General features: G+C 45.1%; 32 protein-coding genes. 17 read left to right on the plus strand and 15 right to left on the minus strand.

The window, feature by feature from the left end; translation table 11 throughout:
* Positions 1-13: 13 nt before the first annotated feature.
* On the minus strand, positions 14-3,028 hold the full coding sequence (locus BC643_RS06395; RefSeq protein ID WP_120272304.1) for a glycoside hydrolase family 2 protein: 3,015 nt from the start codon (positions 3,026-3,028) through the stop codon (positions 14-16).
* A 661-nt stretch (positions 3,029-3,689) separates the two neighbouring features.
* On the opposite strand from BC643_RS06395, the gene BC643_RS06400 reads away from it, so the two are divergent.
* On the plus strand, positions 3,690-5,879 hold the full coding sequence (locus BC643_RS06400; RefSeq protein WP_170154480.1) for a biotin/lipoyl-containing protein: 2,190 nt from the start codon (positions 3,690-3,692) through the stop codon (positions 5,877-5,879).
* 91 nt (positions 5,880-5,970) lie between these two features.
* Here BC643_RS06400 and BC643_RS06405 read toward each other — a convergent pair whose 3' ends face one another.
* The 8 genes from BC643_RS06405 to BC643_RS06440 all read right to left on the minus strand — a co-directional run bounded on the left by BC643_RS06405 (position 5,971) and on the right by BC643_RS06440 (position 22,172).
* Positions 5,971-6,612 (minus strand): copper homeostasis protein CutC, encoded by a 642-nt coding sequence (locus BC643_RS06405; protein WP_120272305.1) that lies wholly within the window; start codon positions 6,610-6,612, stop codon positions 5,971-5,973.
* 188 nt (positions 6,613-6,800) lie between these two features.
* On the minus strand, positions 6,801-8,441 hold the full coding sequence (locus BC643_RS06410; protein WP_120272306.1) for a RagB/SusD family nutrient uptake outer membrane protein: 1,641 nt from the start codon (positions 8,439-8,441) through the stop codon (positions 6,801-6,803).
* A 50-nt stretch (positions 8,442-8,491) separates the two neighbouring features.
* Positions 8,492-11,599 carry a SusC/RagA family TonB-linked outer membrane protein gene (locus BC643_RS06415; RefSeq protein WP_120274175.1) on the minus strand — a complete coding sequence of 1,036 codons (3,108 nt, stop codon included), beginning with the start codon at positions 11,597-11,599 and terminating at the stop codon, positions 8,492-8,494.
* Positions 11,600-11,616: 17 nt separating this feature from the next.
* Positions 11,617-13,332, minus strand: coding sequence for a hypothetical protein (locus BC643_RS06420; RefSeq protein WP_120272307.1), 1,716 nt, complete (start codon positions 13,330-13,332; stop codon positions 11,617-11,619).
* A 10-nt stretch (positions 13,333-13,342) separates the two neighbouring features.
* Positions 13,343-15,034, minus strand: a complete 1,692-nt coding sequence (locus tag BC643_RS06425) for a DUF5108 domain-containing protein (RefSeq protein ID WP_120272308.1) — start codon at positions 15,032-15,034, stop codon at positions 13,343-13,345.
* A gap of 15 nt (positions 15,035-15,049) precedes the next feature.
* Positions 15,050-16,594, minus strand: coding sequence for a RagB/SusD family nutrient uptake outer membrane protein (locus BC643_RS06430; protein ID WP_120272309.1), 1,545 nt, complete (start codon positions 16,592-16,594; stop codon positions 15,050-15,052).
* Between the two features lie 16 nt (positions 16,595-16,610).
* Complete coding sequence (locus tag BC643_RS06435) at positions 16,611-19,877, minus strand: SusC/RagA family TonB-linked outer membrane protein (RefSeq protein ID WP_120272310.1); 3,267 nt, start codon at positions 19,875-19,877, stop codon at positions 16,611-16,613.
* A 108-nt stretch (positions 19,878-19,985) separates the two neighbouring features.
* Positions 19,986-22,172 (minus strand): fasciclin domain-containing protein, encoded by a 2,187-nt coding sequence (locus BC643_RS06440; RefSeq protein WP_170154481.1) that lies wholly within the window; start codon positions 22,170-22,172, stop codon positions 19,986-19,988.
* Positions 22,173-23,123: 951 nt separating this feature from the next.
* On the opposite strand from BC643_RS06440, the gene BC643_RS06445 reads away from it, so the two are divergent.
* Positions 23,124-23,783: a YkgJ family cysteine cluster protein gene (locus BC643_RS06445; protein ID WP_120272312.1), complete on the plus strand. Its 660-nt coding sequence runs from the start codon at positions 23,124-23,126 to the stop codon at positions 23,781-23,783.
* Here the strand turns inward: BC643_RS06445 and BC643_RS06450 are convergent.
* The gene (locus BC643_RS06450; RefSeq protein ID WP_147377154.1) at positions 23,780-24,202 is read right to left on the minus strand and encodes a hypothetical protein; all 423 of its coding nucleotides are present in this window, start codon (positions 24,200-24,202) and stop codon (positions 23,780-23,782) included. The genes BC643_RS06445 and BC643_RS06450 overlap by 4 nt on opposite strands.
* 123 nt (positions 24,203-24,325) lie before the next feature.
* Between BC643_RS06450 and BC643_RS06455 the strand changes: the two genes are divergently transcribed.
* The 11 genes from BC643_RS06455 (at position 24,326) to BC643_RS06505 (ending at position 44,881) form a co-directional block, all read left to right on the plus strand.
* On the plus strand, positions 24,326-24,952 hold the full coding sequence (locus BC643_RS06455; protein WP_120272314.1) for an RNA polymerase sigma factor: 627 nt from the start codon (positions 24,326-24,328) through the stop codon (positions 24,950-24,952).
* A gap of 60 nt (positions 24,953-25,012) precedes the next feature.
* Positions 25,013-26,197 carry a FecR family protein gene (locus BC643_RS06460; protein WP_170154482.1) on the plus strand — a complete coding sequence of 395 codons (1,185 nt, stop codon included), beginning with the start codon at positions 25,013-25,015 and terminating at the stop codon, positions 26,195-26,197.
* A 220-nt stretch (positions 26,198-26,417) separates the two neighbouring features.
* Positions 26,418-29,843: a TonB-dependent receptor gene (locus tag BC643_RS06465; protein WP_120272316.1), complete on the plus strand. Its 3,426-nt coding sequence runs from the start codon at positions 26,418-26,420 to the stop codon at positions 29,841-29,843.
* Between the two features lie 21 nt (positions 29,844-29,864).
* Positions 29,865-32,012 (plus strand): RagB/SusD family nutrient uptake outer membrane protein, encoded by a 2,148-nt coding sequence (locus BC643_RS06470; RefSeq protein ID WP_120274176.1) that lies wholly within the window; start codon positions 29,865-29,867, stop codon positions 32,010-32,012.
* A gap of 102 nt (positions 32,013-32,114) precedes the next feature.
* Positions 32,115-32,795 (plus strand): LamG domain-containing protein, encoded by a 681-nt coding sequence (locus BC643_RS06475; protein WP_120272317.1) that lies wholly within the window; start codon positions 32,115-32,117, stop codon positions 32,793-32,795.
* A gap of 107 nt (positions 32,796-32,902) precedes the next feature.
* Positions 32,903-34,483, plus strand: coding sequence for a pectate lyase (locus tag BC643_RS06480; RefSeq protein ID WP_120272318.1), 1,581 nt, complete (start codon positions 32,903-32,905; stop codon positions 34,481-34,483).
* A gap of 6 nt (positions 34,484-34,489) precedes the next feature.
* Positions 34,490-37,045, plus strand: a complete 2,556-nt coding sequence (locus BC643_RS06485) for a PemB family protein (RefSeq protein ID WP_120272319.1) — start codon at positions 34,490-34,492, stop codon at positions 37,043-37,045.
* A 110-nt stretch (positions 37,046-37,155) separates the two neighbouring features.
* Positions 37,156-38,655, plus strand: coding sequence for a family 43 glycosylhydrolase (locus BC643_RS06490; protein ID WP_120274177.1), 1,500 nt, complete (start codon positions 37,156-37,158; stop codon positions 38,653-38,655).
* A gap of 691 nt (positions 38,656-39,346) precedes the next feature.
* Positions 39,347-41,758 (plus strand): TonB-dependent receptor, encoded by a 2,412-nt coding sequence (locus tag BC643_RS06495; RefSeq protein ID WP_120272320.1) that lies wholly within the window; start codon positions 39,347-39,349, stop codon positions 41,756-41,758.
* A 35-nt stretch (positions 41,759-41,793) separates the two neighbouring features.
* On the plus strand, positions 41,794-42,576 hold the full coding sequence (locus BC643_RS06500) for a PhzF family phenazine biosynthesis protein (RefSeq protein ID WP_120272321.1): 783 nt from the start codon (positions 41,794-41,796) through the stop codon (positions 42,574-42,576).
* A gap of 286 nt (positions 42,577-42,862) precedes the next feature.
* Positions 42,863-44,881 carry a thioredoxin domain-containing protein gene (locus BC643_RS06505; protein WP_120272322.1) on the plus strand — a complete coding sequence of 673 codons (2,019 nt, stop codon included), beginning with the start codon at positions 42,863-42,865 and terminating at the stop codon, positions 44,879-44,881.
* A gap of 17 nt (positions 44,882-44,898) precedes the next feature.
* On the opposite strand, the gene BC643_RS06510 is transcribed toward BC643_RS06505, so the two are convergent.
* The 4 genes from BC643_RS06510 to htpG all read right to left on the minus strand — a co-directional run bounded on the left by BC643_RS06510 (position 44,899) and on the right by htpG (position 49,353).
* Complete coding sequence (locus tag BC643_RS06510) at positions 44,899-45,552, minus strand: MOSC domain-containing protein (protein WP_120272323.1); 654 nt, start codon at positions 45,550-45,552, stop codon at positions 44,899-44,901.
* A 9-nt stretch (positions 45,553-45,561) separates the two neighbouring features.
* Positions 45,562-45,762 (minus strand): YwbE family protein, encoded by a 201-nt coding sequence (locus BC643_RS06515; RefSeq protein WP_120272324.1) that lies wholly within the window; start codon positions 45,760-45,762, stop codon positions 45,562-45,564.
* 108 nt (positions 45,763-45,870) lie between these two features.
* On the minus strand, positions 45,871-46,767 hold the full coding sequence (locus BC643_RS06520; RefSeq protein WP_147377155.1) for a tetratricopeptide repeat protein: 897 nt from the start codon (positions 46,765-46,767) through the stop codon (positions 45,871-45,873).
* A 519-nt stretch (positions 46,768-47,286) separates the two neighbouring features.
* Positions 47,287-49,353 carry a molecular chaperone HtpG gene (gene htpG / locus BC643_RS06525; protein ID WP_245994878.1) on the minus strand — a complete coding sequence of 689 codons (2,067 nt, stop codon included), beginning with the start codon at positions 49,351-49,353 and terminating at the stop codon, positions 47,287-47,289.
* A 197-nt stretch (positions 49,354-49,550) separates the two neighbouring features.
* On the opposite strand from htpG, the gene BC643_RS06530 reads away from it, so the two are divergent.
* Positions 49,551-51,062, plus strand: coding sequence for an aminotransferase class V-fold PLP-dependent enzyme (locus tag BC643_RS06530; protein ID WP_120272327.1), 1,512 nt, complete (start codon positions 49,551-49,553; stop codon positions 51,060-51,062).
* A 1-nt stretch (position 51,063) separates the two neighbouring features.
* On the opposite strand, the gene BC643_RS06535 is transcribed toward BC643_RS06530, so the two are convergent.
* Positions 51,064-51,678 (minus strand): hypothetical protein, encoded by a 615-nt coding sequence (locus tag BC643_RS06535; protein WP_120272328.1) that lies wholly within the window; start codon positions 51,676-51,678, stop codon positions 51,064-51,066.
* A gap of 669 nt (positions 51,679-52,347) precedes the next feature.
* Here BC643_RS06535 and BC643_RS06540 point away from each other — a divergent pair.
* The 3 genes from BC643_RS06540 (at position 52,348) to BC643_RS06550 (ending at position 57,254) form a co-directional block, all read left to right on the plus strand.
* Positions 52,348-54,444 (plus strand): ATP-binding protein, encoded by a 2,097-nt coding sequence (locus tag BC643_RS06540; RefSeq protein ID WP_120272329.1) that lies wholly within the window; start codon positions 52,348-52,350, stop codon positions 54,442-54,444.
* A 196-nt stretch (positions 54,445-54,640) separates the two neighbouring features.
* A complete protein-coding gene (locus BC643_RS06545; protein WP_120272330.1) occupies positions 54,641-54,982 on the plus strand; it encodes a hypothetical protein in 342 nt (113 codons plus the stop codon).
* Between the two features lie 268 nt (positions 54,983-55,250).
* Positions 55,251-57,254 carry an ATP-binding protein gene (locus tag BC643_RS06550; RefSeq protein ID WP_170154483.1) on the plus strand — a complete coding sequence of 668 codons (2,004 nt, stop codon included), beginning with the start codon at positions 55,251-55,253 and terminating at the stop codon, positions 57,252-57,254.
* The last annotated feature ends 417 nt before the right edge of the window (positions 57,255-57,671 follow it).

Below are 57,671 nucleotides of genomic sequence, written 5' to 3' on the forward strand. Positions count from 1 at the left end.
AACAGCCCAATCTTTACTCAACTCGTTGCAGAATCTCCGCTTCCACAATCCGAAGTTGTCCTTCGGTCTTTAGTCCTTCCGGATCTCTAAATCCATCGAGTTCTTTGTTGCCGCTCAATTCGATCATATTTTGAAAGGCATCTTCTTCAACACCCGAGCCCGTCAACTTGATGGTTACTGTTTTGCCAAATGTCGGTACAACGGGGATGGTAATATACCCCAGACTACGGTCCGTTTCGCCTGACCACACCTTTTTGTTGTCGACCAAAATATCGATTGGGTACGAGCGCGTTCGCCAGCCGGTGAGCTTCAACGAAATCTCATCAACCCGAGTCGCTTCTGCGAGCTCGTAGGTAATCCATCCGGTAGACAAGCGTCCGTCGTTGGTCCACTCGCTCATTTCGTTGTCATCGTAGCTCAAAACAGCTTTGTCTATGTTCGCACCGGCCGTTACGGAAACAATAGAGAGCGTTATTCGGCTTACTTCATAAGACGGCGTCAATGGCGTCGGACCTTTCTCCAGATTTGAAGGCAAGCCGGCAGCAACCAAGTCAGCGCGCAAACCATCGACCACCTCTACCGGCGAAGTTTCAAATTGAATGTCGGCACCTTTTAAGCCAACAGCCGAAGCTTTCACTTTTATCTTGCCAGCTTTTGTAGTCGACCGAATTAAAACACGGTTTACGCCACATTCCACCGGCAGCTTCGTTGCTCCAATACAGTTTTCCGGTCCCTGCGCAATACCGCCCAGCCACTCGCCTTCACCCGACAAGTCAAAACTGATTTCATTCAGAGCCGTCGGGCAACGCTGTCCGCCTTTATCAACTACTTCAAACTGAATCAGCGCCAGGTCGGCACCATCAGCTTTAAAGCCATCCGGCGACTGCATTGCCGATAGTTTAATCGCATAAGGTTCGCCAGCCGTTTGAATAGCATCCTCCGCAACCACCTCGCCGGCGGAGTTATAGGAAACTGCTTTGATCTCGCCAGCCTCCCATTTGATATCCGGAAAGGCAAACAGGAAATGATACGAGCGACCACCAAAACCTTTCGATTGACCATTTACAAACAATTCGACCTTGTCAGCGGCCGAAACCACATAAACCGGTTTCACGATTCCCGGCTCGTAGTTCCAATGCCCGATGATGTGCGACAAGTTTTCTGCCGGATCAACCCAACCGTTCCACATCACCTGGTGAGCGTAGAAATTATCTTTGGGGATGCGCATCGGGTCAACCTCACCACTTCTGCGATAGTTCTCGGCCCCGCGATAATGGGTATTGGTATCCGAGAAAATGATATTGGCACCACCACTGCTCACACGCGTTCCGGTACCTGGGCGTTGCTCCCAATAGTCGTACCAGCGAACAATATCCTCCATAGCATGCGAATCCTGGTTGTGATTGTAGGGCGTAGCATCTTTCACCTTACTACCACTCACATTATGGGCAAAAGTTCCGCCCTCTCCGTTTTTATGATATGGCGGTGTAAATTCGTCCCAATATTTACGTAACCCTTCATCGCGCGAATATTCCGTGGCAAACAAAGGCTTTCCTGCACTTTTATTAATGTATAGCATCTCGCCGCCATATTCGGCTTCTTTGCTATCGAGCATCTCGCGGCTGCCAATAGCACGCCCGCCATGCGGATCGTAAGTATTCCGAATATTTTTCAGCTCTGCCATGTGCTCCTCGCTGATATTCTCGTTCCCTCCTTCATAAAAAAGGATACTCGGATTATTGCGGTTATAAACAATAGCGTCCCGCATGAGTTCGCAACGTTGCTCCCAACGACGGCCAGTCACATCTTTCTCCGCATCGCCGGCGGGCATTGCCTGGATCAGCCCCACCCGGTCGCACGACTCCACATCCTGCTTCCAGGGCGTCACGTGCATCCAGCGCACAAAATTGCCGTTGGATTCAATCATCAGCTTATTGCTGTAATCGCTCAACCAGGCTGGCACCGACATGCCCACGGCTGGCCATTCGTTGCTGGTACGTTGCGCATAGCCTTTCATCATGATCACCCGATCATTCAGGTAAACCATGCCATCTCTAAATTCAGTTTTCCGGAAACCCGTCCGAACAGGAACTTCATCGACAACTTTGCCGTCGATCACCACTTGAGATTTCACTGTATAGAGATAACCATAACCCCAGCTCCAAAACTCCAGATTAACAATACTGTCCGCCGCACTGAGCGTTTGTAAACCATTTGGCGAAATCATGCGAGAAATTCCTTTGAAGCTGGCGACTTCTTTGCCATTCAAATCCTCCACAGAAATTTGTAACCCGGCGACAACAGCTGTTGTGCTTTCATTTTTCAATTGCGACTCCACATGGATGACGGCCGATTTTTCCCGAATATTGTAGTCAGTTGCATACACATAAACGCCGGTTGTTCCCAATGTCGAGTACAGAGGTAGAGTTTGATAAACACTGCCGGTTGTGTGCAGATAAACATTCTTGGGGATGCCACCGTAGTTGGCATTGAAATTCTTGTCGTTCCACTGGTAGCGCTGGTTGTAAAAACGTTCTCGGTAATCCCAGGCATTGTCCGTTCGAACGGCCAAGACATTTTCTTGCGGATATGGTTTGACTAAATCTGAAATATCCAGCCCAACAGCCATTACACCGTTTTCGTGCAATCCAACCAAAGTCCCGTTAAGGTAGAATTCTCCTCCATGACGAACTCCTTCAAATTCGAGAAACACTTTTCCTTTTGAACGATTTTCGGGCAACACGAATGATTTTCGGTACCAGGCAATACCGGTCGAAAGATCCTGGATATCCTTTTTAAACGCCTCATCTTCGTTCCAGGCATAAGGTAGTGTCACCGTTTTCCATTTTGAATCGTCAAAATCGGATTTTTCAGCTCCCTCGGCATCTCCGACAAAGAGCTTCCAACCAGGGTTGAAATTGTAAGTTTGTCTTTCGGATTGTGCCAGAGCCTTATTTGAAGCTCCGAATAAACAGGTATTCAATAAAAATAGGACGGACAGCAGTTTTTGAGTAGTAAAAAACTTCATTGAGTGTGTGATTTAGTTAGTAGTAGTTGGCCTGATAATAAGAAAACAGCTTGAGAAGCTCGACAAACACCCCCTGGCAGCTATTCCCGTTTTCAGACTCATCAAAGATAAAAAGAACGCGACTACCATTCAAATCGATTCGGAACGAATAATTTTCTATTTAACATCAATATGCAAATTCAGTTGTTTCCGATTCCCTTTTCGAAACTAAGAGAAATTCGCCATATCAATCATTAGTTCAAAATAAAAACTTTCGAATCGAATTATTTGGTCCAACTCGGCAAAAATGCTTGATCAACGTCCAATCGTCAAACATTTAAAGACTTAAATGTCTTTTTATCCAACTTTTCAATCACTGACGAACAAATAGACAGCCAAATATCCCGAATGCACAACTTTTGAATCGCCGTTAAGGCAAACGAGAAACACGCAAGCCAAACCTGCTGTAAAACATTATCAAAATGCTCATTTTAAGGATATTTATCAACTTTTAAGGAGATGTAGCTCAATATTTAATTTGTGTAAATTTTAAAACTTTCAATTTAAAAAGTCGACGAAAGTCATAAATGCATTCCTTTGATTACTGTAATTTAGCCGACACAAGAACCGTAAAAGGTTACAACTATAATTTCATTTTATTAACTATTTTGAATTTTCATCTATGTCAAGAAAACTTTTGATAAGAGATTTGACTCTGAGAGATGGCCAGCAATCTTTGTTTGCCACACGTCTGCGCCAAGAGCAGATTGACAGAGTTCTCCCATTTTACAAGTCAGCTAACTTTTACGCCATGGAGGTTTGGGGTGGCGCCGTGCCGGATTCGGTGATGCGCTATCTGAACGAGAATCCATGGACGAGGTTACAAACCATTAAAAAAGCCGTTGGCGATGTCAGTAAACTGACTGCCCTGTCTCGCGGTCGTAACCTGTTTGGTTACACTCCTTACACCGACGAGATCATCGACGGATTCTCCCGCAATGCGATCGAATCAGGCTTGGGTATCATGCGTATTTTCGATGCGCTGAACGACATCAACAACGTTAAGTCGACCATCAAGTATGTGAAACAACACGGCGGTATTGCCGACTGTGCTGTTTGCTACACCATTGACCCGGAACCGGAGAAAAAAGAAGAGCCAGTTGTTGAGCAACCTAAAAAAGGCCTTTTCGGAAAATTATTCGGTAAAAAAGAAGAAGCTCCTGCTCCTGCAGCAGAACCGGCATTCAAGCCAGTTTTTACTGATGAGTATTTCCTGAATAAGGCCATGGATTTGGAAAAACTGGGTGCCGATATGATCACCATTAAAGACATGAGTGGTCTGATCCCGCCAAAACGCGTTGCCAAATTGATTTCGGAGTTCAAGAAAAATCTGCAAATTCCGGTTGATTTCCACACACACTGTACGCCTGGATATGGTTTGGCTGCCGTATTGGCTGCGATCATGAATGGTGTTGACATTGTGGACACCAACATTTGGAACTTTGCCGGCGGACCTGCAGCTCCTGCTATCGAGTTGATTTACATTTTCTGTAAGAAACTCGGTGTTGACTTGGATGTGAACATGGAAGCTGTTGCAGAGATCAACAAAGAACTTTTCAACATTCGTAAAGAATTGGCTGACATCGACGCCAGCAAACAATTCCCGAATCCATTCAATCCTCTTACAGATACATTGCCAACTGAGATTGACGCTCTGTTTGACAAAGCAATTGAAGAGTGCAAAAAAGGAAACGAAGAAACTTTGTTGGCTGCTTGTCACGCCATCGAAGCTTACTTCAACTTCCCAAAACCAAATAAACTGGTTCAAACAGCCCAGGTGCCTGGTGGTATGTACACCAACATGGTTGCCCAATTGAAAGCGTTGAAATCGGAAGACATCCTGGAAGATGCGATGAAACTGATTCCGCAGGTACGTATTGATGCCGGTTTGCCTCCGTTGGTTACTCCAACCAGCCAGATTGTTGGTGCACAAGCGGTAAACTGCGCAATGTGTATCAAGAATGGCAAACCAATGTATTCAAACGTTTCGAACCAGTTCAAGAGCCTGGTGAAAGGTGAATACGGAACCACTCCAATACCGGTAAATCCGGACTTCCGCGAACAAATTTGCGGACACCGCGACGAACGTCCTTTCGATACTTCAACATACCAAATGCAACCAAACCCAACTTTGGACCAGTTTGGAGGCGTTAAATTGGCTGAAAATGAAGAAGAAGTATTGTTGCTTGAATTGTTCCCGATGGTGGCTAAAGATTACCTGATGGGCGTGAAAAAAGCAGCTTGGGAAGCGAAAAAAGCAACTGAACCGAAGGTTGCAAAAGCTGCTGAAGCACCAAAAGCCGAAGCGAAGAAAATCGTTGGTGAGACCATCGTTACGCCACTTCCGGGCCGTCTGCTGAATTACCTGGTTGCTCCGGGCGACAAAGTAAAAATCGGCCAGCCGGTAGCCATTGTTGAAGCGATGAAAATGGAAAACACCATTACATCAACTCACGAAGGCTATGTAAATAATTTGGTTGCCGGTTTAGGTGAAACCCTGCCTGCAGAAGCCGTAATCATGGACATTGTTGCGGAAGCGATTGCAACAGCTGCTCCTGAAAAACCGAAAGCTGCCGCTAAAGTGAATGTACCAACAACAGGAATTACTGTTCCGATGCCAGGTAAAATTCTGGACATCCAGGTAAATCCGGGTGACTCTGTAAAACCAGGCCAAGTTGTTGTTGTGCTGGAAGCCATGAAAATGGAAAACAGCATCACAGCTGAAATTGGTGGTACAGTAAATCAAATTTTTGTTGAAGTAGGCGAAACCGTTTCTGCCGATACAAAAGTTCTGGATTTAGTTGAAGCATAGTCGAAGCCGAATTAACACTTCAATACCAATAAAAAAGGTTTTAGGCGATTTGCCTAAAACCTTTTTCTTTTTATTCAATTTCCATTGGCAATTAAACCAATGGACCAACAATCTTTTTACCGTGGTACTCAGGTGAACCAATCAATTCGAACAGTTCGTCGATATTGTCGTTGGTCACTTTACCGGCCACGACCACTTTCAGCTTTTCGCCTCCAAGCTCAGTCATTTTTCGCAACAGGGCCGCACCATCTTTCGCAGTTGGTTCACCACCTGATGTCAGAACAGCATCCACTTCGGGCACCTCATGGTACAAGCGCTGGAAATCAGCCCAGGTATCATTTACACTGTCGATCGCTTTATGGACACAAACATTCATTGGTTTTGCCAATTCTGCCAGACGTTTGATCACTGGAATATCCAGATTATTATCGGCCGTTGTAACACCGAAAACAACGCCATAAACGCCTTTCGACTTGAAAAAGGCAATCTCCTCTTCCATCTGCTTGATCTCGTCTTTTGTGTAAAGAAAACCACCTGCACACGGGCGCACCATTGCTTTTATCTGAATATCGACCTGGGCCATCACTGCGTCCAACAGCTCCTCCGACGGTGTCAGGCCATCATTTGCCAAATCAGAGCATAATTCCAGGCGGTTCGCTCCCCTTCTCTCTGCCAATACGCATTCGGCTACCGTTTCAACGCAAGCCTCGCGCACCAAAATTTTAGAACTCATAAAAAATGTTGATTTAGGAATAGGTGCGCAAAGTTATACGAGCCTCGTGTAAATTGATTTCAATCGGCCACTAAAAATTCAGGATCGTAACATTAAATCGTCAAAAAATGAAAATCCCCCGCACCATCAGGTGCGGAGGACTCCACTATCAATTAGTTACAATATGGTATTGCAACAGAATCTTCTACTTAAAAATCCCATTTAATGAAGAAGTCTCCTCCTTCAATTGCGGAACGAATCGCTGCTTGTTGCGCAACCGGATACTTCGGCACCACGCGGTCGGCGATAATAGACATGTCATTGTAACGTTTCGCCATGCGATACGCCATTCCCATTACACGTCCTTCATTCGGGAATTCCAGCAACATTTCGTCCAACAGCGCCAGATCGTATATTTTCATCCGTTCTTCTTCTGTCATATCATTATAATCCTCGTCTTCGGGAGTTGGCAACTCGTGCTGAGTAGCGGAAACTACACCACAAATACCCAGGTTTTTGTATGAAGTCCCGGCGTAAGTGTAGAAAATCGTGTACTGTGGATCCCACTGATCCGGATCAGAGTTTGTGGTAAATGCGTTTAACTCGGTGAAACGGTTTGAAACCCCTTCGTTTAACAGCGTTTTAGCCGGATCCCAATGCCCCAGGTGATTTTCAGCTTCGGCCAACCAGAAATGCAGGTCGTGACCGCGATACAACGGGATACTGGCATCACTCTGGTAAGCAGCTCTCCAGCGGTAATTACTGTGGTACTTTCCGATTACGGTATCACCATCCTGGTTCAGAAAGTTACAAGCCGTCCCCCTTCTGTCATTTTCGTTGTATTTGCTCATCGCATAAGTTGACGGACGAAGCAAATACTTCGCCGGAGAGCGGTGACCGAAGAATGTAATTAAATCGTTTGTCTGATTATTGGTGTAATCGTAAATGATTGACGAGATTGAAGAACGGCTGTAGTAGCTACCTTCCGCAAAAATACGGTAGTAGTTGTTTGTCCAACCGGCATTCAACGAGAACCGATAATAATCGATTGCAAATGCTTCTTCCAGACGATCTAAAATATGTTCCTGAATCCAGGCATAGTCAGGCGCATCCGTGTTCAACAATAACTCGCAACGCAAGCTCAACCAATCGGGAGTAATGTAATTCCAGCCAACATAGGCACCGTCAGTCGGGTTTTCCGGATCGAGCCAGGTTCCCCAGTTCATTTCCAACGTTCCGTCAATTCCGTTCACACCCGAATCAAGTAAATCCAAGCATTTTGTAACAATCTGATCGAAGTTCATTTCGGTGAAAGTCCCAGCATCTGTCAGGTCTTTTAACTCGGTAATCGGATCGTCGAAATACATGGCCTTGCCGTACAATTTCGCCAACTTAAAGTAAGTCCAGGCTTTAATCCGCAGCGTACTACTAATCAACGCATTGAAGTTTGTCTCAGTTGTTTGATCCATTGCTTCCCCCAGGTTGTCCTTGTACTCAAACATCTTATCCAGATAATCATTACAAGCAATGATTACGGCATAGAAATCTGCAGGGTCAGCATATTCGTTAGTCGATGTGTTGTTGTAATTATACAACTGCCACAGATCCTCCGGGGCATCAGAAGTCGGTTCCATGAAATCCATCCGGATGTCGGACATGAAAACCATTTGATCTCCCATGACCTGCATCTTTGAAATGATTCCGAGGAAACCGGAATACATTTCACTTTGTGCTCCAATGTAATCATCGCTATTGATGATATCAGACGGGTCGGTGTTAAAGTAATTATCACAACCCGCGAATGAAAGTGCCATCAAGACGACGAATATATTTTTGAATATCTTTTTCATACACTATTTATTTTTGTCAATTCTGTATTGCATGTTTTCAAATTCCCGGGTTAGAATTTCAGATTGAAACCAAACTTAACTGTTCGTGGAAGAACAACTTTAGAGTAGTCGACACCTTGAAGTGCATCATCATAAGAGTATGCAAATTCCGGATCAAGTCCCAGGTAGTTTGTCCAGGTAAACAAGTTTTCACCTGTTACATAAATTTTACCTGAACGGAAGAAATTCAAAACAGCTTTATCGAATTCGTAAGCCAAAGTCACATATTTCAGCTTCACATAGGATGCATCTTCAATCCAACGAGATGAGAATGCATTGTTATTCATTGGGTCACCGTAAACAGCTTTTGGAATATCTGTTTGCTGACCATCCAATTGCCAACGGTTAACGGCTGCACGCGATTGGTTGTTGAAGCTGTCCAAAGCTTCGATTGAACGACGGGTTCCGTTGTACGCTTCGTTGCCCGAAGTGTAAGTGAACTCAGCTGATAACGAGATATTTTTGTAACGCACATAGGTATTGAATCCACCAAAGAAATCAGGCGTTGCAGATCCTAAGATTTGTTTGTCTTCGTCGCTGATTTGTCCATCGTTGTTTACATCCTGGTAATGCACATCACCAGCCTCGTAGCTTTCACCGCGCCAGTCTTTCAAATTAGCAGCGCTGGCTTCAGCTTGTGAAGCAAATACACCAACTGCTTTATAACCGTAGAAGCTGTATGGGTTTTCGCCAACTGCAGTAATCAGCTCGGCTCCGTCAGGTAATTCCATCGTTGTAGATGTTGTACCGCCTAACGACTTAACTTCATTGTTCAAAGTGCTAATGTTTCCACCGATAATCCATTCGAAATCTTTCGTTTTCAACAAAGCAGCCGACAATTCAAGTTCGATACCCGAGTTTGAAATTTCTGCAACATTGTCATAGTAGGTTGAAGACCCCAGAACAGAGCTGATTGGTTTGGCAAACAGCACATCAGACGATTTCGCATTGAAATAGCCAATTCCTAAATCCAATCTGTTATCAAGCAGTGAAATATCTGCACCCAGATCCAGTTGTTTGGTTGTTTCCCACTTCAGGTTTGTATTGGGGATACTTGAGCGTACAATGCCCGACAATACCAGGAATGGTGTGCTCTCGTAGTAGTTTTTACCGTAATTTGAGGAGAAACGGCTGTTACCGGTTAACCCGTATTCAACACGGAGATTTAATTTATTTACGAATGAGGAATTCTCAAGACTAGTCAGGTTCTTCGCCATGAAAGTCAAGCCGGCAGAAGGAAACACGCCTAATCTGGAAGCGTCAACGCCTGATGAAGATGTTCCGTCCAAAGCAACATTTACCGAAGCTCTCAACAAGTTATTCATGGTGTAATCACCGTGAGCATACATATTCATCCAGTTCCATTCGTCGATGTATCCGTAGAATTGGGTCGTACCGCTTTCCACAAAATCCAGCGTTTGGTAAAAGTCATTCGCTGTATTGTACCCTGAACCGGCGTCGTATTCCTTTTTGCTGGTCAGCATTTGAATACCACCATATGCATTGAATAAGTTTCCGTTACTCAGAATCTTTTTATAGTTCGCGTTTACATTGTAATACAGATTTTTGACTTCACCAACTCCCGAACGAACGGTGTTCTCTGCCAATCCGTTATTCATGGCTACAATGGTAGCGCTACTGCGTCCCGGTATGAAAATATTCTCCTGGTCGTAGTTGTAGTACAAACCAAAGGTTCCTGAAAGCAACAAGTCTGAAGTTAGTTTATAATTTGCTCCGAAACGAAGGTTCACATTGTGTTGACGATCTTCAGCTGTCAATGTATTGACGATCGCTACCGGGTTACTCACACCATATCTGTAAACATCGTAATCAGCCAAAATGCTTCCGTCCGGATCTTTCTTGTAAGGACTCAGCATCGGCAATTTGCTGTAGGCAACCAACACCGGGTTTGTTTCCTCGATCATACCTTGTTCCTGCAAATCTGCTTGCATGTATGCCAAACCAATACTGGCAACCAACTCCAACTTACGGTTTACATTGATACTGGTATTGATTTGTGTGTTGTAACGGTTACGCTTTGTACCGTCAACCACACCTCCTTCGGTCATGTATCCAAGAGCAACATCATATTTTGCAACAGCGTCTCCACCTTCAACACGAAGAACATTGTTTGACACCATTGACGGAGCGTAAATCTCGTCCTGCCAGTCCGTTTTATTATTGTACAAATAGTTGTAGTAATATTCAGGATCGTCTACCAGGAAAGGGAAATTCGAGATCAGGTCAGCCATGTTATCGTAATAAGTTAAACCGATATCCGTCAGGTACGATTTATACTCATCACCATTCATTACCGGAAGTCTCCGATCGTTCCAGTTCACACCGAACTGAGAATTCAAACTAATCTGCGTTTCCAATTTATCCGTAGCGGAAGCGCCATTGGTTTCAATCAGGATCACTCCGTTGGCTGCCATTGAGCCATAAATCGAAGCTTCTGCTCCTTTCAAAACAGTGATGTTTTGAATATCCGAAACGTTCAGTCCGGCCAACATACCGCGAGAGTAGCCTCCAATAATTGGAGACTCTTCCGTATCGGGCATATAAGGTACACCGTTCACCAAAATCAACGGCATATTTTTACTGACCATCGACCGAATACCGCGAAGGTTTAAGTAAGCACCTTCGCCGGGCATTCCGCTTTTATTGGTAACTCTCAAACCAGAGATTTCGCCTTGCAAAGCATTCTCGATGGTATGAACCTGGTCAAAATCCTTTGATGCGAGGTTTTTGGCAGCCGATGTTTGCGTTCCCGATGTCAGGTTACGAAAAGGAAACACTAAATCCTCATTGTACTTGGGTTTGGCCAAATCAACCATCACCACAAAAACTTCAGTTCGCCCCAGAAGAGGTTGCGAAACTTCGTAGAACCCTTCAGCCGAAACTGTCAGGGTACCTTCGGGATCAACGACTTCTACCTCGAATTCGCCGTTTTCATTGGTCTGTACAACGCCTTCCGTACCGCTGATGGTCACAACAGCAGCCGAAATGCCTATCTTGTCGGAGGAAGTAACTTTACCTTTTACTGAAATATTCTGAGCCGACAATCCACATACCAATAAAAGAAACAGTATTGTCAGTGCTATTCTATATTGTCTCATATTCAATACTTTATCCATTAATAATTATTCGCAGTAGGCCGTAATGTCCAGCAGTAAGTCTGATAATAAGCTTTGCTACTTCCGTCAAAAGCATATGTTGTCAGGCTATTACTTTCTACCTTGATTCTGATTGGTTGTAATTCTGTCCCCTCAATCGTAACGATTCCGACTTCTGAACCATCGCAGTCGTAGTAATTAGCCCGGTTACTGATAGCATAATAATCCTTCCAAACATATCCTTCGGGATAACCCAGTGCGGTACGGTCGTAGTGTGTATTGGGGTTTACATTGTCGTTAACAAGTACATCGTTCACATAAACCTGATCACGATACGGGAAACTTTGATTTCTGAATCCCATTCTTAAGTTGTACTCACCAGGAGGTACCATCACAACGGCAATTGTTCCGTCTTCATTCAGTGAAATACCTGTAAATTCAACTGAAACAACACTTTTATTGGCAATAGCATCAGCTGTTGGGTAAGCGCGCAAGGTTTTGTACGGGATGAAAGGCCATGGTCCAAGCGGTCCAAAACCGCCTTCATCTTTTACATCGAAGTTCTGCATGCCTACAGTTTTGAAGTACTCAGCTTTTTGAGTCTCATCACAATATTCCCAAATATAGAATCGGTTTTTAATCCGGTAGATTACAACGTTGTTAGGGATCTTCAACGCAGTAGTATAGTAAGCAACACCGTTACTCAACTGAACCGGGTTAGAGGTATCCACGCGTTGAACGGTTGGCTTCCACTGTACACCTGATGTTGAAGAAGACTCGCCTTCAATATAACCAGAAACCGAATAAATATCGGTAACCCCATTCAGGCTATCCGCACTTATCACATAATCATAAAATGCTGATTTAATGATATACTGCTCGAACTTTAAGGTATCGTTCGCATTCGGCTCACGTCCCAATGCATCGCGAACATCCTGGTAGGCTTTTGTTAAAGCACCTTCAACTAGTGTATTGTTTGGAATCAACATGGTTGATGAATAGAATTCAGAACGCATGTTCCAACTTTCGCTACCACCTGAACTATAACGGTCCATCAACAGGTTTTTCGTAACAAAAACTGAATCGTAAACGGTGTTACCTGTGTTGTCGATTCCGACAGGCACACTGTTGCTGCGATCGAATGTTTGTTCTTCGTAAGAGAACACCAGATCTTTAAACATTGAATAATCGTCGCCAAGCGCATTCAGCACTTCATACATCGATTTCGGTGCATAAATCGGACTGCTCATCAAGTAAACATATCCATTGTCCACCTGAATAATTTTAGAAATCTTTGATTCTGCAATGTAATAATCGGTCGTATTGGTTGTTTTATCGACCGCTACTGCCAGGTATTTACCGTTCCACATCCGGATGGACAAACCATCGACTAATTTGGTAGGGGTAAAAGCCAGGTCGCTCACACAGGTATTTGCAAAAAATGCAGGATCGTCGATTTGCGCGCCGCTCATGACCGAGTTTGAATAAACCAAAACGGTGAACAACTGATCTTTCGACTCTAATTCTGTAAATACATTTTGTTCTGTAAATAAGCTGGCGATAGAAGTCAAATCGGTATTCGACTGGATGTACTCTTCGGCAGACATACTAGCAACTTCTATTAAGTCACTTGCCACCTCTTTATTTTCAGGCATGTAGTGCTGATCCCACTTTTCGGTACAAGCCGAGGACAGCAGCAATAAAGCCACAACGATATATAAAAAACTTCTTTTCATAACCTACGAATTAATCGTTAATAGGAGTAAACTTAATGTAATCCAACTGCAGACGATAAGCGCTGCTTGTCGTCGCTCTCGGATCCAAAAGAACAATCTTCAATTGGTGGTTATCGCTTGCTTCAAATTCGATTTCGCTGAAAAGAGTCAAGCCATAGATTCCAACCGAAGCGCTAGCTCCGTCATACACATAAACTTCATTGGAAGTATCGTCTAAGGAGAATTTACACAAACTACCGCCCGACACAAACTCACTTAATGAACCTGCACTTGCGTAGAATAATTCAACTTTGTAACGACCTTTCAATACCACCGGTGTCTGCATGGTGATGTTACCGGAATACCCCAGGTTTACAAACAACATGTCGTTTTTGTATGCACCGTAAGTGTTCGTTACCCCACCGTCGTTCGATTTGGTGATCAGGTATCCACATGCCGGGTAAGAACCCGAAGAAGCTGAAGAGAATGCATTCCATTCATAACTTGTAACCGCATCCGGGTCGAAAGTCACTTTGTATTCATTTGCCTGAATAATCTGGAAAATATCTCCCAAGCTGTTACTGGCACCATAAGCGTTCACATAGGACGCTACATCGTCGTAATCACAAACATCCCAAATAATGGTCACTGGTTTTGGAGAGAAAACAGGCATATAATCGTTCACTTCCTGTAACAAACCGTTCTTCGCCGGGATATCTGTCATATCAGTAACAAAGCTGATTCCTGTAGAGGTTTCGTCGTCATAATTTACGTAGTAACTTCCGTCAATATCACTGGTTGAAAGAACCTGTTTATCGGCTAAGGTGCTCCACACGGCAGTTGAATCATCACCTGAGAACGTGTAAAGATCTTCGATATACTTGGTTGACGACAACAAGTGATACGCCACATACTGGTAAAGCGCATTTTCCGAATTTTCGTAATCGTTTGAAGCTCCAACTTTGCTCACCAAATCAGAAAGTGAAGAAACTCCATCGGCAGCAAAAGTTGTGTTTGAAACCACAAAAGCAGTATAGTTTCTTTTCACAACCGAGCTTCCACCGTACTCATTTTGAATGGTGTCATAAACGGTATTCAAAGTCTCATCCCAGCCGGTTGCTTCTACCGCATCTTTAAAGATTGAATAGTCATCGTTCTCAACCAAACGATCGTAGATTGTTTCCACCAACGGAGTAAGCACACCTTTCAGCGCATATACATAACCATTGGTTACCTCGTTTGCGAATTCGTCAACTAAGGCTTCGTCATTCAGGTAGACTGAATTAATACCTCCTTCAGATGTTTCGCTGTCGTCGAACGACACGGAAAGATAGTCACCAGACAAAGTCGGCATTGTCAATTTACCCCCAAGCAAGAATTCCTTTTGAGAAATTTCGCCTTCGATAACATGGTATTTCACCAACGCCTTGGCGTATTCTTTAGTCAAATCTGTAACAGCAGAAACTCCTCGTGCCTCCAGGAATGCTTCAACAGCTTCGTTGTTAGGCACAAATAGGGTGAACGTTTTGCTGGCCTGGTTAACCGCATTGTACATATCGGCGTAATTCAAGATCTCGATCCACTCTGAAAATTCGTCCTGACGACTTTCCAGGTATGTAGCTGCAGGGTACAAATCGTACACCACAAAATTGTCATTTTCGTATGGGTCCTGGCATGAGAACAGGAGCAGCAACACCATACTTAATAGCAAATATTTTTTCATAATCTTGGTCTTCTTTTAGTTTAATACTTGGTAGTACGGATTTTGCACGAGCTTCCTGTTGTTCTCAATCTCACTCGTTTCAATCGGCAAGTAGAGCGCATCGTCATTGTTTAATACTGATCTAATCCATGCAGGGTTAGCTGTATTGTTGTAGTCAACAACCATGTTTACCAGGAATTTATCGCGGTAGGCGAAACCATCGCGTTTTCCTAAACGAAGCAAGTCGTACCAACGCTTACCTTCAGCCGCCAGTTCCATATTGCGTTCGTGTAAAACAAGCTCCAACATATCTGCTTCGCTTAGTTCTTCCAGAACAGGCTCCAAAGCCGGAAGATTCGAACGGGTGCGGATGGTATTAATCAGGTCAATTGCCGTTTGCCAGCTTTGAGTACCAACTGAAATCAGTGCTTCTGCTTTCATCAGCATCACGTCGGCCATACGGTAAACAATAAAGTTAGGGTCCTGCTCTGTGCTCGAGGCTCTCACCTGGTCCTGCAAACCAATACCCGAATATTTCCAAACATAGCCTGTTGTCGCTTTTTGGTAGTTAGTCACAACCACATCGGTTACATAGCCACCATACATGGTACGAACAGCATCGTTTGTTCCGGTCAAGTCGGTTTCTTCAATCCAGTCCATCAACATTTGATCGGTGTATTGGAATATGTTACCCGATTTTCCAAACATTGTTGCCAAACTGTTCGATTGGCTGTAGGTTGACTGGTCCCAATTGATTTCGAAAATTGAACCGTTGCTGTTGCCCGGATAATAAAGTTCGTACCATTTGGTTGGGTCTGTCACGAATACAGGACGGAAAGAAGAAGTCGCATCGATGATCTCATTACAGTGCATCACTGCCGTTTCATATTCTTCGTTCCACAAACAAACATCGGCCATTAAAGCATGCAATGCCCATTTGGTTGCGCGTCCTTTGGTTGCCCAATCTTCTTCGAATTTCTCTTTTGCTGCACCGGTTGCCAAAGCTGTCGAGATATCTTCTTTTATCTGAGCAATAATTTCCGCTTCTGTTGACTTTTCTTTTTCGTAGCTGATTTTGTCCGTTTCATAAGGCTCAGTAATCAGCGGAGCATCACGCCAGTTGCGAACGATATAGAAATAACTTAGAGCTCTCAGGAAATAGGCTTCAGTTAAATAAGAGTTCATCACTGCTTCGTCGAAGGTCGCATCGCGTTGCAGAACCGTTTCTGCATTTGCGATAACCGAGTTCGACATGTTGATGACTTTATACAACGGAGCCCAGGTACACATGTAGGTGTCATCGGCAGTAACCTGGAATGTTTGTAAATCCCCTCCGCTCACATTACCTCCAACGGTCGTGTAAATGCCTGCTCCCCGAAGCTCCCCCCAACGAACGAGGTAAGGAACAGCATCGCGTAAATAAACGTATCCTGCAGCCAATACAGACTCCACTTCTTCCTTGGAGGTCCAGTATTCATCGCTTACCTGTTCGTTTTCAGGCAGCACCGTCAGCCAATCGTTACATGCCGTAAACTGAAAGGCCAGGATTGCTATCAATAATAGGTATTTAATCTTTTTCATAAATTCGAATCCTCCTTTAGAAGTTAATATTCACACCAAGTGCAAAACGTCTTGAAATTGGTGTACTGGACTCATCTTTAACCAAGGCATTTGTCGCGCTTGGCATTTTCACCTCCGGATCCTGTCCTGCATATTTTGTCCACGTAAACAAGTCGTAACCTGTTAAAAAGACATTCAACGACTGCATACCTAACTTCTGTACAAAATCGCGAGGCATGTTATAGCTCAATGAAAGTGTTTTCAGACGGATGAAAGAAGCATCTTCAACAAAGCGATCTGATCCAAGATAGTTGTACCCGTAGTTGTAAAGTGCTCTCGGAATATCGGTCACGTCACCTTCACTTCTCCATCTTCTCAATGTTGCTGTACTTTGGTTGTCACGTCCGTACATTGATTCTGTATTCATTCGACCCTGGTTGATCACCTTTTGTCCGGCGCGACCGTGGAAGAATGTTGTTAAAGTCCATGATTTATATTTCACCTGGAAACCACCACCACCGGTGAATACCGGCATACTGTTACCCAGGTAAACGATATCGTATTGGTTGATCACACCATCGTTGTTGGTGTCCTTGTATTTTGCATCACCAGGGAATGCCTGAAGCGTTCCGTTCTGCATAACGATCGGGTCACCGTCCACATCATTCATAATATTTCCGGCAGCATCGCGGGCATAAGTCTCAGCTACGTTTTGGTAAACACCTTCGTACTTATAACCATAGAACGAGCCCACCGGCACACCAGTCTCCAGGCGTTGTGCATAGTTGCCATTACCGAATGTGTAGCTTTCCTGAGTCAGGTTGTCGGGTAAAGCGACAATTTTGTTGACGTTACGGTTAATGTTTGCATTGACTGTGATACGCCAATCTCTGTTTTTGTAGATTTCGTAATCACCACGTAATTCAATCCCTGTGTTTGTAATTTCACCCGAGTTATACCAGGCAATTGTCGTGAAACCAGTCGAAGCCGGAACACTCACATTCTTCTGCAACAAATCGTTTGTCTTTTTATTATACCAGTCGAACGTGAACTTGAATTTGTTCTCCATAAAAATAAAGTCCGCACCAAAGTCGAGTTCTTTCGAAGTTTCCCACTTCAGGTTATCCAATTGAATTTTGATTGGAGCAATTGCTGCCATATCCATGTAGTTTTCATCCAAAGCCTGGAACGAACCAATATAAGGAGACGCGCCACTCGGTGAACGACCGGACACACCATAACTTACACGGATCTTTGCCTGATCAACCCAACCAAGGTTTTTGATAAAGTCTTCTTCCTGAGCTTGCCAAGCCAAACCAACCGCGGGGAAAGCGCCCCAACGTTCTGATTTGCCTAAGCTGGAGTTACCTTCGAAGTTAACTGTTGCGTTAACCATATAACGCTCCATAAAAGTGTAGTGAGCATTCGCAATACCAGACATCGAACGGGTTTCTGATGTACCCGAGCCTTCATCGGTTACCGTACCTCCGGTTGTCGGATCGGCCAAGCCAGCAGAGGCAGCACCTGAAATCTGGCTGTAGTAACTTGATCCCTGAGCTTGTTCGGTACGGAACAGTCCCATCGCCACCAGGTTATGTTTCTCGCTCCAATTTTTACGATACAATAATTTATTCTCTGTAATCAGGTTGAAGCCATCCGAAACGGCATCAGAACTGCGGTTTGCATAAGCGCTTACACCGGTAACACCGGTAGCAACCTGTGGCAGGAATTTTTCGTTCCGGTTCGAGCTCAACTTCATACTGGTGTAGCCAGTATAGGTCAGTTCCGGAGTGATATAGTAGTTCAAACGGAAAGTAATCCGGTTTTCCCGAATAGATGAAGTATTGTAACCTTCATTTACCAAAGCTACCGGGTTATAATTCTTTTGTCCGGTAAAGGCCCCCTGGAATTCGTCGGAGTTTTGACGAGAGAAATATTCATCGGTACGCTCACCGTCTTCGCCAATCCAGTACGGACTCTTGTTCGGCATTTTAGCCATTGCCTCAGAACGGGCGTTACGCCAGCTGCTGCTACCGCTATCGTAGTTCGAGTTTTTCTCTGTTTGCGTAAAACTGTAATCAACGTCAACACGCAATTTTTGCGAGAAGTTGTAGTTGATACTCAACAGTGATGTAAAACGATCGAGCGAAGTACCAATCGTTGTACCCTGGTCATTCAGGTAACCAACTGAGAAACGATAGATCGCTTTATCACCACCACCCGACATAGAGAAGTTATTGTCGGAAACAATAGAGGTGCGAACGATTTCGTCTAACCAGTCCGTATTTTGATTGTACTCGTCGAAATAACGCCAGTTTGGACTGTAGTTAATTTCAGGTGTATCGTAAAGCAGCTGTACCAAATCCTGCGAATTTGCTAACCCCTTTGCATTTGCTGCGTTCCAGATCGCGTCCTGCATCAACGCTACATATTCGTTACCATCCAAAAGTGGAATTGGTTCCGGCTCGAATCGGGTTGTTAATTTTGAAGAGAACGTAAAGCGGGTTTTTCCTTTCGATCCTTTTTTAGTCGTGATCATCAAAACCCCGTTACCCCCTTTAGTACCCCAAATAGCGGTTGCCGCAGCATCTTTCAATACTTCGATTGATTCGATGTCTGTTGGTGCAATGTTGATCAACTGACCAAAGTCTTCAGCATTGGCGGTTGCAAAGTTAAAGTCGTCGCTAATGGTCGTGCTGTAAGGAATACCATCGATAACGATCAGTGGGTCGGCAGAAGCGTTCAAGGTACTCGTACCACGAATACGGATTGAACTTTTCGCACCCGGGTCACCACCCGAAATGATATCCACACCACCAAGCTGACCTTGAAGTGCTTCTTCCAGTGAAGTAACAGGCGAAACAGACATGATCTCATCCATATCAACACGTTGAGTTGCTGCGGTCTGTTGTTTTTCAGTGATACCGGTAACACGGTCAACGTGCCGGCCTTGTACCACAACTTCAGTCACAACTTTGTCTTCCGATTCCAGGACCACGTCAATCGTTGGCTGACCGGTGTAAGGAATCTTCTTACTTTTTAAACCAATGAATGAGAAGATGATATTGAGTCCTTCTTCGTTGGCAGGAACCCGGAAATTATATTCGCCATTGGGGCCCGTTGCCACACCGGTTAAGAAACGGTTTTGGTTGTTGGCAACAACCACGTTCGCCCCGGGTATAGGTTGCTTTTCTCCGTTTACCATTTCAAAAACCCGACCGGACAGAACCTTCGTATTCTGTGCCTGAAGCATTCCTGAAAACAGGAGTATAAAGACGATTATTAAATATTTTATTTTATTCATAGTGAATCGGTTTCATGAGAAATACTAATTTTTCTTACAGTAGCTAAATCATTCAACGACCGAGTGATTTTTGCTTTGAATGTTAAATCCTTCATCGTTTAACAAGCCTTAAAGTACCCCGTTGATATAGTGTACCCCACCATCACTATAGGAAAATGGGAAATAATCGAAGTCAGGAACTACATCTACACTCGTTCCGGTACCATAGCTTGCATCATTCAATTGTACACTCAATTTTGATCCGTTATCAGTGATTGTCAACGTAGAGGCAATATTTCCGCCTGACAGGTAGGATCTGATTGTTGAATAATTCCCGTTTACACCTGATCCTAGATAAGGATAAGTTGTAAGACCGTTGTATTCTGCAGGCACAAAATAGCATCTCAAGTAAGCCGCCAACGCATCCGCGTCAGTCAGCCCGCCAGCTGTATCTACACCTGGAATTTTACCTGCTGCAATGGCTGCGTCAAGCGCATCATTAGTTGGTACAAACACCATAAAATGCGCCTCGTCAGCACGAACAACATCCAGAAAATCAATTGTTCCTGCAGATGAATTTACAACACCGGCAGTCCGCAACAGCTGAGAAAACTTCTGATACGGATAGGTAGCATCTGAAGTAATCGCCAAACGATATTCAGCAGAGGCTGTAGAAAGGACTGGTCTGAAAATTTCGGGGCTGTCGTAGGTATAAGCCTTACCGTTACTCCAAGGCAAACCGTTGTAACTTGTTTCAGTTAAGTCGTAGAACTCAACTGTGCTGCTTGGATTTTCAAAATAGCTATTGAATAAGACGCTCGTTGTAATTTGACCATCTTTCAGATACCAGTATGAATAAGGGATATTGGTGCGAAGCACTTGTGTACCACTTGTTGATATTGTTTTATTTCCAGTCACCGTGTGCAGGTTAACAGTCTCGGTCATAGCTGAATTGCTCATCGACGCATAATCGCCATCGTCAGACGACCACAGCTCGCCATCTACAACTCCCATTCCACCTTCTGTCATTTGCGCGTTGCTTGGAATCAAAAGTGTGAAACTGGATTCATCGCTCGACAAACCAACCAACAAACTGGTTGCATCAAGCATATACAGATACCACGAAAGATCCTTATTCTGGAAAGCCGGACCGGTTACTGATTTGTACATATCCGGTGGAGTTAACTCTTCCAAACCGTAGAAAACACCGTTTTGACAAACCACGCGGTTTTCGGCGGGTACTGCGTCAACATCGAAATAAATTGTTGTATTGTAACTATTCACAACTTCGCCGCCTTTAATCTCTTCAGGGAAAACAATAGACGAACCGTAAAAAGTGTTTCTGATTAAGTAGCGCATCGCGATGCTATTAACTGAATCCAGATTTGCATATCCTCCCGGAGCCCAGTACTCGTCAAAAAATTGGTCAAAGGCTGTATTTGAAGGTGCAAACGTACTGAAAGCCAAGCTCGAATTTGTGTAAATATTCCGATAGTTCGAAGACGGCCATTCCAATGCAATGGAAGCCAAAGGCAATTCGTGCAGGTGAAGATACAAATCGGTGCCATTACCAAAGTCAACGGTTAATTGGTCATCGTATTCGTAATAATCGTAATTGTCGTACAATTTCAAATAGGTTGAATAATCTGAACGACTTTTCAACTCGTTATAAATTGTATTCAATGGTTCAACGACACGATCAACCATATATAGATAACCGTTACCGGTAATCACCTCATACTCATCGACTGACGCATTCGAAACATTAAAGCCCTGATCTCCAGTCCAGGTAGAACCGGAGTAGAAATACTCGTAGTTGTATTTTGCGTCAATACCTTTCGTATCAAACATCCGATACGAGAATACCGGCAACATCGCTTCAGCGTGATATACTGTCACTTCATTACCAGCTGTATCAATTTCCAAGGTGGGTGCTTCGTAACTGCGTGTACGGAATTTGTAGTACAATCCTGCTCCTACGTTCTTTTCATCTTCTGTAGCATCGTCACCCTGACCTGGTCGGAAGTTCACCAATTTGTCTTCAGTGTAAGAATAATACATGATGTGGAAACCAATGAGTTTTTGCAGTTCTGCAACTGTAAAATCTGCAATGGAACCTTTACCAGCTTTTGTCAGGTAAGTGGCGAAGGCTTCATCGTTTGGAGCCATAACGGTCACCAAACTTTTACCTTCTAAAATGGGTTTAAAACCGGCTAGTTCGGCGCCTTCAAGAAAAATAGAATAATCTCCCTGGCCTTCCAGTACCTCCCAGGCACTACCTTTTAACCAGTCAGGAGACTCATAATGCTTATCCATTTCATTTTCGCAAGAAAACAAAACCAGCATAAGCATTAAAACGCCCAGAATCTTTGTTAAACTTTTTGTTCTTTTCATAAGCATTTAATAGTTAGATCAGCATAGCTATAATTTTTGATTTGGTCCTGATTCAGAAACCAAAGGCTGAAAAGGGAAGCAAACTTGAATTTTTATCAAATGCAGGCGCGTTCGAAAGAATCGGGAATAATACCAAAGTTGACCCAAACTCTTGAACCAAAACGGAGTCCGGATTCAGAAGTAAGGCACAACGGATTAGTCGGTCAAATCAAAAAAACTGATTAAACGAAAAATCGCAGCAAAGCACGCCTGTATTTCAACAAAACAAGCTGGCTAAACTTTCAACTCTGGATTACTTATTTCAATTGAGGTAATTCGGGAAACTGAATTGTTCCCAAAACATTCCGACAGAAGGGAATGCTTTCCGATGTCAGGTAACACCGGACGGTAATTCCGAATACACGGAACTCCGCTTTTAAACAGGTTTTTCATAGTAGTAGTGTAGTAGTTATTATTAATATATCTAAAGTAATATCTCGCAAAAATCAACGAAAACTCACTTCGTATATACATGTTGATTTTCGAACTTCTGCCGGTTTAAAGCATTCTGTCTTTCAATCAACATCGTCAAAATCGCTTTCAATAAGCTTTTCCGACGGTAGTTTAGTTCTCTGCGAATATCATCAATCAATTTTATAAAAGCAAATTAAAAATCACGGAATTACCTCAAAAATTCGTGCAACGAAAAAAAATAAAATCATAAAATACTACATAACAATACTTTAACAGAATTGAATTTATTTGAGTAAAAAGTACATTTATTTTCGAGCTTAATTTCAAAATCCGGTGTGTGCGCCAAGCAGTCGAACAAATTTTGGGTCCAATCCTGTTTATCAGGATCAATGTTTTATTTTTGCCTCAAAATATTTCAATATGGCTCCGGGCAATTTATCAGAACACGAAAAGTTATTTTTCGAAGATGGTTACCGTTTAGGTAAAGAAGCGGCAAAACACACCAAAAACGAACCGATGTTTTTGGCCTACATATCCGAAATGTACCAAGCAATCGACGGGCTGATTGACTCGATCCTTGCCATGGCCAGGAAACAAAACATATCGGTTGACTGCAAAAAAGGATGTGAATTTTGTTGCCACCAGGCTGTATACGCCAATTCGTATGAGTTGCATTACCTGGGAAATTTCATCAAGAGCAATTTTACCAACGAGCAGAAAGACGAGGCTCAGCAGAAAGCTGAAAAGAAAAATCAAAAAACGTCGCCACTTTCACAAGAACAGGTTTTAAAATACAAAAGCCCCTGCCCCTTGTTGGAGAAAGGTGCTTGCTCGGCCTACGCTGCCCGGCCAATGGCCTGCCGTATTTATTTATCGATGAAGTTGAGCAGTTGTGTTGAATTTTATAAAAACCCGGATAACCCGAATAATTTCCCGCAATTACTGGATTTCCCGCTAACCGCCGGACGCATGATGAACGAAGGCTTTACGGCGGCGTTGAGAGAGGCCGGAACGGAAACAGCTGAATTCAGGCTGGAGGAAGGATTGGAATCGGTATTGAAATACGGCGCGAAACTTTAATACTTCATTTTAACTTCCAAAGCGACGATTTTATCCCGGCGCATCATAGAATAATTGGAGCTTTGTTTGTCGACATATTTGAGCAAACACAACGCTTTTTCGTAATAAAGTTCTTTTCGAAGTAAGGTTTGGTGCTCCAAGGCATGGTCTCCCAGAACATGGAATACTTCTGCCAGCTTTTCATAGTGATCTTCGGCCAGCAAATTTTCCTCCATCAGCCCAATAAAAGCCGCATCATCCATGAAAAGCAGGTCTTCCAATTCCCATCCAAATTGTACCACCAAAGCATCTTTTGCTTCCGCCAGTAACAGATCACCTTCTTCCTGTTCCTGCTCCATGTTACGCAGACGCCCCAACAGTTTCGCGATAAACAGACCCAATTCGTTGATCTGGTCCATCAAATAATCCCTTCTTTCCATACCTTCTAAAATATTCCTAAAATTAGCTAAGATTTCATTAGAAAGACTCAAAATACCCGAAATCACCCGTCAATTTAACGATTCGTCCTCCAAACAGACGTTTGTGATTGTTATATTTGCAGCATGTCAATCAGCAGCCATAACGTTCATCGTGTCGAAAACACATCGGATTACACCTGGCAGGCATTTTTGAGAGGAGATCAGGACGCTTTCACGCAAATCTACCACCAATATGCCGAAAACCTTTTCCGTTTCGGCCGTAAATTCAGCGTCGATGAGCAGCTGTTGGACGACGCCGTGCAGGAGGTCTTTGTCGACCTTTATTTGAAGCGGGAAAAACTCGCAGGAAACATTAAAAACATCAAAGCCTATTTATTTGTCGCACTAAAAAACAACCTCCTTAAAAAACTCGATAAGAGCCGGCGGATACCAACCTTGGGCCTGGATAATTTCAGAGAGTTAAATTTTGAAATTGAGTACGACGCTCAGCAAAACATGATCAATTTTGAAATTGAGGAAGAAACGAATGTGCGCTTAACGCAAGCGATCAACCAGCTTTCGAAAAAGCAAAAAGAAATCATTTACCTCAAATTTGAGGAAGAATTGGACTACCCCGAAATTGCGGAAGTTCTTTTAATCAGCGTCGAATCGGCCCGAAAACAAATTTATCGGGCACTGAAATCACTCCGAGAATCACTTGATAGCGAAGAATTTACAACACTACTCTACATTTTTGTAAAAAAAAGTTAAAAAATTCTGTCCATGTTTTGTCCCTTTCGCGACCATATAGCCGGTAACGAAAACGAAACCATGGAAAAACTACTAACCTATCTTGAAAATACCGAATTTGTGCGTTGGGTTTATGCGCCCGATCAACAAAACGACAACTTTTGGAAGGACTTTCAGAAAAACAATCCTGCTGAAGTTGAAATTATTCGGGAAGCCAGGCTGATACTACTTCGCCTGAAATCCAAACAAGATATCGCAGAGAGCCGCATCGAATCGGCATTTCCACAAATACTGCAAAAAATCCACAAAAAAAAACAGCTTCACAACTTCAAGCGGATCGCTATCTCTACGTTCAAATATGCTGCGATCGCCGTGCTGTTTTTCGGCATTGGTCTTTTTATTACGCAGGGAAAATACCGCTCGGCTATTGACGAAATGAACCGACAGTTTTCCGATATCTCCTATTATAACGGCTCGGAGTCGCGCCTGATTCTGGTTGACGGAAAAAACATCATCGTGAACGAGAAAAAATCGATGATCCGATACGAAAACAACGGTACTGTTATCGTCGACAACACCGACACCATCTCTCAATCGCTTTCTGAAGATAATTTGATGAACCAACTGGTCGTTCCCTACGGAAAAAATTCTTCGGTAACCTTAGCTGATGGTACAAAAGCATTCCTAAATGCTGGTTCTCGATTGGTTTTTCCGCCTTCATTTAAAGGAGAGACAAGAGAAGTATTTTTGATTGGAGAAGGGTACTTCCAGGTGGCACATAATCCCAATCGTCCATTCATTGTTAAAACAACCGATATAAATGTAACCGCTGTAGGAACGACATTTAACGTGTCGGCCTATCCTACTGAAAATAAAATTGAGGTGGTGCTAGCCGAGGGAAAAGTGAATATCGACAAAAACGAGTTCTCCATTTTCCAATCGAAAACAGGCATGCGACCGAACGACATGATGTGCTACAATAAAACCACCAAAACAATCGACCTGAAACAGGTGATCACCACTGATTATACGGCCTGGCATTTGGGCTACATCAATTCCGAGAGTGTTGACCTTCACAAGATCATTTCAAAACTTGAGCGATACTACGACATCAATATTTATATCGAGAATCCGAAAATCGTAGACAAAAAAATTACCGGAAAACTTAAACTAAAAGATGACGCTGACGAAACCCTGAGAGTTTTATCGATTACCTCCGGTGTTAAAATCAAAAAAATTAATGAACATGAATATCTGATAAATTAAAAAGCCGGCCAGGTGCGGCAACACCTGATCCAGCTTCCAGAATTGTTTAAATTACTTTGTACTAATAATTAAACGTAGCAAACTTATGAAAAAATCACGAATGGGTGATCCTTTCGCATGGAAGGATTCCAGATTAACTCTAAGAAAAATGAAGCTTACTTTTCTATTTTCCTTCTTAGTATTTGTAACGAGCTGGGGAAATTCTTACTCCCAGAATTCAATGCTAAACTTGAAGCTGAAAAACGTACCTGTGCAGCAGGTAATTCAGCAAATTGAAGATCAAACCAATTTCTTCTTTTTATATCAGGACGAGATCCTTGAAGGACAACGCGTAACAATTGAAGCGCAGGATGCCACGTTGGAAAGCATTCTTGAACAGGTTGCTCAACAGGCAGGTATCAATTATGAAATATCTGATCGTCAAATAATCCTGAAAGGACAAAACGAATCAAACAGATCATCTGCCGTATCTCAACAAACGAAAACAATTACCGGTGTTGTAACCGGTGCAAATGGCGAGCCTATTCCGGGAGCAACTGTAGTTGTAAAGGGAACAACGAACGGTACAATTACCGATTTCGACGGTAAGTATTCTATCTCCAATGTACCAGCCGACGGAATTCTGCAAATCTCTTTTGTTGGTATGCAAATTCAGGAAATTTCGACCGTCGGACTAACGCAGGTCAATGTTACACTGGAAGAAGAGACAATCGGCTTGGAAGAAGTTGTTGCGATTGGTTATGGAACTGCAAAAAGAAAAGACATCACCGGCTCGGTTGCCTCTGTTAAAGGAGAGCAAATTGCAGCAGTTCCGGTGGCTAACGTAGCACAAGCGATGCAAGGGCGCTTAGCTGGTGTTAACGTAATTTCACAGGACGGTCGTCCGGGAGCGACAATGTCTGTTCGTATTCGCGGTGGTAACTCAATTACACAATCAAGCGAACCTCTTTACGTTGTCGACGGAATCCAGGTAAGTAACATCAACGATATTCCTGCCGACAACATCGAAAGTATCGACGTTTTGAAGGATGCAGCATCGACTGCTATTTACGGTGCACGCGGTGCAAACGGTGTTATCCTGGTGACTACGAAAAGTGCTAAAGCCGGAAAAACAACAGTGAAGTACAATGCGTACTATCAAATCAAAACAAACCCCAAAACACTTGATGTTTTGGATGCTTACGATTACGTGTTATGGAACTGGTCTTATGCAACAGCTTATGGTTCATCATACGGTGATGGTGTTGCACAATACTTTGGCTTAGGTTCTTCTTATGGAAATCATTTGGATGAATACAAGAATGTAAGTTCGCACAACTACATCAATGATATTATGCGGACTGCTATGCCGTTTAACCATGACTTATCCATAAGCAGTGGTACTGAGAAAACCAAACTTTTCGCATCCATTAACTACATGGACGACGAAGGTATTCGCATTAATTCTGGTTACTCACGTTGGAATGCCAACTTAAAAGTCGAACAAAAAATCAGCGACAAACTAATCTTTGCTGAAGACATTCGTTACTTGGAAACAGAAACAGATGGTGCTAAATTTGACAAGGCAACTTCAGCCTACCAGTACCGCCCAATTGACAATCCACTGGGTGATCCAACCTACACCACCGGTTTAGGTCAGGGTGAATCTTATGTTGATGAATACTACAACGTTGTTGATGTCGTCAATAACTACCAAAACATCGCTAAAAAGCAAAATTTTCGTAGTAACAGCTCATTAACATGGAACGCGCTTAAGGGATTAACCTTAAAAACAGAATTATCATTAAGCCGTAATTATAGTCAAACAGAGGAATGGGACAATGGTTTGGAAACCGGTTATAAAATTGCAGAACTCACCAAAAAAGACGGATTTGCTGTTCGTTGGGCTTCAACGGCAAATTACGAAGTGCAAGGCATGAACAGCGATCACAACTTATCGTTCCTTGTAGGTAATGAAATACTGAATTCAAACTCAGATGAAACCTATATCAAAGGTGCCGGATATGCTAGTGGATTTACCATGGACGATGCATTCGGTCAGATTAATTTGACAAATGTCGGCTATGCAGCGAATATTGATGAATTCAGCAATACAATGGGAACAGCATCTAGATCCGTATCCTTCTTTGGTCGCGCAAACTACTCGTATCTGGATCGTTATTTATTCACAGGTACATTCCGTGCAGATGCGTCCTCTAAGTTCGCGTCCAACCATCATTGGGCCTATTTCCCCGCAGGTGCTTTTGCCTGGCGTATTTCTGAAGAGCCATTTATGGATAGCACCAGAAATTTCCTGGATAACCTGAAACTTCGTCTTTCTTTTGGAACTTCAGGTGCCGACAACATCAATTCGGATCTTTGGAAAGAAACATGGACAACCGAACAAATTACTGTTGACGGTAATACAATCACGACGTACGTTCCTGGCGAAGTGTTAGCCAACCCTGACTTGAAATGGGAAACAACGCTCTCTCGAAATACAGGTATCGATTTTGGATTCTTCAATAACAAAGTGAACGGTAGTCTTGATGCTTACTGGAATACAACCAAAGATATCCTGATGAAGGTTCCGGTTGACCCTACTTCTGGTTACGAGTACCAGTTCCAAAACGTAGCTCAGACATCAAACAAAGGGATCGAATTGGCAATCAACATTGACTTGGTCCGTACCAACGATTTCAACTTGAATGTAACTGCATCTTACAACTACAACCACAACAATATTGACAAGTTGAGTGATGAAGCTTTGGCCGATACACACACCGGATGGGGTTCAAGTATGCGCCTTCCATACTACGACTACATTATCCGCGAAGGAAAACCAGTGGGTGTAATCCAAGGGTTTAAAGCAGAAGGATTCTACACTGTTGACGACTTCAACTATACAAATGGCGTATACACACTAAAAGATGGTATACCTGATATTGAAACGATCATAAACTATCCAGCCAATTTGACCAGCGGTTTTAGCTTGGCAGACGGACAAATTGCTTTCCCCGGTGCTGTTAAATTTAAGGATGTTACCGGCGATGGGATTGTAAATAGCGATGATGCAACTGAGATTGGCAACACCATGCCAAAACACACCGGAGGTTTTTCATTTAACGCATCTTACAAAAACCTGGATTTCAGTGCTGCATTCACCTATCAAATTGGAGGTAACATTTATAACGCGAATGCCATGTACAGCATGATGGGTAATAAAGACAACAGTCTTGGAGCAAACCGCCTGGCCTTTGTAAAAGACACCTATAAAGTGTACGACATTGATTCAAACGGTGACTTGTACCTTGTAACCGATCCCGATGCATTGAACGAGCTGAACAAAAATGCTAAATATGCACTGAACTACTCAGAATACGGTATCTGTTCTTCTGAATTCATTGAAGATGCCTCATACCTTCGCCTCCAAAACCTGACGATCGGCTACACCCTTCCTAAGAGCATGACCGGAAAAGTCGGAATTCAGAATTTACGTTTGTATTTCACCGGCACAAACCTTTTCTGCCTAACAGGCTACTCAGGTTTGGATCCTGACGTGAATACTGACACCGACGGTGTAAACGGATTCCCAACTCCAAACTACGATTACAATCCTTATCCAAAAGCGAGAACTTATACTTTTGGTATGAACCTAACTTTCTAATTAAAATAGGAGATGATAAAAATGAAGAAATCGATATGTAAAGTGCTATTGATATCAATAGTAACAATATTCACATCGTGTGAAAGTTTCTTGGAAACAAGCTCTCCTTCGGTTGTTGACGCTGAATTTGTTTTTTCAAATATAGAGACTGCGCGTGCTGCAATGGATGGAGCCTATGAACAATGGAGATCTACTGCCTCACAATATGTCTTTGGCGACGGATTGTTTTATGCTACCGAAGTTACCGGTTCTGACATCGAAAGACACCCGGAATCATTTTCAAACCAACCTGGGCGTCATTATCCAGAATGTTTATACCAAAACGGTACTTATGCCAGCACTTATGGTTTATTGTCCTATCAAACCGAAAGCAACGCTTACACTTACTTGTTTAGCTGTGTCGCCAAAGCAAATTCCATTATCAATGCCATGGAAAGCACTGCTGAATTTGAAACGTTTATGAGCGCCGATGAAGCTTCAGACTTGAGTCAACTTTATGGGGAAGCAGTTACTCTTCGCGCAGTTGCTTACCGCGAATTAATCCGTTATTACGGAGATGTTCCCTACGCTTACCTAAGCGGCGTTGCTGCTGTAGGTTTGTCACCACGCGACTCCATTTATGACGTTTGTATTTCCCAATTAAAAACAGTTGAGCCTTTAATGTACCGTGTTGAAGAAAATTCAACCGTTGCAAAGAATGTATTTTCACGTACTTTTGTACAAGGTTTGATTGGACGTATGTGTTTGGATGCTGCAGGTTACCAAACCCGCCGTACTGATTTAGGTTCCGATTTCTACAAAGACGGTGAGGGCAACATATTGTCTTTCGAAACAATGGGAACTTCCAATAACAATAGCGAATACGGACGTCGTTCTGATTACCTGACACTTTACGAAACTGCCAAAACATACTTAAAAGCTTGTATCGATAATCCGGGAAGTGCAATGTTCTACTCTAGCGACCCACGTCCAACCGGAAAAAATGGCCAGGTTTTCGACAACCCATACCAGTATTTCTTCCAGCAAATGAATGACCTGGAATATGCCGATGAATCAATTTATGAGTACAACATGACGCAAGGTGTTGGTAATGACTCTCGCCCTTACTCATATGGACGCGTTTCAAGTGGTGGAAGCAGCAAAGCTTATCCCTGTAAGTCATACGGTCAAGGCCGTGTTAATCCGGCATTCTACTACGGGATGTTTGATCCGAAAGACAAACGCCGGGACGTCAGTGCTTGCGTAACCGGTAGTACCGGCAAAGGTATCGAGACGTTGATTCCGTTTACACCGAACTCTAAAGCGAATGGTGGTGGTATTACCTTCAACAAATGGGATGAAAACCGGATGGCTTCACCTTATGTGCTGAAACAACGGACCTCAGGTATTCATGGACCATACATGCGTATGTCTGAGATTTATTTGAATTACGCCGAAGCTTGTGCTGTTACCGGCGATGCAGGAACTGCGAAAACATACTTGACCATGATTCGTGAACGTGCATTCCCTGACGGAGAAGCAAACGTTGATGAGTTTATTAGTGCTTCCGGTAGCTTGTTTAAAGCAATTATTCAGGAACGTGGATTTGAATTTGCAGCAGAAGGTGACCGTCGTTGGACACTGATCCGTACCGGATTGCTGCCTGAGGCTATCCAAAACATCAAAGAGATGACTCTTGCGATGATGAACGGCTTGCAAACAAATGGCTACTACACATTTGAAAATGGCAACACGATTTCAAGCTATGTTTATACAAAGTTAGTTGATGCGAAAGCAACCTACGGCTATCGTCTGACAACTCAATGCCCGGAAGGTGAAGAAGATGACCCTGTTCTTTATCCAGCATGGAGAGGTCAAAACGATGACTGGGAAGGTATCGCTTCAAGCAATGGTTTAAGCTTTACCTATAGCAGTACGAATACCAACCTGGCTATTCAAGGGCTGTTTTCCTACATTGACCCGAATAGCACTGAAGCAGCTGATTTAGTAGCTGATGGTTATTCTCAAGTAGACTGGGGAGCAGAATTGCTTGACAACTATGATGAGTACTATACCTACTTATTCTGGGATTACGACTACACAAGTGCACCTATTTACTTGTGGCCTTATACCCCGAATATCATTTCGACCGGTGATCTAAGCAACGGTTATGGATTCTCTCAAAATTAACGTTCTTGATTTATAGGTTATATTAGAAAACGAATAACCCACCGCCGATTGGTGGTGGGTTATTCGTTTTAATGAAAAACCGATGACACAAAACCCTACTCAATGAGCCTTTCAACAACGATATTTTCATTTCTTGTTTTATTTTCCAGCTGCTTTGGGAATGCATCAAACCGCCCATCCCACAACAACCAAAAAGAAAATACCAATTGGATTATTACCGATCTGCTAAAATCGGGTGAATTGATTGCGGAGACAACCGGCAACCCAAAACTTACAGAATCCCCTTATGGCAAGGCTGTTTGGTTTGATGGAGAAGACGACGGACTCTGGCTGGACGAGTTGCCTTTGAAGGGACTGACAGAATTCACTGTCGAAATGATTTTCTGCCCCGACTCAACCCAGGCTCCTTTTGAACAACGCATGCTCCATATTGGTGAAGACCGCGGCGACCGCATGTTACTCGAGCTCCGCGCAGTTAACGGGAACTGGTATTTCGACGGTTATGCCAAATCGGGCGAGAACAAAAAAGCACTGATCGACGAGCAATTAACCCATCCGCTAGGTCAATGGTACCACGTAGCTTTTGTTGTTACTCCCAACAGTATGACAACCTTTGTGAACGGCACACAGGAACTGACGGAAGATTTTCCCTTTTTACCAATTCAAAGTGGAGCCACTTCCATCGGCACCCGCATCGATAAAAGATCATGGTTCAAAGGAGCCATTTACAAAATCAAAATAACGCCACAAGCCATTAAACCAATTGACTTTATGGCCTTCTAACCTAAAAAGCCCGAAAAGATTGATGTAAATGGGAAAAAGATTGATTCAAGCCTTCAATCCCTCAGTCCTTCAATCTTTCTGAGCTGAAAACAGAGCAAACAAAACCAATGAAACAAACCAAACTTTTACTGCTACTCGCAGCTTCGCTGCTATTTTCAACAGCGAGATCACAGGATCAACCAACCGACGAACAAATTACCGGGACCATGCTGAAAGCGACGCATTATATGGTCGAAGAAGTTAGCACCAACGGAGGATATGTCTGGAATTACCTGCCCGACTTCTCCCGCCGCTGGGGCGAAATGGAAGCCTACCCCACCATGATTTGGCTGCAACATCCCGGCACCATTAGCATGGGACACCTTTTCCTGAAAGCCTACGAACAAACCGGCGACGATTACTACTACCAGGCAGCCGAAAAAGCCGCGGCCGCAGTCATCTGGGGACAAAGCAACGAAGGGGGCTGGAACTACATGGTTGACTTCGCCGGCGACCGGTCGCTCAAACAATGGTACGCCACCATTGGCAAAAACGGCTGGCGCCTCGAAGAATTTCAACACTACTACGGCAACTCCACCTTCGACGATGACATTACTTCCGACGCTGCCCGTTTCCTCTTGCGCATTTACCTCGAAAAGCTGGATCCCAAATTTAAACCAGCCCTGGACAAAGCGATCGACTTCATTCTGAAAAGCCAGTATCCGCAGGGTGGCTGGCCACAGCGTTTCCCGCTGATGTACGATTTCAACAAACAAGGACATCCCGACTATACTTCCTATTACACCTTCAACGACGATGTGACCTGGGAAAACGTCCACTTCCTGATTCAATGCTACGAAACCCTTGGCGAAGCGCGCCTGCTGAAACCCATCCACCGAGGAATGGATTTTTACCTCATCTCGCAGGATGGAAGCGGTGCCTGGGCGCAACAGCTGACGCTGGACATGGAGACCGCCGGGGCCAGAACCTATGAGCCTGCTGCCCTTCTCCCCAGTGCAACCTGCGGAAATGCTTTCCTCCTGCTCAAATTTTACGAACTAACCGGCGACACACGCTACCTGGCTCCTCTACCGGCAGCCATTAAATGGATTGAATCAGTTCAACTCCCAGCTAACAAAGTAGATGGCGAACGGAAATTCCCGATGTTTGTTGATCCGGCCACGCAAAAACCAATCTTCGTTCACCGCAAAGGATCGAACGTAAAATATGGCAGCTATTATCTCGACGAAGACGACTCACACCTGCTTGGGCACTATGGCGGGAAATCCCATGTGCCGCTGCAAGAGTTAAAAGATGAATATGCCCGACTGACTTCAATCCCGGTGGAAGAAGCAACAAAAGATTCTCCCCTGCTTCCCGGTAAGTTTGAGCAAGAAGGAACGCCACAATCGTACTACGATTTAAGCCGGGTCGATTTTGACTTCAGCCCATCAGCTAAACAAGCATTGGAAATTATCAATTCGCTTGATGATCAGAACCGCTGGCTGACCAAACATGCCATGACCAGCCACCCCTATATTGGCGACGGAACGAAAACGGAGACGACGGGTGAGTATTCGTCAACCTATGTGGGTGACGAGACCGACACCTCGCCCTACCGCGACACAACAGATCAGGAATACATCTCGACCGGCGACTACATCCGAAATATGTACCTACTACTGAATTACTTGAAAAACAAAAAATAACACCCCATGAAACAACGAATAGAAAACCTGCTAAAAACGATGCTCTTTTGCTGGGCTGTCGCTGGTTTTGCAGCGTCACTGCAAGCACAAACAGTCAATGCGCTGAACCCGGAAATAGATTTTGGCGGAAACAGCCTGAACTACAAAGGTGAAAAAGTTGCACTGGGCCCTAAAGCGTTCTACCTGGATGGATCACTGACAGACGAACAAGCGGCCAGATATCCTTATGTGTTCAATACGTTGCAAGACGCTGTGGATAATCTGACCGATGGCACCGAAACTGAGCCCATGACCATCTACATCGCACCTTGGGTGTATTGGGTTGATGATCCGGATGATCCTGCAGTACGCGTTCCGAAAGAAGGGAGCAGCACACCTTTTGGTATGGAATTCTCGTGTGAATGGTTGAAATTTTACGGCTTGTCCAACGCTCCTGACAACGTCGTTCTGGCGGCAAACCGTGGACAAACGATGGGATCCAAAGGAAACTTCACTCTGTTCAACATCAAAGGCAACGGACTGACCGCCGAAAACATCACCTTTGGGAACTACTGCAATATCGACCTCGATTATCCGCTCAACCCAAAGTTGAACCGTCCCAAACGAGGCTCAGCCATTGTGCAAGCGCAGCTGATTTTTTCCGATGGCGACAAAGTTTTAGCTCGAAACTGCAACTTCATCAGCCGCCTCAACACTGGACCATTCTGGGGTAGCAAGCGAACGCTCTTCGATGGCTGTCATTTTGAGTCGACCGACGATGCCTTGAATGGTTCTGCCGTTTACCTGAACTGTACACTCGATTTTTACAGCAGCAAGCCATTCGGTCATACCGTAGGCACCGGCGCCGTTTTTCTGAACAGCGACATGCACGTGCTGACTCGCGGCTCTCAATATCTGGTCAAAGGAACCGGCCCCGTGGCGCTCGTCGACAGCCGCTTTGACGGAGAACTGGTTGATTACTTGGGCTGGCGCGACCTCCCGGCTACCGAAGCACGTTACTACCAATACCAGGTTAAATTGAATGGCGATTCTGTTTTCATGGACAAGAACAACTCATTTGCCACCGTAGATATGACCGGCAAAGAGGTGCTGAAGGCCTATCGCCTCAACCTGGACGGAGAAAGCTTCTACAATACTTACAATCTGCTGCGCGGCAACGACGGCTGGGATCCCATGGGCATAAAAGACTTGGTAGAAAAAGCAGCCGCAAAAGACGGAAAAAACTACAGCATGCTACCAACGATGTTGCAGGTAAAACCAACGCGTCAAAAGCTGGAAACAGGGAAAGACAGCCTCCTACTGATTGCTACCGCTTATCGCTTTGGCGATTTTGAATTGGACGGACAAGCAATCAGCTGGTCTTTGGCGCCGGAATTCAAAGGCCTCGTGAAACTGGAAGTTCAAAAAGATGGCACTTGCCTTGTGATCCCGACCAACGAGAAAGACGAGACGGTTGAAGTTATCGTGAATGCCTCAACAGATGCGGGACTGGAATCGGCTGCTGTTATTTCGGTGGCACCATCATTTTTACCTGCTCCTGCTTTCATACAAAAACCAACCATCAGTAACGATGGCAACGGAACGCTAACCGTGAACTACAAACTGGATATGCCCTACGAGGACCAGTCGTTGATTAGCTGGTACCGCTGCTCGGATGCCAAAGGTTCCAACCCGATCCCAATCGCTGTTTCGCGTTTCAACAAGCCCATGAAAAGCTTCCAGCTCTCCGCTGGCGACATTGGCTGGTATCTCATGGCCAGCGTCTCGCCAAAGCACCTGCGCTGTCATCCGGGAGGGCCGGAGACAACCGTCTATGCCAAAGCCATCACCGCGAAAGACGTCAAACAAGATTCGAAAATAGTAATTCCGAATCTGGGAAATATGGCAACAGCTTATCAGCCTCAAGTGCTCCCCGGCTTTTGGGCACTCGACAGCTATGCGCCAGCCGACACCCACGAGTGGTATTGGGAAGCCGACAATAGCCGCGATCCCTGGTACTACGGACCGGGAATTAACGGTGCGGCTCAGGATTCGGGATTGGTGCAAAACACCAAAGGGGCGCGACTCCGCTACGAACCCGTTGGCGATTCCTTCGGCGACATGAAAATCAGCTTTACTGCTGTGCCATCCAAAACTGCCGGGCAAGGATTTAGTTCGGCCCGAGCACAATACATGGATATCGGCATTAAAATGGATGTGAAAACGATGACCGGATATGCCCTGCGCCTGGTTCGTACCACCAAATACGGTGATGCAATTGACTTCGTTTTCATGAAATACGAAAACGGCGTGGCCACCCCAATTAGCGAAGGTGTTTCAGCTTCCTGCTACCGTCCGAACTGCCAAATCACAGTGGCAACAAAAGGCAACAAACTGATTGCCCATGCCGAAAACCTGTTCGACTATTTCTCGGAACATGAGGAGTCGGAAGTGAAACGAGTCGTCGACATAGATACCACAATTCAACCGAACAGCTTTGGTGGGTTAAGCTTTCAGCACACAGGAACCGTTGGCAGCGGAGCGACCCTGATTAAAGATTTAAAAATTGAATGGGAAGAATAGTTTCAAGTTCCGGGTTTCGAGTTTCGGGTTGGGGAAAAACGCGAATTGCGCCAACCGGGAATAAGAAACCAGGAACAAGAAACAACGACAACCAAGAAAACGATAGAACAATGAAAACACTTCAATCGAAACTAACATTGTCGCTGATAGCAATAACCATCGCGTTAAATGCATGGGCACAGCCCCCAACCTTCTCCAACCCGGTGTTGGGCGGCGATTATCCCGATCCTTCGGTGGTGCGTGTCGGCGACGACTATTACCTCACCCACTCCTCCTTCGACTATTACCCGGGCTTGCTGGTTTGGCATTCGAAAGACCTGATTCACTGGGAGCGCATTTCGCATGCGCTGAACGAATATGTGGGTTCGGTATGGGCGCCCGATTTAGTGTACGTGAATGGCAAGTTCTACATTTACTTCCCGGCTGGCGGCACCAACTGGGTGGTTTTTGCCGATTCGCCCGAAGGTCCGTGGAGCGATCCCATCGATTTAAAACTAAGCGGTTTCATCGATCCCGGACACCTGGTTGACGCTGATGGAAATCGATACCTTTATCTTTCGAGGGGTTATGTGGTAAAACTGACTGCTGACGGATTGGCAACCGATGGCGAACCGGTTTTCAATTACGAAGGCTGGCAATTCCCCAAAGCCTGGAGTACCGAGTGTTTCTGCCTCGAATCGCCCAAATCGACCGTGAAAGATGGCTGGTACTACCTGACCACTGCCGAAGGTGGAACTGCAGGACCTGCAACCGCCCACATGGTGGTTTCGGCTCGCGCCAAATCGCCTTACGGTCCCTTCGAAAATTCGCCCTACAATCCGGTGGTTCATACCAAAGACCGCAGCGAACGCTGGTGGAACCAGGGACACGGAACACTGGTTGAAGACACCGCCGGAAAATGGTGGATTCTATATCATGGCTACGAAAAATATTTCTGGACACTAGGGCGTCAAATGCTGATGCTACCAATTGAGTGGACGGAAGACGGCTGGTTCCGAGTACCTGAAGGCATTGGGGCTGCAGATCAGCAAACAGCCCCTGCCGGCAAACCAACACTAACGAATCCCGGACTTTCCGATGACTTTGCGCATGATGAACTAGGCTTGCAATGGCAGTTCTTCAAACGCTTTGAACCGAAGCGCGCAAAAGTTGAAGAAGGTAAATTGATTTTCGAAGCCGATGGAAAGTCGTTTGAAGACAGCTCTCCATTACTCGTCAATGCCTGCGACCGAAAGTATGAAATTCAAGCTGAATTCACCCTTAGCGATGGCGCTACCGGCGGGCTTTGCCTGTATTACAATGAAACCGGAAACATGCACATCGCCGTCAATGAGAAGAGTTTCAGTGTTTACAACCGCGGCAAACGCAAGATCAGTGTTCCCAACGAGCTGGGCAAACATGGCTACCTGCGTATCCTGAACGAAGAGAACGAAGTGAGTTTCTACTTCAGTGCCGATGGCAACAACTGGGAACGGGTGGAACGCAGCATCGAAGCGAGCGGGTTCAACCACAACGTTTTCGGCGAGTTTCTGAGCCTGCGCGCCGGACTCATTTCTTTTGGCAAAGGCGAAGTAACTTACGACAATTTTGTGTACCGAAAGCTGGATTGATTCCGGCACATACCAAACGAAATCCAGATAAGAAAACTCCGCGCCCTGCGGAGTTTTTTCCCCTGCGATCTGCTGTGCGAATCTGAAAACGAAGCTACAACAAAGAGATAATAAGTTATAACATTTGGATTTGTCCAATAAAACTGATCTGCTGCGATACGAAACGACTCACTTCCATTAAAAACGGATTCAGCTTTTAGCTTTTTTTCAAATGCGTTGCATATGAGCAAACCAAACAATCATCATCTCAGGTGTGCCTTCAATCTAAATCCATACATCATTAATGAGTAATTCGATGAGCAGACACCAGCAGTGTAGCATAATTCGTATTTCTGTTTCTCGAAGCGGTGCGTCGGCAGTCAAAACGCCCGGCCGAGGGTTCGTTTTGACAAGATTTTTGAATACTTTTCATCGATTGGAAAAGTATTGGCCCGTCCGGCCGGAGGACTAGTTTAGATCACTAACGAATAACAAACTCACTGTAAACGCAGCTTATGAACACGTCCTTGTTTTACCCTCTAACTCCCTGAAGGGAGAACCAAACAAGGACAACAAAGGTTGATGCTGTTTGACAAAATTGCAGCAACTGTTGGAGTTTTGCAAGCGACCAATCTTTCCGACTAAAAAGATAGAGTCTCAACACAATTTCGCCGGATAAGAACAGTTACATAGAAAAGCCTATTTTAGCTGAATGAAACCAGTTGTACTCCTGACCATCCTACTCTGCCTGCTTATCCACCACAGCCCTCACGCCCAAACGCTGAATGCGCTGGTGTCCGGAACGGTTTCTTCCGACAAAGGTGAAGCGCTGGCCGAAGTCAATGTTAGTTTGAAGGGCTACCCCATTGGCACCACAACCGATAAAAACGGTCACTACACGCTGCAAATCCCGGCAAATCGCCAGTTGACCATCATCTTTTCGATGATTGGTTGTGAAACTACCGAGCAACAAATGCAGGCCAAAGCCGGCGAAAAAGTCAAGCTCGACATTCAACTGGCACCAAGCAACGAAAACATTGAAGAAGTAACAGTCCGCCAACGACGGGCACAGCAAAACATGTCTCGAATTGATCCGCAATTTGGAGCCGTGATTCCCGATGCCTCGTCGGGCGCTGTCGAGGCCCTGATCAAAACACTGCCGGGCGTATCCACCAACAACGAGCTCAGCTCGCAATACTCGGTTCGTGGCGGCAATTACGACGAAAACCTGGTGTATGTGAACGACATTGAAGTATACCGCCCGTTCCTGGTTCGGTCGGGGCAGCAGGAAGGACTGAGTTTCATCAATGCCGACATGGTCTCATCCATCGAATTTTCCAGCGGCGGCTTCGATGCCAAGTACGGCGACAAGATGGCCTCGGTACTCGACATTCGTTACCGTCAGCCCAAATCGTTTGCCGCGTCGGCCTCGGCGAGTTTGCTAGGCGGTTCAATTCATCTGGAAGATGCAACAAAAAATCAAAAGCTAAGTTTCATCGGCGGTGCGCGCTACAAAACCAACCGCTATTTATTGAACAGCCTCGACGAAGAGGGCGATTACAACCCGAACTTCACCGACTTGCAAGCTTACCTTACTTACCGCTTTTCGGATGCCTTTGATGTTTCGTTCCTGGGCAACATTGCCAGAAACGATTACCTGTTTGTTCCGCAAACCCGCACTACAACTTTCGGAACCTGGACACAACCACTCGAAACAAAGGTTTATTTCGAAGGCCAGGAAAAAGATCATTTCAACACCCAAACCGGCGCGTTGGCCTTCAATTTTCACCCCAACCAACGCGTTAATTTGAAGCTGATTGCCTCGGCCTTTCAAACCAAAGAAGAGGTGAATTACGATATTTTAGGTGAGTACTACTTAAACCAACTGGAGCAAGATTGGGCAACCGGTTCGAGTGACTCGGTCCTAAACCTCGGCGTTGGCAGTTTCCTGAACCACGCCCGAAACAAACTGGATGCGACTGTTTACAGTCTGGCGCACAAAGGAGCCTATAACTCGGAAGAGCACCTGTTGAACTGGGGATTCAAGATTCAAACAGAAGACATTAACGACCGGGTAAACGAATGGGTGATGCGCGACTCCACCGGCTACTCGCTCCCCTATTCCGACTCGGAACTTTTGCTTTACAGCACCACCAATACCAACAACCAATTTTCAACCTGGCAAGCTTCAGCCCATATTCAGGATACATGGGCCGTGCCGATTGAGTCGGGCAAACTGTTCCTCACCTCCGGCCTGCGCGCCAACTACCGCGAGTATTCAGGCGAGTTTTTGCTAAGCCCACGCATATCGGCCAGCTACTTCCCCGATTGGGAAAAGCAATTCATCTTTCACCTCTCCGGCGGACGCTACGTGCAACCAGCGTTCTTTAAAGAGCTGAAAGATCGCGATGGCAAGGTGTATCCCGAAACCAAAGCGCAAAAATCGTGGCAGGTTGTTGCCGGAAGCGAATACCTGTTTCAGGCCTGGGACCGGCCGTTCCGCTTCAAATCAGAACTGTATTACAAGTATTTTTCGCGCCTGACGCCCTACCAAATCGACAATGTACAGATTCAATACCTGGCCGACCAGCAAGCCAAAGGTTATGCAGCGGGCCTCGACTTGAGCCTACACGGTGAGTTTGTCAGTGGGGTACAATCGTGGGCAAGCATCTCGCTGTTGCAAACCGAAGAAAATATTGATGGTGACGGCCATGGCTGGATTCCGCGTCCAACTGATCAGTTCCTTACCGTCAGCCTGTTTTTCCAGGATTATTTCCCGGGAAACCCAAGCTACAAAGTCCATCTGGCTGCCTTTTACGGATCACGCCTGCCAACCGGCCCACCCAATGGCGAGCGCTACATGGATACTTTCCGCATGCCGCCCTACCGTCGCATCGACATGGGGATTTCCAAAAGCATTATCAGTGCGGATTCAGCGGAACCGAAAAGTGCTTTGCTGAAAAAAATTAAAGAACTTTCTCTGAGCCTGGAAGTCCTCAACCTGCTGGGCATTAAAAATACCGTTTCCTATTTCTGGGTGTACAGCAATTACGGCGACATGTTTGGTGTACCTAATTATCTGACTGAACGTAAACTTAACCTGAGGCTATCAATGAAGTTCTAGTGATTATCGTAAATTAGTTCAAAAAAATACTTGCCATGAAACTTCCCCTTTTTCAGGTTGATGCGTTTGCCGAAGATTTATTTAAGGGTAACCCCGCAGCAGTGGTGCCGCTCGAAGAGTGGCTGACAAAAGAGACCATGCAACAGATCGCGATGGAAAACAACCTGTCGGAAACCGCCTTTTTTGTGCCTACCTCCGAAGGTTTTGAAATCCGCTGGTTCACGCCCAAAGCCGAAGTCAAATTGTGCGGGCACGCCACGCTTGCTTCAGCACATGTCATTTTCCAGGAAGCCAACTACCCGCACGAGCAAATTACCTTTGGTAGTTTAAGCGGATCTTTGCGCGTCAGTAAAAAAGAGAACTTACTTCAGCTCGACTTTCCAGCCGACACCATGCGCCCGATCGATGCCCCCAATCAAATCATTCAGGCCATTGGCAAACTTCCTTCGGCATGCCTGAAAGGCAAAACCGACTACATGCTGATTTACGAAACAGAAAAGGAGATTCGTGATATTTGCCCGAATTTTGCACAGCTCTCACGTACCGATGCCCGCGGAGTCATCGTCACGGCCCCCGGTAAAAGTGTCGATTTTGTGAGCCGATTTTTTGCCCCCGGAGTAGGCGTGGATGAAGATCCCGTGACCGGTTCAGCACACACATCGCTCACCCCCTACTGGGCCAAACGCCTTGGGAAAACCGAAATGAACGCACAGCAACTGTCGCAACGCGGCGGCGAATTACACGTCTCCCTCAACGAGAATCGGGTACTTATTGCCGGAAAAGCGAAAACCTATATGCGAGGGGAGATTTTCATCTGAAAATAAGTTAGGCAACTCAACAGGGGCGATTATAGGAATTGTCATTTGGTTGTCATTTGGTTGTCATTTGGTTGTCATTTGGTTGTCATTTGGTTGTCATTCGTTTTACAAATTTCAACGATAAATGACTATTGATTGACCTCAAAATGACCATTAATGACCAATAAAGCCTTCCCACCGACCATCGATTGACTTTAAATGACGCTTCCTAAAACTCATCCCTCTTTATCAGAACTTTTCCCAGCGGCGACTGTTTCAGCTTGGAGAAAACAGAACACAGACAGCCATGACCGAACAAAAACATACCAACGACCTCATTCACGAAACCTCTCCCTATTTACTTCAACACGCCCACAACCCGGTAAACTGGATGCCTTGGGGCGAAGCAGCCTTGCAGAAAGCAAAAGATGAAAACAAGCTGTTGCTGATTAGTATTGGCTATGCTGCCTGTCACTGGTGTCACGTCATGGAACACGAATCTTTCGAGGATGAGCAGGTAGCCGAAGTCATGAACCGCGACTATGTTTGCATTAAAGTTGACCGGGAAGAACGCCCCGATGTGGATCAGATTTACATGACGGCCGTTCAACTGATGACACAACGCGGAGGCTGGCCGCTGAATGCGGTGGCCCTACCCGATGGTCGACCGATCTGGGGAGGAACTTATTTCCTGAAAGACGTTTGGATGAATACGCTGCAGCAAATAGCTGCCTACCATAAACAGAACCCGGACAAAACAACGGATTACGCGGAGAAACTCACCGAAGGAATCACCCAAAGTTCGCTGATTCCCGTGACTGCCGATGTTCGAAAAGTGGAATTCGAAGCAGTGCAGGCCGCCGTGAAATCCTGGCAAAACAACTTCGACCTGCAGGAAGGTGGAAGCAAGGGAGCACCCAAATTTATGATGCCCGTTAACCTTCAGTTTCTGCTTCGCTACGCGCACCAGCAAACTGATGCAGTCGCAGAAATGCACGTTCTTAAGACGCTGGAGAAAATGGCTTACGGTGGAATTTACGACCAGGTTGGAGGAGGTTTTGCCCGCTACTCGACCGACTCGTATTGGAAAGTGCCGCATTTCGAAAAAATGCTTTACGATAATGGCCAACTGCTGAGCATTTACGCGCAGGCTTACCGAAAATTTAAAAACGAACTGTACCGCCAGGTGGTCGAAGAAACAATCAGCTGGTTGAAAACAGAGATGCTCTCGCCCGAAAACGGATTCTACTCATCCTTGGATGCCGATAGCGAAGGCGTGGAGGGCAAGTTCTATGTTTGGCAGAAAGAGGAGCTGAAAACGGCTATTGGCGAAGATTACCATCTGTTTGCCGATTACTACAATGTGAACGAAACTGGCTATTGGGAAGACGACAACTCCATTCTTCTTCGCACACAAAGCGACGTAGCTTTTGCAGCTTCCAAATCATTGGATCCAGAAATCCTCCAGTTAAAGATCACCAAATGGAAATCGAAACTTCGGGAAATACGTGCACAACGCGTACGCCCGGGATTGGATGATAAAATTCTGACTTCGTGGAATGCACTAGTCATTAGCGGACTGGTAGAAAGCTACAAGGCTTTCGGAAACGCAGAATACCTGGAACTGGCTGAAAAGAATGCCAATTTCCTGCTAACGAAATTACAACCGGAACCTGGCATGCTACTTCATTCGTTCAAAAATGACATTGCTAAAATTGATGCCTTTCTGGAGGACTATGCATTGTTGATTCAGGCATTGATTGACTTGTTTGAGGTGACCGGTAAAGAATATTACCTGAAGCAGGCTGATCGTTTTTGCGAAACCTGCTTCCGCGATTTCTACAATGCCGAGCGCACCATTTTCTACTTCAGCCGCGACGGGCAAACCGACCTGATTAGCCGCAGTATTGAGGTGCAGGACAATGTGATTCCGGCATCAAATTCGGTGATGGCTAACAACCTGAACCGGTTGGGACGTTTGATTAACCGCAAGAATTACCCGATTACGGCACAAGCCATGTTACTGGTGGTCAGTGACAGCGTACTGACTTATCCGTCGGGGCATGCCAATTGGTTGAATGTGGCGATCGATCAGGAGATGCCGCACTATGAAGTAGCGATTGCAGGCCCCGAAGCACTGGGATTTGCCACGGAATTGCATAGTACCTATCTGCCCAATTGCGTGATTTGCCCGGGAAATAGCGAGAGTTTACCCTTGCTGCTAAACCGGATTCAGCCTGGAAAAACGCGGATTTTTGTTTGCGAGAATAACTCGTGTAAGCTGCCTGTCGATACTGTAAGCGAAGCACTGAAGTTGATTAGCTAAAATCGCTATTCCGGTGGTTACAGTTCTCCTTCTGCAAATTTCAGGCGCTTGGTTAAATCCTTGCGGCAGGAAGCTGCCATTTCGGGAATGGCCACTGCTCGGCGGAGCTTTTCAACGTTTGTGTGCTCCTGCGTGAACAGCGCGAAAACCTCGGCCAGTGTCATATTCTCCGAAGCAGATTCGACCAACACCATTTCGTCGCCTGTCTTCACGGCGCCTTCCTGCAACACACGCACATAAACGCCGGGAAACGGAGAATCCCAAAAATCGCTAACGATTTGCTGATTGCCGGCACGGATGCCCAATTTGTAGCAAGGCTGACGTGGTTGTGTAACCTGCACCACCGCCTCACCCAATTGGTAAATATCGCCAATCCGGATTGAGGATTCATCGATGCCCTCAACCGTCAGGTTTTCGCCAAAGAAGCCCAGTTCCCAATCGGATTCCGGATAGCGTTGCTGCCAAAAAGAATAGTGATTCATGGAATACAGATAGCAGGCTTTCTCCTCTCCGCCGTGATATTTCCGATCAATCACCTGATCCTTTTCAACGTCGGTCTTTCCTAAAAAGATCGGTTGATCAACCGGGTATTTGTAGATTCCGGTCAACTCTTTTTTACCGCGCCATTCAATCTCTACGGCTTCTCCAATATTGGTGGCTATTACTTTCATACTATTCCGTTAATCATCTTCCAAAATGTTCTGCACACGGCCCACCTCGCCTGTTTCCAGTCGAACTTTGATGCCATGTGGGTGTGTCGGCGATTTGGTCAGAATTTGGGCCACATAACCCTCGGTGAGTTCGCCCGTCCGCTGATCCTGTTTTTGCACAATCTCAACGTGACTTTCTATCTTGATATTCGCTCTTTTTCGTCCGTCCATCTGCTTTATTTTAGCCCGAAAATACAAACAAAAACCGACATCAAAACCAAAGAGCCGACTCAAATTTGAGTCGGCTCTTTGGTATAAATTATTTTGTCGTGTATTTTCTTAGTTCACAAATTTCCGGTAATAATCTGCTTTCGATTTGTTGTCGAAGCGAGCATAGATATTGGTCAGGTAAGTCGCGTAGCTTTTCTTCTGATCCAAATCCCACAAAGTTGAAAAGCATTCCAACGACTTTTTAAAATTACCGTTGATCACTTTCAGCTCCTGCGTCAAATGCAGATACTGCACTTGCGTGTGTTTTTTCTCGTAAGCCTTCATCTCGGCCTGGTAGCTGTTTTCTGCTTTGTGGTAGTAGGTTTCGCCCAACCATTCCAGTGCTTTCACATTTTCCGGGTCAGCTTTTACCAAATCTTCCGCAACTGCTTCAATGGCAGCCTTGTCCTCACCTTTCGACACGATTTTGAAATAATCGTCCAAATATTCTTTCTGGTGACGTTGTTCCTCGTTTAAATCCGACCAAATAGCTTTTGCCTGCTCATCTTTTTTCATCATGGCGTAAAGCTCGAACAAGCGGCCATTCACTTCGCTGATTTCAGGTGCCGCCGCATATTTTTCCTTGAAGGTTTCAAGTGCCGTCAATTCATTCGGAATTTCGTTTTGTCCGCGGTAAATCTCCGCCAGCTCCAGCTGCATTTCCGGATCGGAATAGCCGCCGGCAGCAGCCAGAACATACCAACTTTCTGCCAAATCTTTCCGGTCAGCTTTTACAGCTACTTTGGCAGCCTGTGCGTAACTCTCTGCAGACACTTCAGTTCCCTTTGTCGTTTGCTCATTGAAATAAGCACTCCACGACTCGGTTGCCGCAGCATAATTTCCTTCTGCCTCCATTTGTTTGGCAACATCCTGGTGCATCACCACCACTTTGCTGGTACTGCACGACGCCAAAACCACAGTCAGCGCCACAGCCATTAATCCAATACGTTGTCTAAATCCTGTCATATCTTTTGTTTTTAATTTATCAATACTTAATTATCCTGAACGTCATTTTGCCGTCAGGTTCGCTGATTCAATTTCTGCTTAGAAAATGATTCCCTGCTATGTAAAAGGAAACTAAATCGAAATTGCGTTAATCCAGTGACACAAAAGTATTACAAATGGCATTCCATGCAAAGACGAATTGCCAGTTGGATCACCTCACTGCCATAAACAACTGACAAACAAAGCCAAAGAAAACGAACAAAACGGAATCAATCTGATAATCCCCAAAAACATCGTTCTCAGATTGAGAATTCGCGCCCATTTTGAAATTTAGAAACCACGAATGGAGCGTATTCCGAAAAAGATGAAAGCTGCAGGAAACAGTTGAAGGCAATGGAAAACAGTTGAAAGCAGTAGATAGGAGAAAAAAGCAGCACTTAGCGGCTTTGCGACTTTGCGTGTACCGACTTTCAAAAGACAAAAAAAGCCACCAGGTCGAAACCCGATGGCTAAGGAATATCTCACATGTAAAATTGAAGCCTAGTTAATCAGCTCAACACTGCGACGAACAAATTTGTCCAAATCGGCACCTTTCAGCAGGCCGTTAGCCAGCAGGGCCAGATCAACCAATTGTTTCGCTAGTTTGTTGTCTTTCCCGAAAGCTTCCAAACGCTCACGCTTGTCACTTTCCAGTGTTGAAATCTTCGTTTGAAGATCGTCCAGCTTTTCTTTTTCTGCAGCCGGAACTTCTTCGTCTTTTTTACCTTCTTTGGCTTTTTCAAGTGCATCCTGTTCTGCTTTCAATGCAGTCAGGTCTTCGTTCACTTTACCTAAGTCGCCGCCCAAAACAGCGTCCTTTTCAGCCAATACCTTTTTCACCAGCGGGTGATCGGTGTTCACCACCAGGTTCAGGCTTTCCGGCATGTCACCGTAGAAGTTCATTCCGCCGCCACCTTGCAGCTTGCTCATGTCTTTCATGCGACGCATGAACTCGTTGCGGGTAATCACCATCGGTTGGCCCGACTCGCCCATCGGTTTAAAATCAACCTGGTAATGTACGCCGTTGTTAGCCGGGCAAACTGCCTGGAATACCGGGCTCAGCTCTTCGCGCTCTTTCCAGCTCAGTTTATCGCTTTCTTCTTCTTTTTGGATCAGGTTATTCACTACATCAGAGTCGATACGAACGAAGCGTTTTTTCGGGTCTTTTTGCTCGAATTTGTTGATCAGGTGAGCCGACAGTACGTCGTCCATAATCAGCACGTCGTAACCTTTGTTTTTCGCATCCTGAATGAAGGTGTATTGCTCGTCCTGATCGTTAGTATACAGGTAAACCAGGTTGCCGTCTTTGTCGGTCTGGTTGTCTTTAATCAGCGTTTCGTATTCTTCCCATGTGAAGTATTTTCCATCCACATTTTTAAACAGGAAGAAGTTTTGTGCTTTTTCTTCGAATTTCTCTTCGGTCAGCATACCGTACTCGATGAAGATTTTCAGGTCGTCCCATTTCTTCTCGAAATCTTCGCGGTTGCTCTTGTAAATTTCCTGCAAACGATCGGCCACTTTCTTGGTGATGTGGCTGCTGATTTTCTTCACATTCGAGTCGCTTTGCAAGTACGAACGTGATACATTCAACGGAATGTCCGGTGAGTCGATCACCCCGTGCAACAGAGTCAGGAAGTCGGGCACGATACCTTCAACCGAGTCGGTTACAAACACCTGGTTGCAGTACAGCTGAATTTTGTTCTTCTGAACCTCAACCGTGTTTTTCAATTTCGGAAAATAGAGGATACCAGTCAGCTCGAACGGATAATCCACATTCAGGTGAATGTTGAACAACGGATCGTCGCCAAACGGATACAACTGGCGGTAGAATGAGGTATAATCTTCATCTTTCAAATCAACCGGTTTCTTCGTCCAGGCCGGAGCCACATCGTTGATTTGGTTATCTTCTTCTGTTTCTACTTCCTTACCATCTTTCCAGTCAGTTTTCTTACCAAACACCACCGGAACAGGCAGGAACTTACAGTATTTATTCAGAATTTCGTTCAAACGCGCTTTGTCCAGAAACTCTTCCGACTCTTCATTCACATACATGATGATGTCGGTTCCCACTTCAGCACGTTCAGCATCTTCCAGGATGTATTCCGGGCTTCCGTCGCATTCCCAGCGCACAGCTTGCGCTCCTTCTTTGTACGATTTCGTTATCACTTCAACTTTGTGCGAAACCATGAACGAAGAATAGAACCCTAAACCGAAATGGCCAATGATCGCATTGGCATCGTTTTTATATTTATCGAGGAATTCGTTCGCGCCGGAGAAGGCAATCTGGTTGATGTATTTTTCGACTTCTTCAGCCGTCATCCCGATCCCGTTGTCCGATACGGTGATGGTTTTCTTTTCAGCGTCGAATGAAACGCGCACTTTCGCGTTTTCAACCGAAACAGCTGTTTCGCCACGAGCCGCCAGGGTTTTCAGCTTTTGAGTAGCATCCACCGCGTTCGACACGATCTCGCGCAAGAAAATATCATGATCAGAATAGAGGAATTTTTTAATAATCGGGAATAAGTTGTCGCTTGATACGCCAATTTTACCTTTTTGCATCGTCGTCATATTTTTAAATTTTAAACTTCGAATTTTACAATTTACCCCCTCTCTTTTTCAAAGCCTGTGCCATTGGCAAAAGGTGACGAATTGTCACCCCGATGAAAATGTCGTTCCGTCATCTCGTTCAAAACCTGATATTTTTCTGTTTTTATGTCAGTAGAATCTGCTTACTTTAAGCTGAAACCGGAAAAATAACTTCAGCTATGCGCAATTTGGAAGACTACTTCGAACCGTACAGAGCCGAGATTATCGGCATCGACCAAAGCTTTGAAAGCCCCTTTGGTGAACAAAAAATCGTGTATGCCGACTGGATTGCCAGCGGACGGCTGTACCGGCCCATTGAAGAAAAGATCCGGAAAACATTCGGGCCATTTGTAGCCAACACGCACACCGAAACCAGCGAAACCGGGGCCTTGATGACGAGCGCTTACCACCTTTCGCACAAACTGATCAAACAGCATGTCAACGCCGGGCCAAACGATGTCATTATTACAGCCGGAACCGGAATGACAGGCGTCATCAATAAATTTCAGCGCATGCTTGGTTTGAAAAACAAGGGACAACAAATTCCCGGCAAGCACGACGAAACCGAAAAGCCGGTGGTTTTTATTTCGCACATGGAACACCACAGCAACCACACCAGCTGGTACGAAACCACCGCCGATGTGGTGATCATTGAACCGGACGAGGATCTGCTGATCAAGCCAGAAAACCTGCGCCAAAAGCTGGAAGAATACCGGGACCGGAGTTTTAAGATCGGTGCTTTCACGGCCTGTTCCAATGTAACCGGCATACGAACGCCCTACTACGAGCTGGCTAAAATTATGCACGAACACGGCGGCGTGGCTTTTATCGACTTTGCGGCTTCGGCACCCTACGACACCATCAACATGCACCCGGAAGACCCGATGATGAAACTGGATGCCGTCCTGTTTTCGCCGCACAAATTTTTAGGAGGTCCCGGATCGTCGGGTGTTTTGATCTTCGACAAATCGATGTACCACAATGAAGTGCCCGACCAGCCCGGTGGCGGCACAGTCGACTGGACCAATCCCTGGGGAAAATATAAATATGTGGATGACATTGAAGCGCGGGAAGACGGCGGCACACCCGGTTTTCTGCAATCGATCCGCACGGCATTGTGCTGCCAGCTGAAAGAACAGATGGGCGTTGACATGATCCGCCAGCGCGAAGAAGAGTTGCTGGAACTGGCTTTCGCCGGTTTGGACAGCATTCCCGAAGTTCAGATTCTGGCCAACAACCAGCGCGACCGGCTCGGAGTAATCTCCTTTTACGTGCCGGGCATTCATTACAACTTGCTGGTTCGTTTGCTGAACGATCTTTATGGAATCCAGACTCGTGGCGGTTGCGCCTGCGCCGGAACTTACGGGCATTTTTTGCTGGAAGTGAGCTACGAGGAATCATCGGAGATTACCGAAAAGATCAACCACGGCGACCTGTCCGACAAACCGGGCTGGGTGCGCTGGTCGCTGCATCCGACGACGACCAATGCAGAGGTCGATCTTTTTATTCGTGCTTTGCGAAGCATTATCGCCAACATCGAAAAATACCGCCACAATTACGAGCCAGTGCCACGCACCAATACTTACCGGCACAAGCACGAAAAAAATTACACCCAAATTGTTGACCATTGGTTTCAGCTAAAACCCGTTGAGGCGCCCCAAACAGCGAGCGATCCAGGCAGGAACCGTTGACCTAATCCTGCCGTTTCAAAACGGATGTGAACCCATCGTCGAAAGCAGCTTCGTCGTTAGCGTATTTTACTACAAATTGCTGCAGCTGTTCGGTGGGCGCAGTCAGCAGGTAGGTGCCGTCTTCGAGTTCGTAGTTGAGCTCCAACTGTCCGCTTTCGGCTAAACCTTTCAGCCAATCGGGATTGAACCACCGGATGGTCGCCCCGTCTTCATTCAAATCGAGGCGTGCAAAACTATGCACCGGAAACAGGTGTAAATCGAACAGTTCTTGCCCGTTTCCCGAATCCTCGCCATATTCCTGAATGTAAAAATCGAGAAAATAAATACCTCTCAAATTGATCAGGTGGACTTTGAATTCGGACGAAGAAAATTCACTTTTCCCCTTTTCGAGAAAGCGCAGCAAATAAGCCGTGCTATCGGTATTCTCGGGAATTGGCTCACCCGTGTAACCATACTCAAACTGCCAAATGCTCGTGTCCTGATCTACCCATTGACCCAGCAACAAATCGTTGGCAAACAAATCCTCCGACTTGTACAGCGGATGAACGGAAATAACCAGGCAGGAAGCAGCCAGTAAACACAGGGCGACGATTAAATACCTCGATAAATTTCTCATAGCATTCAATTCAACGTGATTAACAGAACGTAAATCCGGTTGCAATACCGAATAATAAACTTCGTTTTCAATGACTGAAAACGAGAACCACCGGTTGCCGTAAACCTGGCATTCGATGTAGCAAGCGACCGAAAACCAGCTCGGATCGTTTAAACCGACACACTAGAATCCAAATACTTATCAAATCTAATAAAACTCACTACACCTGTTTGCCGAATTGTTATAGAACACTTACCGACACATTTTAAATTTAATTAACAAGAATAGGACTTAAGTTTAATTAATTCGTCTTATCTTTAGAATTATCAGACATGGAGATCGTTGGCCAACGCAGATTCTGATTCAACTTTCGCGGATTCTTCGTTGGCAACGATTTAATTATTCACCTTTTAAAATTGAAACACGATGGTTCAAGATTACAAATTTTATTTGATGACGCCCGATGATCCACCATCGGATCCGGATGATCCGGACACAACAACCGATGACGGTGGAAAAAACTAAGACGGTAAAAACAAGAAGGAGTTATGAAATTCCTTCTCGTTTTTTTTTTAACGAGACAAGCACTGAAAGAACGATCTATTTATCGTAAATATTCATCTTCGGAAAACCGAACTGCAGGGATTTTTGTATCTTAACTGCGCAAAACAGTTATAACCCACAGCTCCGATGTCCAGGTATATTCAAATACTTGTTTTTCTATTCATTACACACCTGTCTCCTCCCCTTGGAGCCCGGGAAATTCATGACAGGAGTTATTTCCAAACGAGGCTGGAACAAGCCGATAGTTTATCTAAACTTAGCCTCGACAGCGCGTTGGTACTTTACAAACAGATCGCGAATGAAACAGAGCAGGCGGGTTACCAAAAACTGAAGTGGGATGCTAAACTCAACGAAGGTACGACCTACTCCGATCTGGGAGAGAGAGACAGTGCGCTCACGATCCTTCAAACTACCCTTAAGGACATTGTTGCTAACAAGGATACCATTTATCAAATCAAGGCTTTAACAAAGCTTGGCGGATGTTATTCTGACAATTACGAATTTGAACAGGCCATTAATCATTTAGTTGCTGCCCAAAAGTTATTGAACAGCACTTCTCCTTTCGACCTCCGCTTCAATGTGCTGAACACCCTGGGGCAGGCTCACAAAAAAATGAAGGACTATAGTTCTGCCTTAACATACTACGGCCAACTAGCCAACGAATACTTTTACCAGCTCGATGATTTGGAAAAATTCTTTGTGTATATGAACACCGGAAACGTCTATGCTGAGATAAACGATCTGGAAAGCGCAGAGGAATTGTATTTGAAAGCCTATTCCGAAATTCAAAAATTAGACGAGCCCGAAAATTTGGCACTCATTACCTATAACCTCGGGAATCTTTACTTCAAGCAGGGAAAATACAGTACATCGATTGAATATGCCCAAAAAGCCTTGGAGCGTTATACAAACATCGGGAAACAATCGTCTATTGAATTGGCTAATCGCCTATTGGGGGCAATTCAATATCGCCTTGGTAACTATCGGCGTGCAGAAAACTATTATTTTACCGCCCTCGAAATAGCCAGGGACATCCAAAATCCCAATTCAATTAAAGCTAATTACAAAAATCTATTCTCAACTTATCGGCAAATGGCCCGAGCAAACTCAGATAATAGCTTTTACGAAAAAGCTTTGGATTATCAAGGAGCCTGGAGTGAATTGAATGATAGCCTTTACCAGCAGAATTTGGCCGACCGGGTGTTGGAGCTGGAAAAAAAATACGAGACCGATAAGAAAAATGCCCAGATTGAATTGCTGGGAAAAGAGAACCAGCTAAAAGCCGACGAACTGCTGCTCGAACGGCAAAACCAAAAGTTTATGATGGTGGTCATCGGTCTGCTGGTGATGATCATGGGGGTGGTACTGTATTTCATGGTATATTACCGCCGGGTGAATGCACAGCTGAAACGGCAAAGCCAACTCATCTTCGAACAAAAGGAACAGATCTCGAGCCAGAATGTCCAGCTGCAAAAGGCCATCAACACCCAGAACAAGTTGTTTGGCATCATTGCGCACGACCTGCGCAGTCCGCTGGTGTCGGTTTCCAATTTTGTGCGGCTGCTGAATTTCTACATCCGCGATGGCCGCTACGATTCCATTACCCGCATGGCCAAGGAAATGGACCGCAAAAACGAACAGGTGCTGGAACTGACGGACAACCTGCTGAACTGGGCCCGCAGCCAGTCGGGCGGCTTGAAAACGCGAATGGAACGTTTTAGCCTGAACGAGATCCTGGATCAATGCTACCAGCTGTACCTGCCGATTGCCGAGCGCAAAGAAATTCAACTGCGACTGCTCGACGGCAACGACTGCCAACTGTGGGCCGACCGCGACATGGTGCGCACCATTTGCCGCAACCTGGTGAACAACGCCCTGAAATTTACACCGCAAGAAGGAACCGTTACCATAAGCTACAGTTGCGAAGGCAACAACGCCCGCATTTCGGTCAGGGATACCGGGATGGGAATCAGTCCCGACCGCCAAAAACGCCTGTTTAATGTGAGCAAGGAAGATGTGCGCTACGGCACCGACGGCGAAAAAAGCAGTGGCTTGGGCTTGTCGGTTTGCAAGGAGTTTTGCGACATCCTGCAAGGTAAAATTGAGGTAGAAAGTACCGAGGACGTTGGAAGTACCTTCAGTTTCACCATTCCACTTTACTCCGACGAATTACGCGAGTTAACCGAATGGCGCGAAGCTGCCGCCAAAATCAACTCCCTCTGAACGGAGCACCCGGCAAGTATCAGTTTACTAAAAGCCGACAGATTGCTTCACTGCGTTCGCAATGACGAGTATCAAGAAGCAATCTCAAGCCCCAATCGACGAACTCCATAATTTATATTTACAAAATCTTCATCATTACTTTACAATAACAAGTCTGTTTAACCGTTCGACTATTATAGTATCAATTAAATTAATTATGAAGACTTATAAACCTTATCTCGCCTTAACCAAAGGCAGTAGTGGTAACTACACCCTCGACGTGGTTTTCCAAAGCCCACGCACCCAAAACATTGTCAGCATTGCCCAGCAGGAAATTACCCAAAGCGGAAAAACCTATTGGGGCGTCATCATCAGCGTATCCACCGATATCCAGCTGATGTGCGGCCCGGAAACAAATGTGCTGTTTACTTCGGTAGAAATTGAAAGTGGCGCCAGCAGCTACGGAACCGTGAAATGCGTCGTTCAACAAACAAAATCAGCAGGATACGAGGGTGTTGACGACGAAGAAACGGATATTGACTTTGGTGACGGAGATTAGTCATAGCCTTGAAATTTATCACAAAAAAAGGGAGCTCCAGCCGCTCCTTTTTTAGTTTCAATAAAAACCACATTATCAACTCATTTACTGCAATATTTAATTGCCACAAAATCAAACTGAATTTGTTTTTACTATCTTCAAGCCTTTAACAATAGTCAACATCCAATAAGCTATGTTTAGGTTTCCCAAAATGCTTGCTTCACTATTGCTTCTAATTTCGGCCATTAGTGCTTCTTCTCAAGATAGCCTGATGCCAGACAGCAGTATCTTGAGACTGCTAATTGAACAGGCAAAAACGATGGGCGATACACAATTGGACAGTGCTTTGATCTTAAACCGACAGATTGTTGTAGAAGCCGCTAAAGCAAACCTTTTACAATTGGTTTGGGATTCTCGTTATGAAGAAAGTAAGATTCTAAGCAAGCTAGGACAAAAAGATAGTGCCCTGTTTTTGCTCAATGAGCTAATTAATGAAGCAAAAAACAAAGCTGACACTATCCAACAACTCAAAGCCTTTTCACTAAAAGCCAGTATTCAACAACGAAACTACGATTTCAAATCTGCAATAGAAAACCTGTTGATAGCCCAGGAATTATTGTCTGCTTCAACACCTTTTGACCTGCGCTTTGATGTTTTAAACATACTTGGCCAGACACACAGAAAAATGAAGGATTATGAAAGTGCCTTGAAATATTATCGCATTCTGGAGTTAGATTTCTCGTTTCAACTCTCGAACCGCCAAAAATATTTGGTTTTCATGAATGAGGGAAATGTATATGCAGATCAAAAAGACTATTTGAAAACGGAAGAGTTTTTCCAAAAAGCGTATCAAGAATGCAAGCAGTTAGGAGAACCTGAAGAAATGGCCCAGCTCACCTACAACATGGGAGCGCTTTATTACCGTCAAAAAAAATATCCCGAGGCCTTGACGTACACCCAACAAGCACTTAGTGCTTACATCGAAATAGGAGACAAACTGCGCATCGAAAGGTGCTATCGGGTTTTAGGCGCAATACAATACGATCAGAGCAACTATTCCGGCGCTAATCAGTTTTACCTTAAAGCACTTAAAATTGCAGAGGAGATTGAAAACCGCAAATCGATTCTCGGGAACCTCAAGAATCTTTACCTATGCAGCAGCGCAATGGCCAAAGCCAATAAAAGCCTATCTGATTATGCCAAAGCGCTCGACTATCAAAGTGAATGGAGCGCTCTAAAAGACAGCCTCTACCAAGCTGATTTAGCGAACCAGTTACTGGAGCTGGAAAAGAAATACGAAACCGATCAAAAAAATGCAGAGATTGCCTTACTGGGCAAGGAAAACCAGTTGCAGGCCGACGAGCTGCTACTGGAACGCCAGCACCAGCTGCTGATGTGGCTGGGCATCGGGTTCCTGCTGTTGGTAATGGCAGTGGTGCTTTATTTCATGTTCTACTACCGCAAAGTGAGCGCCATGCTCAAACAACAGAGTAAACTGATTTTTGAGCAGAAAGAGCAAATTACCGACCAAAACGTGCAACTGCAAAAATCGGTGAGCACCCAGAACAAACTGTTCAGCATTATTGCGCACGACCTGCGCAGCCCATTGGTTTCGGTTTCCAATTTTGTGCAGCTACTTAACTTTTACCTCCACGACGGCCGATACGAGGATATCTCGAAAATGGCTGTCGACATGGACCGCAAAAACGAGCAGGTACTTGACCTGACCGACAACCTGCTGCTTTGGGCACAAAGCCAGTCGGGTGGGATGAACCCTCAACTGCAGCGCATTAACCTGAACGAAATTCTGGATGAATGCTATGAACTGTATCTTCCGGTTGCCATGCGAAAAGGGGTCGCCCTGGAACTAACCGATGCTGATGATTGTCAGCTTTGGGCCGACCGCGATATGGTACGCACCATCTGCCGCAACCTGATTAACAACGCGCTGAAGTTTACCCCAAAAGACGGAAAAGTGCGTATCGACTACCGCTGCAACGAAGCGGAAGCCCGGGTTTCGGTGAGCGACACCGGGCTGGGTATCAAGCCCGAAAAGTTGCAGCGACTGTTCAGCCTTGACCGGGAAGATGTGCGTTACGGCACCGACGGCGAAAAAAGCAGTGGATTGGGCTTGTCAGTCTGTAAGGAGTTTTGCGATATCCTGAACGGCAAAATTGACGTTACCAGCACCGAAGGAATTGGCTCAACCTTTAGCTTTACACTGCCCAAGTATTCGGATGAATTGCAGGAACTGGCGGAGCTAAAAGCAAAGCAAGCGGCAACCGCCAGTTAAAACAGGCAGTTTAAAATCCAGTCTATCCAATACCAACCAACTTGGTTCAATCTGTATTTTAATTAAAGCCAGAACCCGGCACGTCAATGACTAAATGGCTTATCAGCCGGATTTTACTTTTTGTCTTGCCACAAAAAGTAAACAAAAAAGTCAAGGCTGATTTTTATCTGTAATAGAAACGGAGAAACAGCTTCGGAATCGGTTAAAAGAAGACTTTCAAAACAAAAATACACTTCCTCATAACTCTCCCCTGAATTGAACCAATCCTACGGATCGTTTTAATTCTATCCCCTCTCTGCGGGCAGAGAGGGGTGGCGCGAGCTCTGCGAACGACGGGGTTAGTCAAAAAATAGCTTATTCTGAATACTCGATCGAAAACCGATAGGCAGGCAGCAATCGCCCATTGATCAATCAGTA

Origin of the sequence: Mangrovibacterium diazotrophicum (genome assembly GCF_003610535.1) — a bacterium.
Classification (GTDB): domain Bacteria; phylum Bacteroidota; class Bacteroidia; order Bacteroidales; family Prolixibacteraceae; genus Mangrovibacterium; species Mangrovibacterium diazotrophicum.

Excerpts from the sequence above, each read along its gene's own strand:
- BC643_RS06395 (WP_120272304.1), bottom strand. The coding sequence starts at position 3,028 with ATGAAGTTTTTTACTACTCAAAAACTGCTGTCCGTCCTATTTTTATTG.
- BC643_RS06410 (WP_120272306.1), bottom strand. The coding sequence starts at position 8,441 with ATGAAAAAGATATTCAAAAATATATTCGTCGTCTTGATGGCACTTTCA.
- BC643_RS06450 (WP_147377154.1), bottom strand. The coding sequence starts at position 24,202 with ATGGAAAGAAGGGATTATTTGATGGACCAGATCAACGAATTGGGTCTG.
- BC643_RS06470 (WP_120274176.1), top strand. The coding sequence starts at position 29,865 with ATGAAGAAATCGATATGTAAAGTGCTATTGATATCAATAGTAACAATA.
- BC643_RS06420 (WP_120272307.1), bottom strand. The coding sequence starts at position 13,332 with ATGAAAAGAAGTTTTTTATATATCGTTGTGGCTTTATTGCTGCTGTCC.
- BC643_RS06545 (WP_120272330.1), top strand. The coding sequence starts at position 54,641 with ATGAAGACTTATAAACCTTATCTCGCCTTAACCAAAGGCAGTAGTGGT.
- htpG (WP_245994878.1), bottom strand. The coding sequence starts at position 49,353 with ATGACGACGATGCAAAAAGGTAAAATTGGCGTATCAAGCGACAACTTA.
- BC643_RS06530 (WP_120272327.1), top strand. The coding sequence starts at position 49,551 with ATGCGCAATTTGGAAGACTACTTCGAACCGTACAGAGCCGAGATTATC.
- BC643_RS06500 (WP_120272321.1), top strand. The coding sequence starts at position 41,794 with ATGAAACTTCCCCTTTTTCAGGTTGATGCGTTTGCCGAAGATTTATTT.
- BC643_RS06400 (WP_170154480.1), top strand. The coding sequence starts at position 3,690 with ATGTCAAGAAAACTTTTGATAAGAGATTTGACTCTGAGAGATGGCCAG.
- BC643_RS06485 (WP_120272319.1), top strand. The coding sequence starts at position 34,490 with ATGAAACAACGAATAGAAAACCTGCTAAAAACGATGCTCTTTTGCTGG.
- BC643_RS06405 (WP_120272305.1), bottom strand. The coding sequence starts at position 6,612 with ATGAGTTCTAAAATTTTGGTGCGCGAGGCTTGCGTTGAAACGGTAGCC.
- BC643_RS06465 (WP_120272316.1), top strand. The coding sequence starts at position 26,418 with ATGCTAAACTTGAAGCTGAAAAACGTACCTGTGCAGCAGGTAATTCAG.
- BC643_RS06475 (WP_120272317.1), top strand. The coding sequence starts at position 32,115 with ATGAGCCTTTCAACAACGATATTTTCATTTCTTGTTTTATTTTCCAGC.
- BC643_RS06440 (WP_170154481.1), bottom strand. The coding sequence starts at position 22,172 with ATGGATAAGCATTATGAGTCTCCTGACTGGTTAAAAGGTAGTGCCTGG.
- BC643_RS06495 (WP_120272320.1), top strand. The coding sequence starts at position 39,347 with ATGAAACCAGTTGTACTCCTGACCATCCTACTCTGCCTGCTTATCCAC.
- BC643_RS06415 (WP_120274175.1), bottom strand. The coding sequence starts at position 11,599 with ATGAGACAATATAGAATAGCACTGACAATACTGTTTCTTTTATTGGTA.
- BC643_RS06425 (WP_120272308.1), bottom strand. The coding sequence starts at position 15,034 with ATGAAAAAATATTTGCTATTAAGTATGGTGTTGCTGCTCCTGTTCTCA.
- BC643_RS06505 (WP_120272322.1), top strand. The coding sequence starts at position 42,863 with ATGACCGAACAAAAACATACCAACGACCTCATTCACGAAACCTCTCCC.
- BC643_RS06430 (WP_120272309.1), bottom strand. The coding sequence starts at position 16,594 with ATGAAAAAGATTAAATACCTATTATTGATAGCAATCCTGGCCTTTCAG.
- BC643_RS06520 (WP_147377155.1), bottom strand. The coding sequence starts at position 46,767 with ATGACAGGATTTAGACAACGTATTGGATTAATGGCTGTGGCGCTGACT.
- BC643_RS06480 (WP_120272318.1), top strand. The coding sequence starts at position 32,903 with ATGAAACAAACCAAACTTTTACTGCTACTCGCAGCTTCGCTGCTATTT.
- BC643_RS06490 (WP_120274177.1), top strand. The coding sequence starts at position 37,156 with ATGAAAACACTTCAATCGAAACTAACATTGTCGCTGATAGCAATAACC.
- BC643_RS06510 (WP_120272323.1), bottom strand. The coding sequence starts at position 45,552 with ATGAAAGTAATAGCCACCAATATTGGAGAAGCCGTAGAGATTGAATGG.
- BC643_RS06535 (WP_120272328.1), bottom strand. The coding sequence starts at position 51,678 with ATGAGAAATTTATCGAGGTATTTAATCGTCGCCCTGTGTTTACTGGCT.
- BC643_RS06435 (WP_120272310.1), bottom strand. The coding sequence starts at position 19,877 with ATGAATAAAATAAAATATTTAATAATCGTCTTTATACTCCTGTTTTCA.
- BC643_RS06540 (WP_120272329.1), top strand. The coding sequence starts at position 52,348 with ATGTCCAGGTATATTCAAATACTTGTTTTTCTATTCATTACACACCTG.
- BC643_RS06455 (WP_120272314.1), top strand. The coding sequence starts at position 24,326 with ATGTCAATCAGCAGCCATAACGTTCATCGTGTCGAAAACACATCGGAT.
- BC643_RS06445 (WP_120272312.1), top strand. The coding sequence starts at position 23,124 with ATGGCTCCGGGCAATTTATCAGAACACGAAAAGTTATTTTTCGAAGAT.
- BC643_RS06515 (WP_120272324.1), bottom strand. The coding sequence starts at position 45,762 with ATGGACGGACGAAAAAGAGCGAATATCAAGATAGAAAGTCACGTTGAG.
- BC643_RS06460 (WP_170154482.1), top strand. The coding sequence starts at position 25,013 with ATGGAAAAACTACTAACCTATCTTGAAAATACCGAATTTGTGCGTTGG.